Here is a 55,330-nt window from a genome sequence, read left to right as displayed (position 1 = left end):
GACCGCACCGTGCTGGTGATCGCACACCGGCTGCACACCATCACCCACGCCGACCAGATCGTGGTCCTCGACGCCGGACAGATCGCCGAATCCGGCACACATGACGAACTGCTGGCCGCAGGCGGGCGCTACCACCAGCTCTGGCAGACCGGACAGACACTGCATCCCGGCGCCGCCGTCACGGCAGGAGAGGCACGATGATCCGCACCCTGATCGCGCTCATCCCGGCGGACCGCCGCGGGAAGGTCGGCATCTACGCCGCGCTCACGCTGGCCTCGGTGGTGATCCGCGCGGCCGGCACCGTCCTGTTAATCCCCCTGGTGGCAGCCCTGTTCAGCGACGTGCCGCGCGACGCTCTGCCCTGGCTGGGATGGCTGACCGCCGCGACCGTCATCGGATGGATCGTCGACACCGCGACCTCCCGGCTCGGATTCGACCTCGGCTTCGCCCTGCTGGACCACACCCAGCACGACGTGGCCGACCGGCTGCCCGGCATCCGGATGGACTGGCTGGGTGCCGACGGCGGCGCGAACACCGCCAATGCCCGCCAGGCGATCGCTGCCACCGGACCGGAACTGGTCGGCATGGTGGTCAACCTGCTGACGCCGTTGATCGGTGCGATTCTGCTGCCTGCCGCCATTGCCGTTGCGCTGCTGTTCATCTCGGTCCCACTCGGGCTGGCCGCGCTGGCCGGCGTGGTGGTCCTGCTGGGTGCGTTCTGGGCCTCGGGCCGGCTCAGCCGTAAGGCCGACACCGTGGCCGACGAGACGAACCGGGCGTTCACCGAACGCATCATCGAGTTCGCCCGCACCCAGCAGGCGCTGCGCGCGGCCCGGCGGGTCGAGCCGGCCCGCAGCATGGTGGGCGACGCCCTGGCCGCGCAGCACGGTGCCAGCATGCGGCTGCTGCTGATGCAGGTGCCGGGGCAACTGTTGTTCAGCCTGGCCAGCCAACTGGCACTGGTGATCCTGGCCGGAATGGCCACCTTCCTGACGGTTCGCGGCACCCTCGGTGTGCCCGAAGCGATCGCGATGATCGTCGTCGCCGCGCGCTACCTTGAGCCGTTCACCTCCTTGTCGGAGCTTGCCCCGGCAATCGAATCCACCCGGGCCTCGCTCGGCCGGATCCGTGCCGTACTCGATGCTCCCGTGATGGCCACCGGCACCGCCACATTGCCGGCGCACACCGCGCCCCGGATCGAATTCGACTGTGTGACCTTCGGTTACGGAACCACCCCGGTGCTCGAGGACGTCAGCTTCGTCCTGGAGCCCGGCGGCACCACCGCGATCGTCGGCCCGTCGGGATCGGGAAAGAGCACCATCCTGTCGCTCGTCGCCGGGCTGCACCAGCCGACTGCGGGGCGCGTGCTGATCGACGGCGTCGACACCGCCCAGATGGACGCCGAAACCCGTAGGGCGGCAACAAGTGTGGTGTTCCAGCACCCCTACCTGTTCGACGGGACGATCCGGGAGAACATCCTGGTCGGCGATCCGGATGCCAGTGCCGAGCAACTCGCCGACGCGGCGCGGCTGGCTCGGGTGGACGAGCTGACCGGGCGGCTGCCCGACGGTGACGGCGCCAAGGTCGGCGAAGCCGGCACCGCGTTGTCCGGCGGTGAGCGGCAGCGGGTCAGCATCGCCCGGGCACTGGTCAAGCCGGCGCCGGTGTTGCTGGTCGATGAGGCGACCAGCGCCCTGGACACGGAGAACGAGGCGGCGGTGGTCGATGCCCTCACCGCCGATGAGCGTGCGCGGACGCGGGTGATCGTCGCGCACCGGCTGGCCAGCATCCGGCACGCCGACCGGGTGCTGTTCCTCGACGGCGGACGGATCGTCGAGGACGGCAGCATCGAGGAGCTGCTGTCCGCGCGGGGACGGTTCGACGAGTTCTGGAACCAGCAGCGCGAGGCCGCGGACTGGCAGATCACCCACTAGGGCGTCACCAGCCGATCGGCTACTTGTACCCAACCTACTGTAACTATTACAGTTAGGCGTCCCGGAATGATGTCGGGGCGGGTTGCGTATCCGGTGGGAGGTCACCATGTCGACGTCGCGGGCGGGGGCAGGTGCTGCGATGAAGGGCGAAAAGGGCTGCGGTGCTTTGACATACCGGATGCACGTGGTGGCCCGGGATGCGGCGGAGCTGGCTCTCAACGCGGGGGGACTCATCGTCGACCGGATGATGAGTGGCTGGCGGGTCACGGTCGCGCTTTCCGACGGGGGTGACGTCCGCCCGGTGCAGATCCTCGGTGCCGAGTTGGTCGATGCGCTACAGACGCCGGAGCATCACGAGGAGGAGCAGTGTGTGCTGGTCATGGGTGCCGACACCTACTCCGGGGCGGTCTCCGGTGACGGCCGACCAATCCCCGCGATGTGTACCGAGCTCCTGGTCTGGGGTGAATCGCCGGATCCGAGCCACCTGTTCGGGCACAGCCTCAGTGTGGCCGCACGAGCATTCAAGTCACTGGCCGTCACCGCCGCGAGCATCCCTGCCGACGAGGTGTCCGCCGCAGAGGCTTTCACTTCGATGAACGCAAAGGGCGGTGGCGTACCTCTTCGTGCCTGAGGCTATTGCGCCTGCGCACAGGCGGTCAGGAAGTCCTTGCCGTCGCGGGCGGAGACCTCAGTGGGGTCGAGCCAGCCGAATCCTTGGAACCAGTACGTGTCCTCGGGGTGCTGGGTGGATTCGGTGCGGGCAGGGCTCAGGTCGGTGGGCGTGGTCCAAGGGTCGGTGTTGGTCTGCTGAAACACGCGCAGGAGGACCGTGGCGGCGGAACTCCAGTCGAATCCGCCGGGCAGCGGCCTGGTGACGTTGAAGTCGGACAGCGGGCTCCCGATGGTGAGCTGATCGAGTCGCACGCTGTAGGGGTGGGATGAACTGAGGACGAGGTCGGCTTGTTCGGGTTGGAACGTGACGATCACGTGCTCGACGGCGTCGCAGTGTGATCCGGGCCAGATCCGTAGGCTCCCATCGGCAACGCGAACGCCGAAAATCCTTGGGAGATCATGGTTCTTGGCTGGGTCGGGGCTGCAGACCGGGATGAAGGTCCGGCCGGCCTGCTCGGCCACCTGGGCTGGGTTCAGCCACCCGATGCCCTGAAACCAATACGTGTCATTCGGATGCTCGCCGGAGTGCTCCTCGGCCTCGGCAAGTTCGCTGTCCGCTCCCCAGGTGATCGGAGCTCCGCGGGTGAACAGAGACACCGTCTCGGCTGTGCGCCAGTCGAAACCGTCAGGTAACGCCGAGCGGACCTCGAATCCGGAATAGGGTCCGCCGATGGTCAGATGCTCGACCTCGACCCCTGGGACCGGAGCGGCTCCCGGTTGTGCGGCCGGACCCGGAGCGGCCAGCTTCAGCTCGGCCCGATCGGTCTGTTCCTGATCGAAGGTCACATCCACTTCGGTGGTCCCGGGGCAGGGCAGGCCCGTCCAGATGCGCAGGTTGCCGTCGGTGACGCGAATGCCAAAGGCGACGGGTACGGAGGGGGCAATCGGGTTCTTGCCGAGCGGATTACAGCCGCATATCGCGAGAAGCAGCGTCAGTGCGATCAGCATCGAACCAAGAACACGAGTCATCACTGAGACCGCCCGTCGAAGGGTTGGACGTGCACAACGTCAGGAATGTCTTGCCGTTCTCGGCCAACCCGGCGGATCATTCGTGATAACCGCCGTCCGACGCACCGGCGTTGGTCTCGAACGGGTTGCGGCTGCCGGTGACCTGCTCCTCCAGCATCTTCTGGCCGTACTGCTCCACAAAATTCTTGAAGCCGAGTTGAGCCCACTGTTGGGAGTGGCGCTCCTCGTGGTGCAGCAGCCGATCAAGGTCCAGGGCTCCGGGGCGGGCCGGCCCGCCGTTGTCGTTTTCGTAGTAGGCGTGGCCGTTGCGAATGATGTCGCGTAGTTGTTGAGCGGGATCGGATGGATTGTCGATGTTCATCAGGAAGACGTCGCCGTAGGTCGAACCGCCCTGTTGGCTCATCGGATCTTCGATCAAATTGCCGCCCAGTCCCATCAGCATCCCGTTCGGTGTGGTCGTGAGGCGGCCGGTGAAGTGCTCGGCGGCCGCATAGCTCCATACGTTCGCATTCTGCCGCTCGATGATGCGCTGCACCTCGGCCGCGGTATACGGAGTTTCGGAGAAGTCGTTGCCGGCGCTGCCTTCTGCGTCCTCGTATCCGGTGTCGGCATTGAGGATGTAGGTCATCAGCGCAGCCTTGCGGGCATCCTCGCTGCCGGTGCCCTTCGGCAGCAGGAAATAGGACTTGCCGTTGTTGTCGGTGACGCGCTCCGCGCCCTTGAGTACATCGAAACTCTGGGGTGTGATGTGCTGGTTGCGGGCGATGTCGACAATCACCTCGGGCGGAACGTCATTGCGTGCAGCGTTGGCCAACCACTCCCGGTAGAGCCCACCTGACCGGCCGTCGAGCAATCCGGCTGCGTGAAGGGCGTCCTCGTATTCGTTGACCGGGTCGTACCCGGGTTCGCCCGGATCGTCACCGACTTTCTTCTCTTCCTCTTCGGGTGGGTCGAACTCGATGCGTTCAGCGGCCGCGCTGTCGCCGTGTTCGTAGAGGAAGGCCCCGGAATCCAACTTTCCGGCGAAGGTCGATGCGGCGGTCCCGAGAACCTGCGCACGCCGCATGAAGGCGTCACCGACTTCGCGGCAGGCGGAGCCGGTGTCCAGCCCACCGACGGGACCGGCCGCGGCCGACAGCATCGGCCCGCCACCGTCGTTGTAGAAACCGCTCGCCAGGTTTTCCAGGCCGGTCGAGGTCGCCCGCATCGTCGCGACCGTCACGGTCAACGGTGGAGTCACGACAGGTCCCAGCCGATCTTGCGCAGCTTGTAGGCGGTGTCGCGATCCGCGGCTTCGAACTGGGCGAGCTTCAGTTTGATATCGCATCGATGGGGATCCGTCTGGATTCCACGACGAGTGCGTTCACCCGCGAGAGCGAGGCGTACCAGGACAGCATCCGGCCGGGCTTCACTGTGCCGTCGTCGGAGACATCCCACCACTCTTCGGCGGAATTCACGGCCTTGTCGAGGCTGGATCGGATGTCGGCGAGCTTTCTACCGCCGCTCGAGAGGGGAGTTTTCAACGCGCGCAATTTGTCCCGGTATGCGGCCTGGTCCTCGAACATTTCGCGACCCTGTTTCTGCGCGGCGTCGGCGGCGGTTCCCGTCCAGTCGTTTGCGAGGGTCACGAACTGGGACTGCGCCGTGCTGATCTGGGCATCCACCCGGGTCGCCGCTGCTTCCGCTTCACGGGAAGCATTGAGCAACGACTCAGGATCGGACGCTCGAACCTGCGACACCGTGTACGGCACCTCGTGCCCCCTCATTCCCGTGAGTGATCACATTGTCACCCACTGGACAAGGGGTCCGCGGCACCAATCGGTCAGGGAGTCCCTGCCGGCCCGATCCACACCGTCATTTTGGTGTCTGCCCACGCATGAATGTGGCGATAGGGTCAGGAAGTTCGGCATCGAATGGGGGAAGCATGCCAACGGTGACGAGGCATGAGTTGGGCATGCCACTGTCTGAGATCGGTCGGCTTGCGACGGATTCCGAGCAAGCGGTTCGCTCACTCTACGATCTGATCACTTCCTCGCCGGCGAACGTGCTGCCCATGATTGCGGCCGCCGCGGATGCCGGCGCTCGGTTTCAGTTCGGACTCGACCCGTCCGGCGCAACCTTCGAGACCCGGCGGGCCGCCCGCCGCGCGGCCCAGGTGATACACGCGGCGTTCCAGCTGGCTGCGCTGCCGCCCGGGGAATCCTTTGTGATCGAACTGGATTCGGAGGGGTTGGAAACGTGCGGAACCGGCCCGGTGCCGAGTGGGGTCAACGTCGCGACATGGTTGACCGCGTACTGGTGGGCGCGGGCAACCCGGAACAAGACGATGCTCGATACGCTGGCGGGATTCGACGCCGGCACGCTGACCCCCGGCACCAGATTCGACCGGGCGATGCTCGGCCTGGTGGAAATACTGCTGGCGCGCGATCGCGGTGACGAGTCATGGGCCAGGAAGATCAGCGAGACAGTGCCATTTGTCGACCAGCCCACGATCTCGGCGCGCGAAGAGGCACGCTTTCTGCAGCTGGATCTGTTCGGGGTGCTGGCGTCGATCGGAGATCAGGACGCGTTCACCGATCAGCTGGAGATCGCGCTGAACAGCCATCGCACCTACTGGACCGGTAGCGAGGAACGACGTGAACACCCAGCGGGATTCACGTCACTTCCGCTTCTCGGGTTGGCCGCCATGGCTGCCGACGAAGGCATGCGTATCGAGGTCGAATCCGACTACCTGCCCAGGGAGCTGATCACCAACCCACTGTGGATGTTCGATCTTCCCTAGGCAGGCCGACAGATCAGGCCTTGGTGAGCTGCTTCTGCTCGTACAGGCGCGCCCACTCCGCGCGCGGCCGGATCGAGGTGTCGACATCGGTGGCCTTGGCGCGCAGGGCGCCGACGTTGGCCTGATCACGCGCGGTGTGCTTGAACGGATCCCAGCTGAAGAACCGGGCCGAGTTCTCCCAGGTGATCTTGTTGATGTCGGAATCGCTTGCGCCCGCGGCGTTCAGCTCGGCCAGCACCTGCTCGGGGGCATCGGGCCAGAAGCAGTCGCTGTGCGGGTAGTCGCACTCCCAGGCGATGATGTCGATGCCGATCTCGTGCCGCAGCTTCAGCGACGTCTTGTCGGTCACGTAGCAGGCCAGCGAGTGCTCGCGGAACACATCGCTTGGCAGCTTGTCGCCGAAGTCACGGCGCAGCCACTTCTGGTTGGTGTAGTGGCGGTCGCTGCGGTCCAGATAGAAAGGAATCCAACCGATTCCGCCCTCGGAGAAGGCGAACTTGAGATCGGGGTAGTTACGCATGGCCGGTCCCCACAGCAGATCCTGGGCGCACATCGCCGAGACCTGGGTGGCCAGGATGATCAGATTGTCGATCGGGGCGTCCTTGGCCATCGAGATCGCGCCGAAGCCGGTGCCGATGTGCAGGCACATCACCACGTTCTCCTCGGACAGCGTCCGGAACACCGGGCCCCAGTAGTCCTCGTCGAAGTAGCTCGGAAGTCCTTCCAGGTGCGGCAGTTCCGGCATGGTGACCGCGCGGCAACCCTTGGCGGCGACCCGGCGGATCTCGCGACACATGGCCTCGGGGTTCCAGGTCGGCATGATGGCGATGGGGACGAACCGGCCGGGGTACGAACCGGCCCACTCGTCAATGTGCCAGTCGTTGTAGGCCGACACCATGACCAGCGTCGCCTCTTCGCGGTGCATGTTGAGGTGGCGGGCGGAGAACCCGGTGAAGGTCGGGAAACACATCGAGGCCAGGATGCCGTTGCGGTCCATGTCCCGGACCCGCTCGTGCACGTCGTACACGCCGGGGCGCATCTCGGCGAACCCGGCCGGATCACGTCCCCACTCCTCGGCGGGCCAGGACACCACGGCGTTCAGACCGGACACGCCCTGGGGCCGGCCCTGGTACATCCACTGGTCGACGCCCTTGTCGTCGGTGACGACGATGGGGGCCTCTTCCTTGTACTTGGCCGGAACGTGTCGCAGGAACATGTCGGGCGGCTCGACGACATGGTCGTCGATGCTGATCAGGATCAGGTCGTCGGTCTGCATAGTTCAACTAGTACCCTCGGACACCGTGACCGTCTCTGCATCTTCGGACAGAGGTTTGACCCAATCGGCCAACATGTCCAGGCCGGTCATCGAGCTGCGCCGCGGCGGGCACGCGCCGGCCGGCAGCTACCTCTACGAAGGCGATGGGCTGATCACCGGCTGGCACTCGCATGAGGTGCACCAGATCGAGTACGCGCTGCACGGTGTGGTCGAGGTGGAGACCGACGCCGCACACTATCTGCTGCCGCCGCAGCAGGCCGCCTGGATTCCGGCCGGCCTGCAACACCAGGCGGTGATGAACCCCGACGTCAAGACCGTCGCGGTGATGTTCGATGCGCAGATGATCGCCGATCCGGGTGACCGGGCCAGGATCATCGCGGTCTCACCGCTGATCCGCGAGATGATGATCTACGGCCTGCGCTGGCCGATCGACCGTGCCCACGGAGACGACACCTCGGACACGTTCTTCCGAACCCTGGCCAACCTCGTCGCCGATGCGCTCGATCACGAAGCGCCGCTGAGCCTTCCGACCACCGATCACCCGATCGTCGCCGCCGCGCTGGCCCACACCAAGGAACACCTGGCCTCGGTCACGGCCGAAGACGTCAGCCGGGCGGTTGCGGTGTCCGAGCGGACCCTGCGCCGGCTGTTCGCCGAGACGATCGGAATCTCTTGGCGGACATACCTTCTGCATGCCCGGATGCTGCGGGCCATGGCACTGCTGGCCGGGCCGGATCAGTCGGTGCAGGCCACAGCGACAGCGGTGGGATTCGAGAACCTCAGCTCGTTCACGCGCTGCTTCACCCAGTTTTGTGGCCAGACGCCCTCGGCGTACCGGAATCGTGCGCGTGAGGAGCATCAGGCGTAGCCAGTCCGGCCCGCTCGACACTGAGCAGGCTTTCGGTGTGGTGTTCGGCCCGGTAGGCCTTGCCGCCGCCGTTGATCCCGAAAAGCCTTTTACTCCAGAGCAACCAGATCACCGCGGCCAGGTTGACCGCCAGCGCGCCGAGGCGCAGGACGGTGACCTTCTCGGTCAACTCGTAGATCTCCAGCGGCAGAAAGATTCCGGTGGCGATCACCGCGAAGTACTCGCCCCAGCGCTTCGTCAGCCACAGCCCGGCCGCCTCGATGAACTCGATCAGGGCGTAGGCGGCCACCCCGATGGCGATCCACAGCAAGGTGGACGACGACAGGGTGAAGGCCTCGCCGATATGCCGGACGATCTTGGAATCATCAATGTTCCAGCCGATTTGGTCGGCCAGTGGGCCGGGAGGCTGTGGTTGACGACTTCGTTGCGGCTGCCGGGCCGGCACTGGCCAGCTGTGTTGGCGCGGCGCCGGTACGCGCAGCTGATGATCACAGGCACAAGGTGATGGAGGATCTGGTCCAGGCTAGGTGAAACAGCGCTGTCAACGCTTGGGTAGTCAGGTTGGTGCGCAGGTGTGCCAACACCAGCTCTACTCGCACTGGCAAAGGCAGGCTCGGGGCGGGTCCGCCGCTGGCGGCAGCAGATTCGCCAGCGGTGTGTGTCGGTGGTCTGTGATTGCATGGGTTTCATGACAGCTGCGCCCACCGACATCGTGACCGCGACCAGCGGTGATGTGGTGTGCGCGGCGCGGCGGCGGGGCAAGTCGAAAAAGCCGAACTTCTCCTATGAGGGGCCGGTGTCGGTGATCCGCCTTGAACTCGACGTTTCCGACGACCGGATGCGTCGTCGGGTGGAGCGGCAGTGGGAGGCGGTGTTTCGGCTACGTCGCGCGTTGCAACGCGACGCCCAAGCGCGGTGCGGGGCGTACTGGGCGGCTCATCATGAACGCACGGCGGATCCGAAGGCGCTGCGCGCGCGCTTGGGATTGTCCCGCAAAGGTATCGAAGCCGCAGCCAAGGCCCATATCGAGGCCAGCGGGTGGATGCGTGATCACCTGACCAAAGCCATCGGCCTACATATCGCCGATGAGGTGTGGCAGACGATTGACCGGCATCTGTTCGCCGACTCGTCGGGGCGCCGGCAGGGCACGCCGCGTATCGGGTCGTGGTGGGATTTCACCCGCATTCCCGGCCGGGCCCGGTCGCACACGAAGGCGACGCCGACGTGGGAAACCTATCGCCTGGTCGGCAGCCTGGACGGACATCTTGGCGCCTACCGGCACCCGCTGTTGCCGACCGAGATCACCACTGGCAGTGCGGCGGCCGCCCGGCCGGTGGGAACCTCGATTCTGGCCCAACCCGCACGCCTTTGCGCACCGACGCGACCGGGCGGCGGCAGTTGGTGGGATCACGACGGTGTGTTGGCGGTGGTGTTCACCGGCCTGCCGAGCGGAGATCTCGTCTGGGCTGTCCGGCTGGCGCAGGGCGCGGGGCAGTGGGCGCACCTGGCTCATTTTCTGGCTGACTCTAGGGCGTGGCACAAGATTGATGTGGTGCGGGTGCGTGACCGCAAAGCCCCCGGCGGGTGGCGGTACTACGCTCATCTTTTGGTGCATCAGGCCGGCTATCAGTCTCCAGCCACCCGTGCTCGCCGCGAACAGATTCCGGCCGGTCGCCGCGCCGGGGTGGACGCGAACGTGTCCAACGTATCGGTCGCCTCGTTTCCTGATGATCAGCCCGCAAAGCTGATCATCGATCAGATTGAGTGCACCGCAGCCCAGCACCGGTCCGCCGCTCGTGTTGCCAAGCGGGCCCGAGCGCGGCAAAAGGCGCTGGATCGGTCGCGGCGCAACACCAACGCGTCACAGTACGGCCCGTCGGTGCGCCAACAGAAAAGAGCGCTGCGGCGCGCTGCGGCCGCGCTTGCGCCCCGGCGGATCACCAACCCGGGTGGAGCGCGGCATGCTCGCTGCGACAGGGCACCGTTGCGCGCCTACCGCCGCGACAACCTCTCGCGCCGGTATCAGCGCACCCGCTGTGATCACGCCACCGAATCACGCGCCGCCAGCCAGGCCAAGCGGTTCCGCGCGGCCGATGTGGCCGCGCGGATCGTATCGACCCACGGCAACAACATCACTGTCGAGGACACCAACATCAGCACCTGGGCGCGGTTGTGGGGCAAAAGGATCGCGTTGTTCAGCCCCGGCATGCTCGTGGCGTCCCTCGCCGCAGAATGCGCGGCCACCAAAGGACAGTTCTTTCGTGCCGGCACGCGCAGCACCGCAATGAGCCAGCACTGCCTGTGCGGACAACGCGTCGCGAAAACGCTGGCGCAGCGCACCCACCACTGCCCACACTGCGGGCTGCACGGCGATCGTGACACTGTATCCGCTGCGTTGGCGTCCTGCGTCGAGTTCGCCAACCCCAACGATCCGCGCACCGCGCGGGTCGATTACCGACTTGCCCACGTCCTGCGCGATGGGCTGGCCTCCCCGCAAGAGTGGGAGGGTTCAGTCAACCGGCACCAGCCACCAACACCACCTGACGGTGTGGGATCGGCCAGGACCGGCAGCCGCCACCCGGTGGCCTCTGCTGAACAAGCGACACTCGGCCCACCCCCGAACAGGCCACGCCAGCAGCGTGGACGTCGCGGGACCAGCCGAAAACAACCAGCACCCAAGCTGATTGGCGCCGCATGACCCCTTACGGGTCATCTCTTAGACCCGGCAGCTGAGCTCCATGCTGTCGCTGTCGCGAGCCAGGAAGTTGACGCTGACATACCCGTTCGACGGCTCACGGACCCGGTCCAGATACGGCTGGGTGTCGGCCATCGAGGTGTTGTCCGCGACCACCAGCGCGCCGGCGGTGAGCCGCGGCTCCAGGAGCTCGAGGACGGGAAGGTAGAGCTCCTTCCAGCCGTCGAGAAGGACGAAACCGATCTCGCCGGTCACCGATTTCAGCGTCTGCAACGCGTCGCCTTCGAGCACGGTGATGACGTCGTCCAGCCCGGTCTCGGCGAACGTCTGCTTGGCCGCCGCGATCTTGGTGGCACTGAGCTCGGTGGTGTACACCCGGCCAGTTCCGTTGTCGCGCACCGCCGATGCCAAGTGCAGGGCCGAGAGCCCGAAGGACATCCCGAACTCGACCACGACCGCCGGCTTGGTGGCCCGAACCAGCGAGTACAGCAATCGGCCGGCTTCGCGCGTCACCGGCATGTAGATGTCGCTGAGTGCGTCCGCACGCTCCTGCGCGCTTGCCTTGGACAGATCGGCGAACCGGCGCGATCCGTCCTCTCGCAATTTCGCGAACTGCTCGGCGGATGCGGTGTACATCTGGTCCAGGGTCCGTGCGACCCTGTCATCGTTAAGGGTAGTCATGCTAATAAAACTACGCGGAGAGGCTGAGAATGCGTCGGCTACAAACCCTGTGTGCGGTGATTGCGCTCGTCGTCGCAACCCTGCTGGCCCCGACGGCTTCCGCGGGCGGTTACCGCTCCATCACCCTGACCTTCGTACGTCACGCCCAGTCGGCGGGTAATGCCTCGGGACTCATCGACAGCTCCACGCCCGGTCCGTCGCTCACGGATCTGGGCCGCACCCAAGCCGCGGCCAGCGCGCAGCGGCTGGCCCCGCACCATTACGACGGCATATTCGCCTCAACCATGATCCGGACTCAGCAGACCGCGCAGCCCATGGCCGACACCCTCCACGAGCCGATCACGGTGCTGCCCGGGCTCCACGAGGTCGAAGCCGGCATCTACGAGGGCCAGCCCGAGGCAAGCGCGGTCCAGACGTACTTCGCGGCCCCAGAGCGGTGGCTGCGCGGGGACCGCAATGCCCGGATACCTGGTTCGATCGACGGCAACGAATTCGACGGCCGGTTCGACGAGGCAGTCCAGCAGATTTACGACAGCGGGGACGACAATCCCGTCGCGTACTCGCACGGTGCCGCGATCATGTTGTGGGTCCAGATGAACGTCATCAATCCCAATCCCCAACTGCTGATGCAACACCCGCTCGACAACACAGGGTACGTCGTCATCGAGGGCAACCCGACCGATGGCTGGACCCTGACCGATTGGGACGGTGCCGGAAGCTGAGGGCCGATGTGATCCGCCGGCCATAGACTGCCCATATGCGGCGCCGGTCACGTCTGGCTCGAACCACGCCCGGGCGCGGATACTGTGTGCCAAGGCAAGCGCAGATGGGAGCGGGGCTATGAGGTTTCTGCCATGAGATTTCGATTGTTGCCATACGTGACCGTCGAGGTCGACGACCGAGTTCGGGTGCGGGCCCGCAGGGCCGGTGAGCGGCTCCGGGTGAACCTCAGGGCTTACCTGCGCAGTGCCGCCGACGAGGTCGAGACCGCCAGTGGCCGGGTCCGCGACCTCTGCGACACCGCGGTGAACCGCGTCGACCTGGCGGTCGCCAGCGTCAACGACAAGATCGCCCCCGCCCCGCCGACCGATCCCGCAGGCTCCCCCGACGAGCCGCCGAAGCGGCATCTGCAGGTGGTCTGACCCCGAGCAGCGGGGGAGGCGTCAGCGCTCTACGGTTGGGGGCACTGGCCTTCTCCCCTCCCGGGGTGGCCGACACACTGGCCCGAAAGGGGTTGACGAGGCTTGCTCGGCAACAGTCTTGCGGTGCTGTTTGCCCTCTGCGCGGCGATTTTCGCGGCTGTCGGCATCGTGGTGCGGCAGCGCGCCACGATGGACGTCCCGCCCGAGAAGGGGGTCAGCGCCGTCATGCTGCGCACGCTGTTGCGCCGCAGGCTGTGGTGGGCGGGAACGGCGTCCGCCGTGGCCGGATACGTATTCCAGGCGCTGGCGCTGGGTTTCGGCTCACTGCTGCTGGTTCAGCCGGTGCTGGTGTCGGCGTTGTTGTTCGCGCTGCCGCTCAGCGCCCGGCTGGCCCACCGCCGGGTCAGCCGGGCCGAATGGCTGTGGGCCCTGCTGCTGACCGGGGCACTCACGGTGTTCGTGGCACTGGCCAGGGCCAGCACCGGAACCTATGGGGTGTCCGTGGCGACCACGGTCATCGTCGCGGTGGTGTGCACGGCAGCGGTCGGTCTGTGCGTCCTGGCCGCCACACGTAGCACCAACTGGCGGCGCGCGGTGTTGCTGGCACTCGCGGTGGGCGTGATGTTCGGCGTGGTCGCGGTGCTGACCAAGATCGTGATGCACACGATCGCCGTGGACGGCATGCTCGCCGTGCTCACCACCCCGGCCCTGTACCTGGTGGTGGCTCTCGGGGTGATCGCCACGCTGTTGCAGCAGTCGGCATTTCACGCCGGGTCGTTGCAGACCTCGGTGCCGACCATGTTGGTGCTGGAGCCCGTGGTGGCCGTGGTGCTCGGCTCGGTTGTCCTGGGCGAGCACCTGGCGATCACCGGGTGGCAGCCGTTGGCACTGTCTGTGGCGGTCGGCGCGATGGCCGCCGCCACCATCGCTCTGGGCCGTGACGAGGGTGCCTACGAGGAGAAGCTCGAGGCTGAACTGGAAAGCAAGCCCGTCAGGGGTTGATGGTGTTCTCGCCGATCTGGCGGCCCCACACATATTCGGTCACGAGCGGCTGGCCCAGTTCGAAATGGTTGTAGGGCGCGATCGAGGCGCCGGTGTCCAGCACCAGGTACGGGGCGGGCCACAGGTCCCTGGTGATCGGCTGCCAGCAGCCTGGCCGCCCCTCGGGGCCGCCCTTGGCGTTCACCCGCGGCAGATTGTCCGGATACACCCACGGGTTGGGTGCACCGACCAGGAAGTCCTGCAGCTCGAACCCGTAGCCGTTGCGGGTCTGCTGGGCGAACTTCGGTGCGGCCTCGGCGTAGTTGTGGATCATGCAATACAGGGCGGGGCTGTTGCGGTCCAGCATCTTGCTGACCGGCAGCAGATCCTGGTTGCCGCGGACCAGGTATGGCCCGCCGCGTTCGAAGATGTCGCCGCCGGTGTTGCCGAAACCGACGGCTGCCACCAGGGCCTGGTCGAGGTTGCCGCGCTGCTCGTTGAGGGTGCGGGCGGTGGTGACGGCGTTGCTCAGGCTGTCGAACAGGTCGGGGGCCGCGTCGGCGTAGACCTCGCCGAGGTCGGCCAGACCGGAGATGTCGCGGCGGATCTGGGGCATCCGCGGGTTCAGATCCGACAGGATGTCGTTGCCGTTGACGATCGACTGACCGAACTTGTCCCCCAGGCCGTCGAGGGCTTGCGCGGTGGCGGTCAGGGTTTCGTTGAGCTTGATCGGGTCGATCTGCTCGGAGATCGCGGTGATGGTCTCGAACAGGGTGTTGAACTCCGTCGTCACGCCCTTGGCGTGAATCGGGACGGACGGGTCGACCCGCGCCGCCGAGGGATCGTCCGGAGCGACGAACGAGATGTACTTGTTGCCGAACACCGTGGTGGCCTTGAGTTCGGCGGTCACGTTCTCCGGGATCAGCTTCAGGTACTGCGGCTTGACGTCCAGGCTCAGCTTGGCCTGCTGCTCACCGTCGACCTGCGCCACATCCACCGCGGTGAGCCGTCCGATGGGCACCCCGTTGAAGGTGACTTTCGAACCCGGGTCCATCGACAGACCGGACCGGTTGGCCAGCACGGTGAGCTGTGTCTTCTCCTCGAACACGCCGCGGAACTGCATCCACGTCAACGCCAGGACTGCCACCACGACGATGACCATCGCCGCGTTGGCAGTCTTGTACGGCGGGTCGTACCGCCAATGCTTGAACCGCTGTTCCAAGCGGTCCCGCAGTGTCGCGGTGGATGAGGCCACGCGCAAACCTCCGAATTATTGACGCAGCCAGCAACTAAAGGTCTGCAAACTGTCCCAAACAATTAGAGATAAGTGCAACTACCGGAGACCCGGTGCGGCGAATATCAAATCCGCCGTACCAGGAGACCCCCGTCACAGCGTAGGTGCTGATCAGGTATTTCGGCCGCCATTCACGCCGACGATCTGGCCGGTGATGTAACCGGCCTCTTCCGAAACAAGAAACGAACACGTGGCGGCAATGTCTTCGGGCTTACCCATTCGACGTACCGGGGTGGCGTTGATCGTGTCGCGAATGTCGCCGAGTTCGCCCCGAGATTCGGCGGCACGCAGCATCGGGGTGTCGATAAAACCCGGGGGCACGGCGTTGACGGTGATCCCGGCCGGACCGAACTCCAGCGCCAGCGACTTGGTCAGGCCGTTGACACCGGACTTGGCAGCCACGTAGTCGCACATGTACGGCACGCCGGAGTGAGTGCTCGACGAGGAGATGTTGACGATGCGGCCCCAGCCGGCCTCGATCATGTCCGGCAGTGCGGCCTGCACGACGTGGAAGACACCGTGGAGGTTGACGTCGATGACCTTCTGCCACCGTTCGAAGGTGAGTTCGGTGAACGGCGTGAAATCGCTGAGACCGGCCGAGTTCACCAGGATCGTGACGGCGCCCAACTGCTCGCGGACCGCCTTGAAGACGGCGTCGACCTGGGATCGGTCGGTGACGTCGGCTGCGTAGGAATACTCGTCGCCGGTCGCGGTCAGGTCGAGGGTGGCGACCCGATAACCGTCTGCGGCAAGGCGATCGGCGATCGCCTTGCCGATTCCAGATGCACCTCCGGTAACCAGCGCGGTCTTCTGCTGTGCGGGGGTCATGAGTCTTCCTTTCGATAAATTTGTTGCATGGCAAGCGATTTCGTCAGCGTCTGATCCGCAGGCCGAGGGTGCGGCGGGCGGCCTCGGCGAGGTGGTGGTGGAGCTCGTCGTCGGTGAGGCCGGCCGAGGCGATACCCGCCCCTCCGGCGATGCCCGAGAACACCATTGCGGCCTTGACCGTGCCTGCCGGTCCGGGGTCGACGTCGGCCAGCAGGGCCATCTGGCGGTCGATGACGGTGTCCCACTCGGGTCGTGTACGCAGCGCCTCGTTCACACTCGGGTCGCACCCCAGTACCGAGACCAGGGCGCGGTTGCGCACGGCCAGATCGACGTAGCCACGCACCATGTGGTCGGCCCGGCTGTGCACGCCGCGCAGGTTCTCGGCTTCCTCGACGACCCGCTGCATCTGCTGCAGCACCGGGTCCAGGACGGCGGTCAGCAGCTGTTCACGGGTGCGGAAATGGTAGTAGATGGCGGCCTTGGTGAAGCCCAGTTCGTCGGCGATCATCTGCAGTGATGTCCCGGCGAAGCCGTGGCGGGTGAACAGCTGCACCGCCGCCTCGACGAGGCGTTCCCGGGTGGTGTCCATCGGTGCTTCCCCTTATGTGCGCTGCGGCTGAGTGTCCTTTACGATCGTAAAGGGGATTACTAGCCGATCGTAAAGTTGGGGTACCGCATGCTGACGCCGCTGCCAGCCGAAGAGTGGGACGACCAGGCCCGCGAGGCGCTGGCCTCCACGGTGCCGCCCGAGCGCCGTCGCCCGGACATGGTGGGAAATGCGTTGTCGACCCTGGTGCGTCACCCGGTGCTGGCCGGCGCCTTCCTGCCGTTCAACACCTACCTGCAAAAAGAATCCACGCTGCCCGAGCGGCTCCGTGAACTCGTGATCCTGCGCACCGCGTTCCACCACGACTGTGCGTACGAGTGGGGACACCACAGCGCGATGGCCCTGCAGGTCGGGCTTACCGAAGCAGACATCGAGGCGACCCGAAGTGGCACAGCGGCAAACGAATTCGACCAGGCCGTGCTCGATGCGGTGGACGAGTTACACACCGGCTCGCGAGTCTGCCCCCACACCTGGGAGCGCCTGGGCCAGCAGCTGGACGACCGGCAGCGCATGGACCTGATGTTCACCTTCGGTGGCTACAGCACGCTGGCATTTGCCTTGAACACCTTCGGCGTCCAACTCGAAGACGGCGCGGGCACCGACGAGTTCTACGCCTCGATGGAGAGTTAAACCGCCTTGCGCACGCGGGCAGCGGCTGCGTCCGGCATCGGCTCGTATCGGGCGAACGCACGGGTGAACGCCCCGGCACCATGCGAGAGCGACCGCAGGTCGATCGCGTAGCGGGTGAGCTCGACCTCCGGTATCTCAGCCTTGATCAGCGTCCGGTCCTCATCGGCCTTGTCGGTGCCCAGGACGCGGCCACGCCGGCCGGCCAGATCGCCCATCACCGCGCCCACCAGATCGTCGGGCACCACCACGGTCACGTCGTCGATGGGCTCGAGCAGGCTGACGCCGGCCGCCGCAGCGGCTTCCCGCAGCGCGAGTCCGCCGGCCATCTGGAAGGCGAAGTCCGACGAGTCGACGCTGTGGGCCTTCCCGTCGACCAGTGTCACCCGGATGTCGACGACGGGGTAGCCGCCGTCCCCGTGATCACTGCCCATGCCTTTCTCCATCTGGGCCCGCACACCCTTTTCGACGCTCGGAATGAACTGGCGCGGCACGGCCCCGCCGACAACCTTGTCCACGAACTCGAATCCGCTGCCCTCCGGCAGCGGCTCGACCTCGATGTCGCAGACCGCATACTGGCCGTGGCCACCGGACTGCTTGACGTGCCTGCCATGTCCTTTTGCCTTGCCGCCGAGCGTTTCTCGCAGCGGTACCCGCAGCTCGACGGTGTCCACCGACACGCCGTAGCGCCGGGACAGCGCGTCGAGCACCACCCCGGCGTGCGCCTCACCCATGCACCACAGCACGATCTGGTGGGTCTCCGGATTCTGCTCGATGCGCAAGGTGGGATCCTCGGCGGCCAGCCGCTGCAACCCGACCGAGAGCTTGTCCTCGTCGGTCTTCGCACGGGGCTGCACCGCGATCGGCAGCAGCGGGTCGGGCATCTCCCACGGGCGCAGCACCAGCGGGTCGGCCTTGTCGCTCAGGGTGTCACCGGTCTCGGCCCGGCTGAGCCGGCCGATCGCGCAGATGTCCCCGGCCACCACCGAGGGCGCCGGGCGCTGCTGCTTGCCCAGCGGGAAGGACAGGGTGCCGATGCGCTCGTCTTCATCATGGTCGGCGTGGCCGTGGGAGCCCTCCGGGGCCACCGAGTCGGTGAAGGCAGAAAAATGGCCCGACACATGCACGGTGGCGTCGGGCCTGATGGTGCCGGAGAACACCCGGACCAGGCTGACCCTGCCGACATAAGGGTCCGACGTCGTCTTCACCACCTCGGCCAGCAGCGGCCCGTCCGCATCGCAGGCCATCGGCTTGCGGGCCGCGCCACTGGCGGCGAACACCTCGGGCAGCCGATGCTCGGGCGGTGACGGGAAGCCGCGGGTGGCGATCTCGAGTAACTCCAGCGTGCCCACCCCGGACCCGCTGCACACCGGGATCACCGGGAAGAACGAACCACGGGCCACGGCCTTCTCCAGATCGGCGATCAACACCGATTCGTCGATCTCCTCGCCGCCGAGGTAACGCTCCATGAGCGTCTCGTCCTCGGATTCCTCGATGATCCCCTCGATCAGGGAACCGCGTAGCTCGGCGATCTGATCGTCATAGGAGCCGTCCGGTGACCGGGTGGTCCGGGTGCCGTCGCCGTAGTCGTAGTGGGTTCGGGTGAGTAGCCCGATCACGCCCTCGCCGGCCGGGAAGTACAACGGGGCCACCTTGTCGCCGAAGGCCTGCTGGGCACCGGCCAATGTGTTGGCGTAGTCGGCCCTGGCGTGGTCGAGCTTGGTGATGACGACCGCGCGCGGCATGCCCACCGCCGCGCACTCCTGCCAGAGCGCCTTCGTGGGCTCATCGATGTCCTCGTTGGCGGCGATGACGAACAGTGCGCAATCGGCGGCGCGTAACCCCGCGCGCAGTTCGCCGACGAAATCGGCGTACCCGGGGGTGTCGATCAGATTGACCTTGATCCCGTTGTGCTGCAACGGCGCCAGCGCCAGCCCGACCGAACGCTGCTGATTGATCTCGGCGTCGTCGAAATCGCAGACCGTCGACCCGTCGACCACCGAACCTGCGCGGGTCAGCACTCCCGCGGCGACCAGCAGCGCCTCCACCAGGGTGGTCTTGCCGGCACCCGACGGGCCGACGAGCACCACGTTGCGAATGGCGGCGGGACTGTCCGCGGTGGGAACAGCCCCGTTGCCTGTCGAGTGAGTCTTGTCCGCCATGGCATGCCTCCTGGTGTCCCCGGGGCGCCCCGATGCGGCCCGCCGGACCTGGCCTCCACCATTCCCCGATGTGATCTGGAGCACAAGGGTCGAGGTGGTCTGCGGGGCCCGGCCGGCGAGGCTGGGAGCTGCTCACGCCTGCCAGGACGACCAGCGCGTGACGCCGATGGAGATCACCGGCCCGTCCAACGCAATGCGCTCGTACTGGCGATATTTCGCCCGCAGCAGTGCGTATCCGGTGGCCATCTCCTCACCGCTGTAATGCGTTGCCGCCTGCCCGTCGGCCCGGACCCACCACAGGTGGGCCCATTCGTCGGTGTAGTGGTCGACGAGAAGGCTCACCCGGGAATCGCCTTCGATGTTGGCCAGCCGGCGCAGTTTGTGTGTGGTCTTGCGCTTGGCGTCCACGGCGCTGTAGATGGTGGCGGGAGTGTCGGGATCGGCAGGAATGTGCACCGCGAATACCACCGGCACCAGATGCGGTGCGCCGTCGGCGCCCAGCGTGGCGAGTACGGCGCAGGGCGCATTTGCGAACTGGGCGATGGCCTCAAGCCCGGACATGGCCCCAGGGTAGGCGCATTCGGGTGCCGCCTGGTACGTCAGCCGACATCAGGCGATGTCAACGCCGTCACGATAGGGTGCCGGTGCGCGCTCGGAGACCATCGGAGGACTTGGCACATGATCGCATCCCGGATCGCGACGGTATCCGCCCTCGCCGCCTCGACGCTCGTCGCGCTGGGTCTGGCGGCGTGCGCCCCGCCGCAGAAGGACACCGCGGGCGGCAAGACCGATACCGGGGTCAAGGTCGCCGAGGCCAGATCGGCCCAGGATTTCGGCGGGATGGACAAGCTCGTCGAAGCGGCCAAGGCCGAAGGTGCACTCAATGTGATTGCGTTGCCCCCGGATTGGGCAAACTACGGCGCCATCATCAAGGCCTTCTCGGACAAGTACGACATCTTGGTGAACTCGGCACAGCCCGACGGGTCCAGCCAGGAAGAGATCAACGCGGCCAACCAGCAGAAGGGCAAGAGCACCGCACCCGACGTGTTCGACCTGGGACAGTCGGTGGCGCTGGCGAATACGTCGATGTTCGCGCCCTACAAGGTGGCCACCTTCGACGACATCCCGGAGAAGCTCAAGGACCCCGACGGCACCTGGGTCAACGACTACGGCGGTTTCATGTCCATCGGGTTCGACTCGACCAAGGTTCCACCGATCACCTCCGTCGAAGACCTGCTCAAACCCGAGTACCACGGCAAGGTCGCGCTCAACGGTGACCCGACCCAGGCCGGTGCCGCCTTCGCCGGTGTGTTGATGGCGGCCGTGGCCCAGGGCGGATCGGCTGACGACATCGCGCCCGGCGTCGCGTTCTTCGCCAAGCTCAACGAGGCCGGCAACTTCTTGCCGCTGGACCCGACCCCGGCCACCATCGAATCGGGACAGACCCCGGTGGTGATCGACTGGAACTACCTCAACGGCACCGAGAGTCAGAAAGTCCCCGGCTGGCAGGTGATCGTTCCGCATGAGGCCCTGGTGGCCGGTTACTACTACCAGGCCATCAACAAGGATGCCCCGCATCCGGCGGCCGCCCGGCTGTGGCAGGAATTCCTGTTCAGCGACGAAGGGCAGAACCTGTACGCCAAGGGTGGGGTCCGCCCGGTGCGCGCCGACAAGATGATCCTGGCCGGCACCGCCGACCGCGCGGCATTCGGTCAGCTGCCGCCCATCGACGGTCCGGTGACGGTCGCGACCCAGGCCCAAACCGACACGGCCAACAAGTATCTGGCCGACAACTGGGCCAAGGCGATCGGCTGAGGTCCGCTATGCCGGCTAGCACAAGGCGTGTCCGGGATGCCCTGCCATTGCTGCCGTTCGTGGCGGTGGTGACGGTGTTCCTGATCGTGCCGACCGTCACGGTGATCGTCATGGCGTTCTTCGCCGACGGATCCTTCTCCCTTGACCGCATCGCCGCGCTGTTCTCCGGCACCGCGTTGACCGCACTGGCGAAAAGTATCGCGTTGTCGGCGAGTACCGCACTGATCGGGGCGGTTCTGGGCGCCGTACTGGCCTGGTTGATCGTCAGCAGCCCGCCGGCGTCGATGTTGCGGCGCGCGGTGCTGGCGCTGTGCAGCGTACTTGCCCAATTCGGCGGGGTGGCACTGGCTTTCGCATTCCTGGCCACCATCGGGCTCAACGGCGTATTGACGTTGTGGGTCAGGGAAAACCTCGGCTGGGACCTGGCCGGTTCCGGCTGGCTCTATGGTCTGGCCGGGCTGATCGTGGTCTACAGCTATTTTCAGATCCCGCTGATGGTGATCGTGTTCCTGCCGGCGCTGGAGGGGCTGCGCGAACAGTGGCTCGAGGCCGCGGTGAGCCTCGGCGCGTCACGGTGGCAGTGTCTGCGGGAAGTGGCCGTCCCGTTGTTGAGCCCGGCTTTCCTCGGCTCGGCACTGCTGTTGTTCGCCAACGCTTTCGCCGCATATGCCACCGCGGCCGCTCTGGTCAGCCAGGGCAGCCCGATCGTGCCGCTGTTGATCCGGGCCGCCCTCACCAGCGAGGTGGTGCTGGGCCAGTCCGGGTTCGCCTACGCGCTGGCGTTGGAGATGATCGTGGTGGTGGCCGCGGTCATGATCGCCTACAACGCGCTGGTCCGACGGACGGCGAGGTGGCTCAAGTGAATCGGGCGGTCCGCACCGCACTGTGGGTGCTGTTCGGCCTGTTCTTCTTGTTTCCCCTCTACGCGATGGCGGATTTCTCCACCCGCAACCTCATCGCCGGCGGGCGCACCGCTGCCGCATGGCGCAACCTCGTGGCCGACGAGGAGCTCTATCACGCGATCCTGATCTCCTTGCTGCTCGCGGTGTTCACCGTCGTCGTCATGCTCATCCTGTTGGTGCCGACGATGATCTGGGTACGCCTGCGGGCCCGGTGGGCCGGGCGGTTCGTCGAGTTTCTCTGCCTGCTGCCACTGACCATTCCGGCCCTGGTGGTCGTGGTGGGCCTGCGCAACGTCTACCTGTGGGTGACCTACCTTCTCGGCGAGTCCGCGCTCACCCTGACCTTCGTGTACGTGGTGCTGGTGTTGCCTTTCGCCTACCGGGCCATCGATTCCGCACTGGCCGCCATCGACCTGCAGACGTTGGCGGAGGCGGCCCGCTCGCTGGGCGCCGGTTGGGTATCGACGATCGGCCGGGTTATCGTGCCCAACATCTGGTCGGGAATCCTGTCGGCGGCGTTCATCTCGATCGCGGTGGTGCTCGGTGAATACACCGTGGCCTCGCTGAGCGGGTTCGAGACCCTGCCGGTTCAGATCGTGGCGATCGGCAAGGTCGACGGGCCGACATCGGTGGCCGCCTCGCTGGCCACGCTGCTGCTCGGATTCGTGTTGTTGTTGATTTTGGCGGCCGTCACCCGTGGCCGTCGCAGAAGGTCAGGAGTCCAGCAGTGAGCGTCGGCGCCGGTGTGCGGGTTGAACTTCGCGACCTCACCCGCACTTATGGCAACGTCAACGCGCTCGACGGCCTGAGCCTGTCCATCGAGCCGGGGGAGTTGGTGGCCCTGCTCGGCCCATCGGGTTGCGGCAAGACCACCGCACTGCGGATCCTGGCCGGGCTTGAGGAGGCCACCGCCGGGACCGTGCTGGTCGGCGGGCGGGACATCAGCGCGGTGCCGGCCAACAAACGAGACATGGGCATGGTGTTCCAGGCCTACAGCCTGTTCCCGCACCTGACCGTGCTGGACAACGTCGCCTTCGGTCTGAAGATGCGCGGAAAATCCAAGCGGGACAGGCTGTTCCAAGCGGCGGACATGCTCGATCTGGTGGGCCTGGCGGCGCACCGCGGCAAGTACGCCAGCGAGCTGTCAGGCGGTGAGCAGCAGCGGGTGGCGCTCGCCCGGGCACTGGCAATCGAGCCGAGGGTGCTGTTGCTCGACGAGCCGCTGTCGGCACTCGACGCCAAGGTGCGCTCCCAGTTGCGCGACGAGATCCGCCGGGTGCAGCTGGAGGTCGGAATCACGGCACTGTTCGTCACCCACGACCAGGAGGAGGCGCTGGCCGTTGCGGATCGGGTCGGGGTCATGAGCCATGGCAAACTCGAGCAGCTCGCTACGCCTGCCGAGCTCTATGCCCGGCCGTCGACTCCATTCGTGGCCGAGTTCGTGGGTCTGCACAACAAGGTGCGCGCCCGGGTATCCCGTGGCCGGGCCAGATTGCTGGGCGCCGAGTTGCCTACGCTGCCCGGCTCGATCACCTCGGGGACCGGTATCGCGATGCTGCGCCCGGAAACGATCCGGGTACGTGCCGATCCGGACGGGCCGGCGGTGGTGGAGTCGGTGGCCTTCCTGGGACCGACGTCCCACGTGTACCTGAGCCTGCCGGATGGCTCCCTGATCCACGCGCAGCTGCCCAGCTCGCGGGCGCGTGCGTTCGGTCCCGGCGTGGTGGTGAGCCTGGCGCTGGAGCGGGCGCCGGTGCTGGTGGTCTAGCTAGACGTCTTTGACCGGTTCGATGCCGAGGTCGCGGTAGGTGACCAGCGCGGCGAACGGCACCCCGCGCTTGGCGAACCGTCCGGTCGCGATGTCGCCGCGGTCCACCATCGGGATGACGCCGGTGACCACGGCCCCGACGGAGGTGACGCGCTCATAGGCGATCTCGGTCGAGCCGCCCGTGCTGATCACGTCGTCGACGAGCAGCACGCGGGTGCCGGGTTCGAGCCGGGTGCCCTCGATCCACTGCTCGCGGCCGCGGGACTTCTGTTCCTTGCGCACCGAGAACCAGGCCTTGCCGGTCACCATGGCCACGCCGTGCGCCAACGGGTCAGCGCCCATGGTCAGGCCGCCGACGGCGTCGAACTCGATGCCGCTCGCCGCGGCCAGATCGGCGACCGCCCGGCTGACGATCGCCATCCGTTCGCCGGTGTCGATGGCGAACTTGCCGTCGATGTAGTCGTGGCTCAACTGCCCGGAGGCCAGCCGGAAAGGTTCCTCGCGGTGTTCGTACCCGCGCGTGCGGATCAGGTCGAAGGCGGCTTGCCAGGTTTCCGGGCGCTCAGGCATACCCGCGATCGTATTGCACGGGATCGGCGCGGTCTCAGGCCTGCCTGGCGCGCTGGGCCAACTCGACTGTGGCCGCCCGCAACTCGCCGTACGAGCTGATCGGCGTGGCATAGCCGACCCGGGTGTAGGCCACTCCACGCTCGGTGGTGACCCGCAGATCCAGGCCGTAGCGGTCGGCGCCGGTGCACACCGCCGAGGTCGTGTCGGGATAGCCGCCGAGGATGCGGGCCATATCGGCCAGCGAACCGGCGTGGTCGGCGTTGAGATGTTCGATCGCCCCCGTGGCGTGCGGTGCCACCGGATCGGGTTCTGCCTCGGCGTAGGCCTCGCCGGTGGCCGAGTCCATTCGGCCGTAGCCGCCGACCCAGCGCACGCGCTGCACCCGCAGCACCCACAGGGAGAAGTCACTGAAGTCGATGTAATAGCGGGCAGCGGCCACCGCGTCCAGGTGGGCCTGCCGTGCGGCGTCCAGCTCGGCACCTGCGGGCCGCTCCGCTATCCCGGCCAGCGTGATGCGGCTGCTCGCCAGCGGGTCGGATCCGGCGTCGGGAGCGACGATCGAGATGCTGGCCCGAGGGTCGCCGGCCAGATTGCGGCCGTGCTCGGCCATGTTCGACACACACAGCACCGGCGCCCCGGCCAGCAGGCCGTAAGTGATGAAGGACGCCCACGGCTCGCCGTCGGTGGTGAGCGTGGCCAGCGTGCCCGCGTTCGTCGACGCGGCGATGGTGCGGGCTTCCTCGGCCGCAGACGGGCGTGCCCCCTCGATTACCTCCGTCAGCGGGGGAGGAACCGAAGGGGCATCACCGGGGTCACCATGATCGCGAGTCACGCAGCGACCCTACCGTCCGGACGTTGGGCGATTCAGCCGCCGAGAGCGGCGATCAGGTCCTTGATCTGAGCGGTTTCGGACTCGGTCGCGGGCTCCTCGGCCTCGACGGCCTCGATGAGGTCTTTGCGCAGGCCGACGCCGTTCGCGGCTTCCTGGGTGGACAGCTTGGCGCGGCCGCGGGCCACGTAGAGGCGCTGACCGAGCGTGGCGGCCGGCCCTTCGGCCGCCGCTGTCATCAGCTCGTCGTAGCGGTGCCGTACGCCGCTCAGCGCGACGATGACCGACGGCGTGACGCGGCTGCGGCCCGCCGCCTCCGACAGCGATGTCTGCAGCTTGCGCAGACCGCTGAGAACGACCGCGACACGGTCGGCGTACTCAGGGTCGCCGGCGGGCGGTAGCGCGTCGATCGCTGCGATGTACATGTGCATCGCCGCATCAGACAGACCAACGATTACTGGTGCTTCACCGTCATTTGGTGCGGACTCACCCACAGGCCATCCCTCGTCGAGTGTTCGTGATCGCCGGCCCATGGCCGACGAGGAGATCAAATGCGGGAAAAACGTAACCCGTCGCCGTCTCTTATTCAACCGTTAGTTTTTCCGCAAACACACCCGGCCGGGCGAATCACGTTGCTGCAGGATCATTTCGGGGTGCCAAGGCCATTGGCGGTTCGTAGCGGGTGTCGGAGGGCCTGCGAGTGGGTACGTTGGAAACCTGTATGGACAACGCTGCGGACAATCAATCACTGGTCGAGCATCCGACCGCGGAGGACTTCGGCCACGCCAGAACCCTGCCGACCGAGCGTGACTGGTTCAAGCGCGCGGTGTTCTACGAGGTTCTGGTGCGTGCGTTCTACGACTCCAATGCCGACGGCGTCGGCGATCTGCGGGGCCTGACCCAACAGCTCGACTACCTGAAATGGCTGGGCGTGGACTGCCTGTGGCTGCCGCCCTTCTACGATTCGCCACTGCGTGACGGTGGCTACGACATCCGGGACTTCTACAAGGTGCTGCCGGAGTTCGGCACCGTGGAAGACTTCGTGACGCTGCTCGACGGGGCGCATCGCAGGGGTATTCGCGTCATCACCGATCTCGTGATGAACCACACCTCCGATTCGCACGCGTGGTTCCAGGAGTCGCGGCACAACCCGGACGGGCCATACGGCGACTTCTACGTCTGGAGTGACAGCAGCGACCGCTACGCCGACGCGCGCATCATCTTCGTCGACACCGAGGAGTCGAACTGGACGTTCGATCCGGTGCGCCGCCAGTTCTATTGGCACCGGTTCTTCTCGCACCAGCCCGATCTGAACTACGACAATCCCGCCGTGCAGGAAGCGATGATCGATGTCCTGCGGTTCTGGCTGGACCTGGGTATCGACGGTTTCCGGTTGGACGCGGTGCCCTATCTGTTCGAGCGTGAGGGCACCAACTGCGAGAACCTGCCCGAGACCCACGCCTTTCTCAAACGCTGCCGCAAGGTGGTCGACGACGAATACCCCGGGCGGGTTCTGCTGGCCGAGGCCAACCAGTGGCCCGCCGATGTCGTGGAGTACTTCGGTGATCCGGCCACCGGCGGCGACGAATGCCACATGGCTTTCCACTTCCCCCTGATGCCACGCATTTTCATGGCGGTGCGCCGGGAGTCGCGGTTCCCGATCTCGGAGATCCTGGCGCAGACGCCGGCCATCCCGGAGATGGCGCACTGGGCGATCTTCCTGCGCAACCACGACGAGCTGACGCTGGAGATGGTCACCGACGACGAGCGTGACTACATGTACGCCGAGTACGCCAAGGACCCGCGGATGAAGGCCAATGTCGGTATCCGCCGTCGGCTGGCTCCGTTGCTGGAAAACGACCGCAACCAAATCGAGCTGTTCACCGCGCTGCTGTTGTCACTGCCCGGATCCCCGATGCTCTATTACGGTGACGAGATCGGTATGGGCGACATCATCTGGCTCGGCGACCGCGACAGCGTGCGCACCCCCATGCAGTGGACCCCGGACCGCAACACCGGATTCTCCACGGCCAACCCGGGCCGGCTGTACCTGCCGCCGAACCAGGACGCGGTGTACGGATACCAGTCGGTGAATGTCGAGGCCCAGCGCGACAGTTCGACCTCGTTGCTGAACTGGACCCGCAACATGTTGGCGGTGCGCGGCCGCCATGAGGCGTTCGCCGTCGGGACGTTCCGTGAGCTCGGCGGTTCCAACCCGTCGGTGCTGGCCTATGTCCGCCAGATCGACGAGGAAGCCGGCGTCGAGGCCGACGCCATACTGTGCGTCAACAACCTCTCCCGCTTCCCGCAGCCCATCGAGCTGAATTTGCAGGAGTGGAACGGTTATACGCCCATCGAAATGTCCGGCTACGTGGAATTCCCCAGCATCGGCCAGTTGCCGTACCTGCTGACCCTTCCGGGGCACGGGTTCTACTGGTTCCAGCTCCGCAAGCCCGAGCAAGACCCTGGAGTGCAGCAATGAGTGTCGAATTCGGTGACTGGCTCGGCCAACAACGGTGGTACGCCGGACGTGGCCGTGAATTGGTCTCCGCAACACCGGGTTTGGTGGCCTCGCTCAGTGACGATCTGGACCTCACGTTGCTGAAGGTGTCCTATGCCGACGGGAGCGCAGAGCGATACCAGGTGCTGGTGAAGTGGGATGCCGAGCCGATCGACGAGTACAGCGCAGTGGCCACCATCGGTAGTGGCGACGGGCGGACCGCCTACGACGCGCTCTATGACCAGGACGCCGCGCGGTACCTGCTGCAGATGATCGACCGATCTGCCGAAGTGGACGGGCTCAGGTGCGGCAAGGAGCCCGGTGCTGTCCTGCCACTGGACGCGGCGCCGCGAGTTTCGGGGGCCGAGCAGAGCAACACCAGTGTGGTGTTCGGGCAGGAAGCCGTACTCAAGGTGTTCCGCCGGATCACCCCCGGTGTCAATCCTGACATCGAACTCAACCGGGTGCTGGTCAGGGCGGGCAATCCGCACGTCGCTGCGCTGCTCGGCTCGATGGAGATCGACTGGGACGGTGAGACTTTCGCGCTCGGCATGGTGACCGAGTTCGCCGCCAACTCTGCTGAGGGCTGGGACATGGCCACCGCCAGCACCCGGGATCTGTTCGCCGAAGGTGACCTCTATGCCGACGAGGTGGGCGGTGACTTCGCCGCCGAGTCCTACCGGCTGGGCGAGGCGGTGGCCTCGGTGCATGCCTGTCTGGCCGAGCAACTCGGCACCGAGTCGGTGCCGTTCCCGGCCGAGCTCATGTCCGCCCGTCTGGCCACCGCCGCCGAGGCCGTACCCGAACTGCGTCAACATGTTTCATTGATCGAGGAGCGCTACCGTAAGCTGGCCGAGGAGCCGGTGAACGTGCAGCGGGTCCATGGCGATCTACATCTGGGCCAGGTGCTGCGAACCCCGGAGCGATGGCTGCTGATCGACTTCGAAGGGGAGCCCGGCCAGCCGCTGGAGCTGCGCCGCAGCCCGGATTCTCCGATGCGCGACGTCGCGGGCATGGTGCGGTCATTCGAGTACGCGGCGTATGCGCGGCTGGTGGACCTGGCAGGAGACGATGACCGGGCCAGGCAACTGGCCGCCAGGGCCAGGGAATGGGCCGACCGCAACAGCACGGCGTTCTGCGACGGCTACGCCGCGGTGGCCGGTGTCGATCCGCGCGAGCATGCCGCCTTGCTGGCCGCCTATGAGCTGGACAAGGCGGTCTACGAGGCGGCCTATGAGGCTCGGTACCGGCCGAGCTGGCTACCTGTCCCGCTGGCTTCGGTGGCGCGCCTGATCGGCTGATACCTTCTTTAGCATGCCTAATCAGCCCACGCGCCGATCGGCGTCCGGTGGGCTGCTGATCGCAGTGCTCGCCGCCGCGGGCATCAGCGTCTCGCTCATGCAGACCCTGATCATTCCGCTCATTCCGCAGCTGCCTGCGCTGCTCGACACCAGCGCGGCCAACGCGTCCTGGGCGATCACCGCGACCCTGCTGACCGGCGCCGTCGCCACGCCGATGCTGGGTCGGCTCGGTGACATGTACGACCCCAAACGGATCCTGGTGCTGTGCGCCGCGCTGCTGTTCACCGGCTCGCTGATCGCCGCGACGACCACCTCGCTGATCCCGCTGGTGATCGGGCGAGGTCTGCAGGGCTTCGGTGCTCCGGTAATCCCACTGGGCATCAGCGTGCTGCGCACCGCCCTGCCCGCCGAGCGGGTGGCCTCGGCGATGGGGCTGATGAGTGCCTCGCTGGGCGTCGGCGGCGCGCTGGGGCTGCCGCTGTCGGCGGTGATCGCCGAACACTTCAACTGGCACGCCCTGTTCTGGTGCTCGGCCTTCCTCGGCCTGGCTTCCGGCATTCTTTTCGTCCTGCTGGTCCCGGACCTGGAACCCGTCTCGTCCGATCACCGCTTCGATCCGATCGGTGCCCTCACACTGGGGATCGGGCTGGTGATGCTGTTGCTGCCGATCTCCAAAGGCGGGATGTGGGGCTGGAGCAGTGTCACCACGCTGGGGCTGTTCGCCGGCGCGGCGGTGACCTTCGGGGTGTTCACCTGGTGGCAGTACCGGGTACCCGCACCGATCGTGGACATGCGGACCACGCTGAAACGTCCGGTGCTCCTGACGAACCTGGCGTCCATCGCGGTGGGCTTCGGCATGTTCGCGTTGTCGCTCGTCGGCCCGCAACTGCTGGAGATGCCCCGGGAAACGGGATTCGGCTTGGGCCAGAGCATGATCGCCACCGGCCTGTGGATGGCGCCCGGCGGGCTGGCGATGATGGCCGCCGCACCGGTGGCCGCCCGCGTGGTGGCCGCGCGCGGACCGAAGGTCGTGCTGGTGATCGGCAGCGTGATCATCGCCGCGGGCTACCTGGCCGGCACCGTGTTGCTCGGTACCCCGGCCGGGGTGATGGTGCTCGGCCTGATCGTCAGTTTCGGCGTCGGGTTCGCCTTCGCGGCCCTCCCGGCCCTGATCAACGCCGCAGTGCCGGTGTCGGAAACCGCGTCCGCCAACAGCATCAACTCACTGGCCCGCTCGCTGGGTACCTCGACGTCGAGTGCGGTGATGACCGCGGTGCTGGCTCAGATGACCATCACCGTGGCCGGGCACGCCTTGCCGTCGTTGGGTGGGTTCCGTGCCGGGTTGTTGATCGCGGCCGCCGCGGCCGCCGGTGCCGCCCTCCTCGCGATGGCGATACCGAGAGGGCCCCGGCCGGATGAACCAGCCGAGGCCCCTTCAGAACTCGTGTCAGAGCGTGGCGATCTCGTAGCTGTCGAGCTGGCCGACCAGCGTCCGTAGCTGGTCAGAAGACGAGCCCAGGGTGTGCTCGATCGCGGTCAGCCGGGCGGCGTAGTGCCCGATGGGGTACTCCGCGGTGACACCGATACCACCGTGCAGTTGGATCGACTCCTGCGCGATGTGCCGGCCCGAACGCCCGATCTGCAGCTTGGCGCGGGCCGCGATCACCGGGTCCAGTTCCCCGTCGGCGATGGACATTGCGGCGTAGTTGCCCATGCTGCGCGCCAGCTCCAGCGACATGTACATGTCGGCGGCCCGCTGGGTCAGGGTTTGGAACTTGCTCAGCGTCACCCCGAACTGCTTGCGCTGCTTGAGGTAGTCGGTGGTCAGGCGCAGCGATTCGTCCATCGCGCCGACCGCCTCGGCACACAGGCCCGCCGAGATCCGAACCAGCGCGTCGGTGATCGCGGCACTGGCGTCGACGGCCTCACCCAGCGGTTCGGCGGGGGCCGCGTCCAGGGTGACCTGGGCGCCGCGCTGGCCGTCGAAGGTGCGGTAGCCCTGGCGGCTCACGTTGGCGGCGTCGACCAGGAAAAGTCCGGTGCCGCCGTCGGGCAGGGCCGCGCTCACGATCAACGTGTCGGCGATGTCGCCGGCCAGCACCGGGTTCTTGGTACCGCTCAGGGTCCATCCGTCGCCGCTGCGCTTCGCGGTGGTGGTCACACCAGCCGATCCACGGGCACTCGGCTCAGCGTGGGCGAAGGCCAGAATCCGTTCGCCGGAGGCGACTTCGTCGAGAAGCGCGCGCTGGGCGTCGGTGCCGGCCTCGGCGATGATCGCGCCCGGGCCGATCGCACCGTGCAGCACCGGCTCGGGGGCCAGCCGGCGCCCGAGCTCGTTCAGCACCACCATGATCTCGATCTGGCCACCGGAATCCTCGTCGAACCCGAGGCCCAGCACGCCCACCTCGGCGAGCTGCCCCCAGATCTGGCGGTCGAATCCGGGCTCGGCCTCCACCACCTTGTTGCGCTTTTCGGTGTCATAGCCTGACAGCAGGTCACGGGTGGTGTCGGCCAGCAGGGTCTGTTCGTCAGTCAGCTGAAAGTCCATGGCTCAACTCACAATCCGAGAATGGTGGACGCGATGATGGTGCGCTGCACCTCGTTGCTACCGCCGTAGATCGAGGTCTTGCGGTAGTTGAGGTAGTGCGGGGCGGCGTGCTGCGCCCAGTCCGGGGAGGCGATGTCGCCGGCCTCGTAGGGCAGGGCGTCAGCGCCGGCGACCTCGACCAGCAGTTCGGTGGCGGTCTGCTGCAACTGGCTGCCGCGCAGCTTCAGCACCGACGAGGCCGGGCTCGGCTTGCCGTCGGCCGAATCGGAGGTCACCCGCATCTGGGTGAGTTCCAATGCCAGCACGTCGTTTTCGGCCTCGGCCAGGCGGGCGGCGAACAGCGGGTCGGCCAGCAGGCCGTTGGCCGCGGCGCGTTCCTTCACCTCGGCCAGCCGCACCTTGGTGCGGGCAACCTGGGCGATACCGGTGCGCTCGTTGCCGAGCAGGAACTTCGCGTAGGTCCAGCCCTGATTCTCTTCGCCGACGAGCTGGTCGGCGGGAACCCGGACGTCCTCGAAGAACACCTCGTTGACCTCGTAGCTGCCGTCGATCAGCTTGATCGGGCGCAGCGTGACGCCGGGGGTGTTCATCTCGAACAACAGGAACGAGATGCCGGCCTGCTTCTTGGGTGCCTGCGGGTCGGTCCGGACCAGGCAGAAGATCCAGTCCGCGTGCTGACCCAGGGTGGTCCAGGTCTTCTGGCCGTTGACCACGTAGCTGTCGCCGTCGCGTATCGCGGTGGTGCGCAGCGACGCCAGGTCGGAGCCGGCCTCGGGCTCGGAGAAGCCCTGGCACCACCAGATGTCGAGCGCGGCGGTCGGCGGCAGGAAGCGCTCCTTGATCTCCTGTGATCCGAACTCGGCGATCACCGGCCCCACCATCCGGGCGTTGAAGGTCAGCGGCTCGGGGACGCTGGCCAGCTGCATCTCGTCGAGCCAGATCTGGTGCTGATTGGGCGTCCAGTCCTTGCCGCCCCACTCGACGGGCCAGTTGGGCACCGCGAGTCCGTGCTCATGCAGGATCTTGTGCGCTGTGACGATGCCTTCTTTGCCGATCGGCAGCCCGAGCCGGTTTCGTTCGCGAAGCTCGGCGGGAATCTTCGTCGTAAAGAAGGTGCGGAGTTCGTCGCGGAAGGCGGCTTCCTCCGGGGTGAGGGCTAGCTGCATGACTGCACACTAACCCAGCGGTTGGTTGGGTACCTACGACGGTCCAGTGCTACCGCACCAGCCGCCCCGGCAACCGCGAGGCCACGGCCACACCGAGGTGACCGGCCGGTGAACGTCGAATGAATCAACTGGGTTGGGATGTGGGGTGCCGCGGCACAGCCCGTAAGAGGCCGCAGCCGTGGCCGCAGGGTAGTTGCCGCCGCTCTTCGGCTCGTACCCCCCAGCCCGCCCGGCCGGTGACATCGAAACAAGCGCTCAATGTCTACTTAGGCGGCCACGGCTGCTACATGTTCAAGTTACCAGACTTCCTGGTTAGGGCAGGGACATCCGATCGATGAGCAACCTCTTGAATTGACGTTCAATCTGATTCCGACTGCAGTATCAGGACGGCGCGCGCATCGACTTTCACCGCGCTGCCGGCGGCGGCCGCGTCGCGTGTGGAGTTTGCCGACGTGCTGATTGCCGGAACCCACCGGGCGGCGAATTGTTCGGGGGGTAAAACAAACTCGATCGGTTCGTAGTGCGCGTTGAAACACAGCAAGAACGAGTCGTCGACCACGCGCTGGCCCCGGACATCGGGATCGGCGATGCCCTCCCCGTTCAAGTACATCGCCACCGACTTGGCATACCCGGTCTCCCAATCCTCGGCCGTCATGTCCGAACCGTCGGGTGCGAACCAGGCGATGTCGGGCGACCCGTCGCTACCCGCCTCGCGGACCGGCCGGCCGTCGAAGAACCTGCGGCGCCGGAACACCGGATGTGCGGCGCGCAGGGCCGACACCGAACGGGTGAACTCGAGGAGATCGGAATCGGCGCTGGCCCAATCGATCCAGGAAATCTCGTTGTCCTGGCAGTACACGTTGTTGTTGCCACTCTGGGTGCGGCCGAGCTCGTCACCGTGTGAGAGCATCGGAACGCCTTGGGAGAGCAACAGAGTGGCCAGGAAATTGCGCTGCTGGCGGGCGCGAAGCCGGTTGATCTCCGGATCGTCTGACGGGCCCTCGGCGCCGCAGTTCCACGACTTGTTGTTGCTCTCACCGTCGCGGTTGTCCTCGCCGTTGGCCTGATTGTGTTTCTCGTTGTAGGACACCAGGTCACGCAGCGTGAAACCGTCATGGGCGGTGACGAAGTTGATGGAGGCGAACGGGCGGCGCCCGGTCTGCTCATACAGATCGGCCGAGCCGGTCAGCCGGTAGGCGAACTCGTCGAGGGTGGCCGGCTCACCGCGCCAGTAGTCGCGAACGGTGTCGCGGAACTTGCCGTTCCACTCCGTCCACTGCGGCGGGAAGTTACCCACCTGGTACCCGCCGGGGCCGACATCCCACGGCTCGGCGATCAGCTTGACCTGGCTGACGATCGGATCCTGCTGCACCAGTTCGAAAAACGCGCTCAGGCGGTCCACATCGTAGAACTCGCGGGCCAGGGTGGCGGCCAGATCGAAACGGAAGCCGTCGACATGCATCTCGGTGACCCAGTACCGCAGCGAGTCCATGATCAGTTGCAGCGAATGGGGATGGCCGACATTGAGACTGTTGCCGGTGCCGGTGTAGTCCATGTAGTACTGCAAGTCGTCGTCGACCAGCCGGTAATAGGCGGCGTTGTCGATGCCGCGCATGGACAATGTCGGGCCCAGGTGGTTGCCCTCGGCCGTGTGGTTGTAGACGACGTCGAGGATCACCTCGATGCCGTTGGCGTGCAGTTCCCGCACCATGGCCTTGAATTCCTGGACGTGGCCGCCCGGGGTACCTGCCGAACTGTAGCGGGGGTCGGGTGCCAGGAACCCGATCGTGTTGTAGCCCCAGTAATTCGACAAGCCCTTCTCGACCAGAGTCGAGTCGTCCACGAAGTGATGCACCGGCATCAGCTCGATGGCGTTGACCCCCAAGGCTTTCAGGTGCTCGACAATCACCGGGTGAGCAACGCCGGCGTAGGTTCCGCGCAGCTGCTCGGGGACATCCGGGTGGGTCTGGGTCAGTCCCTTGACGTGGGCCTCGTAGATGACGGTGTCGGCGTACTCATGGCTGGGCGGATGATCGACGCCCCAGTCGAAGTACGGGTTGATCACCACGGCCTTCGGCATGCTGGCCGCCGAATCGTCGTCGTTGCGGGTTGCCGGCTCGTCGAAGTTGTACGAAAACAGCGGCTGACCCCAGTCGAAGGATCCCTCGATGGCCTTGGCGTAGGGATCCAGCACCAGCTTGTTCGGGTTGCACCGGTGACCGGCTGCGGGATCGTACGGGCCGTGCACGCGATAGCCGTAGCGCTGGCCCGGCTCGACTCCCGGAATGAAACCGTGCCAGACAAATCCGTCGACCTCGGGAAGCGTCACCCGGGTTTCGTGCAGCGTCCCGGACTCGTCCGGGTCGAACAGGCACAGTTCGACCTTCTCGGCGACCTCACTGAACAACGCGAAGTTGGTGCCCGAGCCGTCGTACGTCGCACCCAGTGGGTAGGCCTTGCCCCGCCACGTCTCCACAGTCACACATTCGACCTTACGGCTCCCGGGGAGCCGTGGCCGGTCGAATGTGCGGCGGTACGTTACAGCGGTGACCACTCGCTCTGAGCTACCGCAGTACCAGACCCTGCGGGTCACGTTCGACGGCTCCGTCGCGATCGTCATGCTGAACCGCCCCGAGCGTCGCAATGCCTTCGGCGGCGGCATGCGCGAGGAGCTCGCCGACGCCTTTCTGCGTTGCGACGGCGACGACGCGGTTCGCGTGATCGTGCTGACCGGGGCACCACCCGCCTTCTGCGCCGGCGCGGACCTCGGGGCGGGCGAGCAGACCTTCACCGAGCCCGCTCGGGAATTCAGCGCCGCGGGCCTGGTCGTGCCGGCCTGGACCCTCGGTAAACCGGTGATCGCCGCGGTCAACGGTCACGCCATCGGCATCGGGCTGACACTTGCTTTGCAATGTGACATCCGGCTTTTCGCCGCGGACGCGCGGTACGGCGTAGTGCAGGTCCGGCGCGGCATGGTGGGTGACGCCTACTCGCACTGGGTCCTGCCCCGGCTGGTCGGCCTGGCCAACGCCGCCGAGATCCTGCTGACCGGGGCGACATTCGACGGGCGCCGCGCCGTCGAACTCAGCTTGGGCAGCCGGGTGCTACCGGCCGAGCAGGTGTTGCCCGCCGCACTGGAACTCGCCCACGACATCGCGATCAACACCGCACCGATGTCGGTCGCGGCCAGCAAGCGGCTGCTGTGGGACTCGTATGACCTCGACCGGGCCGGTGTCGGCGCCAGGGAGACCGAGATCCACCTGAGCCTGATGGCGCACGACGACGCACGCGAAGGGGTGCGCGCCTACATCGAGCGGCGAGACCCCCGGTGGACGGGACGGCCCGCCGACCCGACTAGCTGATCTGGACCCCGGCTCTTCGGAGTTGATCGATTGCCGCCGTTGAGCTCTCCGGGGCGACTCCGGCGGTCAGGCCGGTCAGCACGCGGGTGCGCAGCCCGGCCTTGACCGCGTCTGAGGCGGTGGCCGCGACGCAGTAGTCGGTGGCGATACCGACCACGTCCACCGCCTCGACGCCCCGCAGACTCAGCCAGTCCGCGAGCGTCGTACCAGAGTCATCGACACCCTCGAAACCGCTGTAGGCCGCCGAATGGTGTCCCTTCTCGAACACCGCCTCGACCGCGGTCGGATCGAAATCGGGATGAAAAGCCGCCCCCGGGGTTTCGGCCACGCAGTGCCGCGGCCATGACGTCCGGTAATCGGGGGTGTCGGAGAAATGGTCACCCGGGTCGATGTGGAAATCCTTGGTGGCCACCACGTGGTCGTACCCGTGGTCGGTGGCCAGCAATGCGCTGATGTCGCGTGCCACCGCCGCACCACCGGCGACCGCCAGCGAGCCGCCTTCGCAGAAATCGTTCTGCACGTCGACGACGATGAGTGCCCGAGCCTGCTTGGACATCTGCATGAACCCGACGCTACCCGCCGAACAGCAGGTACAGCCCGGTGAACGTATAGCCGACCATCACCAGCATCGTCGCGAGCTGGCCGGTGAGCTGATGTTGTCTCGGCAGCAGGCGCAGTGCCCGATCGTGCGCGGCGATCACTCCGGCAACGTGACCGGTCAGCACGAACCCGACCTTCAGGGTGGCCAGCAGCGTCGGGTGGGCCGACAGAAAGTAGCTCACCTGCACGTCATGGAGCCCGAACAGCAAGATCACCGCCTGCTGGCCGCGCTCCACGAGATAGGACAGGTAGTGCGCGAACACGTAGCCGACGACGATCGGGATCAGGGAATGGGCCATCAGCCCTGGCAGCTCGCGCCGAAGTCGGCGATCGACCCCGCCGGTGGTACGGGTGGCCGCCCAGAATGTGACGGCCACCGTGGCGGCGAACACCAGAAGCCCCCCGGTACGGATCAGACTGGCGCCCAATGGAGATCCTGAATGTGCGTCGACGAAGTTGCGCCACTGGGGCATTGCCGAGAAGCTGTCGAACGCGGTCGAGCCCAGCAGTACCGCCAGCACCGCGACCAGCCCGGGCCGCACCGGCAGCGAGGGCAGATGATCGAACGGGTTGCCCAGCACCATCCGCCCGTCGTGGCGGCGCAGTGGCGACAGCTTGGACACCACCGTGCTGTACACCTCGAACGGGTCGGCGCTCTCCGGCCAGCGCGTCCCGCAGCACACGGCGCCGGTGAGCGTCACCACCAGGTAGATCAGGAGCCAGTTACGAATGGCCGCAACCGATCCCGGATCGGGGCTGGCCAGCTCCAGCCAGACGAAGGCGAACAGGCCGGCGGCCGCCGGCCAATAGCCGATCCGCTCCGGATAGCGCCGGGCGTGCCTTCCCGGCAGGAAGCGGCACACCGCGCGCACCGGTGAGATCAGCCGCCACACCGGGCCGAACAACACCGAGACCGCTACCAGCCCCACCCACAACAGGACGTAGAAGACGCTGGGCAGCGGGTTGACGGCGGCCGGTCGGGTGAACGCGGTGTAGGCCACCCACCCGGTCAAGACCAGCGAGAGCACACCCAGGCCCCAGCGCGTCGCGGCGGAGTCCAGAGTCGTCGTCACCCACGACGGCAGCGGTAAACCCGGCTTGTCCGCATCGAACCGGGGCTGCCGCCAGGCCAGCGCCACCACCGCGAAGGTGAACGTGAGCGTCCACGCCGCACCGATCAGTGCGTAGGTGTAGGGGATCGGGAGATCGGTCGAGCCGCCCAGACCGTGGGCCAGGAGAGCGGTCGACGCGGGAGTCACTGTTGCACTTGCACGCTGGCGATCGTGCGGTTCAGCTGATGCAGCTCGATGTCGACCGTGCCGGGCACGTCGACGGTGAACTGGAACTGCTGGCCGTTGCGTGGCTCGATCTTGAAAGTGTGCTCGAGATTGGAGTGCACGTGCAGCTCATCGGCGGCATCGCTGTTCACCCGCACCACGATCGGCTCGCCGACCTTGCCTTGCAGCCGTTGGTTCGTCGGGTTGACCTCACCGCTCTTGATCGTGACGTCGATCAGCAGCCGAGCCGGTGCCTGCTGCTCGTTGGTCATGTCCGACGGATTGACCGTGGTCGCCGAAGGGGTGGCCGAATCAGCTGAACCTTCGGACTTCTGAGTATCGCCGGAGCCGCCACAACCGGCCGTCACCAGGGCGAGAGCGGACGCCAGGACGATGACACTGCTTTTGAGGTTGATCACGGTGAACCATCTTCGCCTGAGTCGTCGACACCTTCATCTCGAACGTAATCACGCGGCCCGCCGCGGCGGTCCCGCATGGCGACGTACACCACGACACCCACCACGACGACCGCCGGGGCGAAGGCCGGCAACGCCAACAGCAGCGTGTGGTCGGCCTGGAAGCGGATCGGATCGATCATGGGTGTCCAGCGGGTTCACGGCCGGCGGCCAGCTCTCGGGCATTGATCCGGCCCGCACCCCAGGTCAGCCCGGCGATCAGGATCAGTGTGCACACCAGGACCACCAGCGACGCCGCGTTGAAGAGCCACGACGGATGATCGAGATTGCGTTCGCGCTGCAGGATCGTGATCTCCTGCACGAACTCCCGGTTGCTGGAGGTCAACGCCGGGGTCTCGGCGGCGCCGATGCCGGGATCGGCGGGCAGGTAGATCGGCACCCCGGCCATGGTGGTTCCGTCCTGCACGCGCAGCAGGGTCTTCCAGGTGCCCGACACCGGGATGGGCTGCGTCGAGCGGTAGTGGCCTGGGCCGACCTGCTCCAAACGGTTGATCACCAGACCGCGGTGGTCGGCCAGGCCGCCCTGCCACGCCAGGATCGACACCCACTCCGGATCGTCACCGACCAGGTCGACCGGGGTGATCTGGACGTCGGCGGAGGCCACGCGCTGCCCGTCCGGGGCCGGCAGGTCCGTCAAAGTGATGGTGGCGCTGGCGTTTTGCGGGACTTCGGTGCGTAACCCGTTGGCCACCGCACCGCCGATCACCAGGACGGTGACCACCACGACGGAAATCCCCACCGCGGGGCGGGGCAGCGGTTGGCCGGTGAGCACCAGGGCGAGCAGCGCGCCGCACAGGCCCATCGCGACGGCCACCGGGATCGCCATGGCCAGCGCTTCGCCCCACATGCTGGTGGGCCACGGGTAGTGATAGACCGCGCCGATCCACAACGATTCCAGCCACAGCCCGACGGTGCCCACCCCGAGCCCGCCGACCGCACCGAAAAGGATGGGCCGCTTGACGAGTGGGGTCAGTGCGAGGAGTTCGACCACCAGGGCCGGACCGAGGTAGAGCGCGAACCAACTCGTCGGCGCACCCAGAACCGGCCCGACGATCAAGGCCACGACCCCGCGCAAGGCGATGGCGAACCCGGCGGCGATCAACGCCGCACCCGGGCCGAGCACCAGCCGGGCCGCGACGGCCGCCAGTGCGGCCGCGGCCGCGATCATCATCGGCTGCAGCACGAGCCGGAACTGCTCGACGCCGAAGTCGTACTCGATCTGGAACACCGAGAGACCGATGAACAGACCGCCGAACGAGAGGAAATAGAGAAACTTGTTGAACTTGCTGTCCTCGGCCATGCCCTCGGGCCCCATCGCGACACGGCCTTCGTGTTCCAGCAACAGCACGGCGATCAGAGACAGGCCGGCCCCGCCGATCAGCATCAAATGTGTTGGGCCCCAAAGTGTGACGTCCTGGCCGAAGATGCGGTGCCAGATGTCGTCGAGCGGAAATCCGATGAGAGCGTAGAGCCCGCACAACGCCATCAGCACCCCGCCCACGGGGGCGTACCAGGTCCGGGTGATCCGGATGGCGGCGGGCCCAGGCTTGTCGTAGGGCAGCACGATGGCCATCGACCCGGCGATGAACAGCAGGAACAGCCCGATCAGGATGAAGTAGTGCGCGGGGTTGGCCAGGGGGCCCTCGTCACGTCCCTTGCCGATATGCAGGCTGACATCCCAGATGAAACCGAACAGCGCGCAGATGATCGTCGCGGTGAACAGGAACACCTGCAACGCGACCCACGGCGGCCGGTGGAACTTGCGTCCCAGCCACTCGGCGAAGTTGTTCAGCCAGGTGATGCGTCGGTTGCGGTGCAGGTAGCCGATCCACAGCAGTGCGACCGTGACGATCAGGGCGACCACCGACATCCCGATCACCTGATCGAGCGCGGCACCACCGCCTTCGGTCCCGGCGGCTGCGGTGAGCGTGACATCGGACGAGCCCATCATGACCTCCGGTCAGCCGACTGTGGTGTCGGTGACTGATGTTGCCAGAAGTGGGCCGGTCGAAACAGACGTTCGGTCGGCTCGGTCAGCTCCACGCAGTGCTGGGTCGCTGCATGCGTTCCCCGTCGAGGAATACATCGACCCGCTCGTCGAAGAAGCAGATGTGATCGCGGACCGGCACCGCGTCGATCAGCGGCTCGTGATACGACCAAGCCAGATCGGCGGGCCCGCCGGGCGGCGAATAGTAGGTGGCCCGGCCCTTGTACGCGCAATATGTGACGGTGTCGCTGACATCGAGGACGGCAGTCACGTCTTCGCGGGGAAGGTAGTGGCGGGTGGGCAGTCCGGTCTCGAATAGCGCCATGGGACTGCAGGATTCGGCCAACACCCGTCCGTCGAGCTCGATGCGGACCCGTCGACGGCTGCGCCGGACATCGATCCGGTGGAACGGATCGTGCGGATGCGCGACGATCGGCTCGTCCTCCTCGCGCCACTCGAACGTCGCGAAGTCCAGGATCACGTAGTCGGCCAACTCCGGGTCGTCCGGCCGAAATGCTGCGGCCGCACCGGTTTCCTCACCGGCGATGACGTCGAACGCCGTTCCCGGACAGGTGTGCGCGGTGAACGGCACCGACGGGTCCAGGAAACCGAGGATTTCGTCGTCGCCGACATCCCCGCCGGCCGGAACAAGTTGCGCCGTCAACGCCGAACGCGGTACCGCGTACGTCGGCACCACCCGCCGCGGCTCCCAGATCAGCACCGCCGCGCCGGTGTCGGCCACCGGCTCGCCGCCCAGGCACACCCGAATTCGCTTGGCAGTGGGCTGGTATCGCAGGGCGCCCAGCTTGCCGCCCAGGAGCTCGTCCATTCTCACCGCCATCGAGCCATTATCGATGCCGACGGCGCCCGCTGTCTGCTACTTGACGTCGACGTACACCGTGCGGGTGGTGACGGCGCTCAGTGTGTCGGTGCGGCTGAAGTTCGGTCCCGGTCGTATGGCGACCACGGAGGCCTGCTTCAGCGGTGACGAACCGAGACGGTTGACCACCACCGTGTAGCCCTGGGACTCAAGCTGTCTGATGGTCTGCTCGGCATTACTGGGGCCGTTGGGCGCGGCCGCGGCCGGTCCGGCCGACCCGATGATGGCCGCCACCGCCACGCCTGCCGCCGCGGCGGCGATCCGAGACCTTCCGAATGTGTTTCGCACTGGACTGTCCTCTTCCACGCTATTCGTTACGCTGCCAGATATCGGTTCAAACCAGCAGCTCAGGCGCTTTAGTTCCAATGGCAGAAATTGATCGCTTGGTGGCGGCCCTTGGGCTGCGGCAGCGCGACGGGGTCACTTGCGGCCCGACGGTCGCGCTGGTGGCCGGCGCCATGATGGACCACGCCTACCGCGCGGAGTTGTTGCACCCGGACGGCCCGGCGTGGTTCGCCGCCGAGCAGGGCCGAATTCACGCTGCCGTCAACCGGATTTGGCCCCGGCGGCTGGGCACCACGCCCGCCGGAATGGCGCGCGCTCTGACCCACCGCAGTGGGAAACGGTCGGTGACATACCGGTGGCGGCTCTTCCGCGGCACCTGCGACTCGCTGTCGGATGTGCTTCGCGCCGTCACGGAAGGGTGGCCGGTTCCGATGCTGGTCGGTGAGCGCGGCATCCCGCGGCACTGGGTTTTGCTTGCCGGGACCACCGGTGAGGTTCTGGAGTGCTACGAGCCGTCGTCGGGCACGGTGGTGCCGACCGATGTCGCGGCCGTGCGGGGTGCTCGGCTGACCGGGCTGGGTTTCCCCCGGCCCTTCGCCTTTGTCCTACCGTCGAAGCATGGCCCGAAAGTATGCGACCGCTGACCGAGTGGGTATCGACGAACTCCTGGACTTCGTGCGACCGCGACACCACATGGTGCTCACCACGTTCCGCGCCGACGGCTCGCTGCAGACCTCCCCGGTGACGGGCGGGGTGGATGATCGGGGCCGCATCGTGATCGCGAGCTACCCGCAGCGGGCGAAATCCGCCAACTGCCGGCGCACACCCCGTGCCAGCGTGACCGTGCTGTCCGAGGAGTTCAACGGACCGTACGTACAAGTCGATGGCGATGCCGAGGTGATCGGGCTCCCGGAGGCGGTGGAGCCGCTGGTCGACTACTTTCGCGCGGTCGCCGGTGAACACCCGGATTGGGATGAGTACCGGCAGGCGATGGTTGACCAGGGCAAGTGCCTGATCCGGGTCACGCCGGTGCGTTGGGGCCCGGTTGCCACGGGTGGCTTCCCTCCGGCGTAGGTGCAGGCCGACGCGTTGCGTTGGCTAGCAGGTCAAACTATAGTCTGGACACATGTCCAGAGGGTTCGGAGTCGACGCGTGAGCGTGTATTCCCAGCTCAGCACGATTTCGGCCGTCGGGTGATCTGATTATGCGTATCGCGTTGCTGTCCTATCGGAGCAAGACCCATTGTGGCGGCCAGGGCGTCTACGTGCGCTATCTGAGCCGCGGGCTCGCCGAACTCGGCCATGACGTCGAGGTGTTCTCCGGCCAGCCCTATCCCGAGGGGCTCGATCCGCGGGTCAAACTGACCAAGGTCCCCAGCCTCGATCTCTACCGCGAACCGGACCCCTTCCGTGTGCCCAGGCCCAGCGAGATCCGCTCCGGCATCGACGCGCTGGAGCTGGCCACCATGTGGAGCGCCGGGTTCCCCGAGCCGCGGACGTTCACCATGCGCGTCGCCCGCATCCTGGCCGACCGCCGCGACGAGTTCGATGTCGTGCACGACAACCAGAGCCTGGGCTCGGCGCTGCTGAAGATCGCCGAGAGCGGCCTGCCGGTCGTGGCCACCGTGCACCACCCGATCACCCGCGACCGGGTGGTCGAAATCGCCGCCGCCAAGTGGTGGCGCAAGCCACTGGTGCGGCGTTGGTACGGGTTCGCCGAGATGCAGAAGAAGGTGGCCCGCAGGATCCCCGAGCTGCTCACCGTGTCGTCCTCGTCTGCCGCCGACATCGCCGAGGACTTCGGGGTGACACCGGATCAGCTGCACATCGTGCCGCTGGGTGTGGACACCGAACTGTTCAAGCCCAGCGACCACCGGGTGAGCGGCCGCATCATCGCGATCGCCAGTGCCGATGTCCCGCTCAAGGGCGTCAGTCATCTGCTCCATGCGGTGGCCCGGCTGCGGGTGGCCCGCGATCTCGACGTGCAGTTGGTGTCCAAGCTCGAACCGAACGGTCCGACCGAGAAACTCATTGCCGAACTCGGTATTTCCGACATCGTGCACAGCTCCAGTGGGTTGAGCGACGAGGAACTCGCCGCGCTGCTCGCTTCCGCCGAGGTGGCCTGCATCCCGTCGCTGTACGAGGGCTTTTCACTGCCCGCGGTGGAAGCCATGGCCAGTGGCACCCCGATCGTGGCGAGCCGCACGGGTGCCCTGCCCGAGGTGGTCGGGGACGACGGATCCTGCGCCCGGCTGGTGCGCCCGGCCGACGTCGACGAGCTGACCGCGGTGCTGGGTGAACTGCTCGACTCGCCGTTGGAGCGCCGCAAGCTCGGCGCCGCCGGGCGACAGCGAGCACTCGATGTCTTCAGTTGGGAATCCGTTGCCGCACAGACGGTATCGGTGTACGAGATGGCCCAGGCACGGGTTTGGACGCGCACGCGAGGAGCACAAGAAGGAAAGGTGGCGCCATGCTGACCGTCGATTTCGACCGTCTCGGTGTCGGACCGGGCACGACGGTGATCGACGTCGGCTGCGGCGCGGGCCGGCACACGTTCGAGGCCTATCGGCGCGGGGCCTCGGTGGTCGGCTTCGACCAGAGTGTGTCCGACCTCAACGATGTCGACACGATGTTGCAGGCCATGCGGGAAGAGGGCGAGGTCCCGCTGTCGGCCAAGGGGGAGGCCGTCAAGGGAGACGCTCTCGACCTCCCGTACCCCGACGCGAGCTTCGACTGCGTCATCGCCTCGGAGATCCTGGAGCACGTTCCGCAGGACGACCGTGCCATCGCCGAACTGGTGCGTGTCCTCAAACCCGGTGGCTCGCTGGCCATCACCGTGCCGCGATGGTTGCCCGAGAAGCTCTGCTGGCTGCTCTCGGACGAGTACCACGCCAACGAGGGCGGGCACATCCGCATCTACAAGGCCGACGAACTGCGCGACAAGGTGTTGGCCCACGGGCTCACGCTGACCCATACGCATCACGAGCACGCGTTGCACTCTCCGTACTGGTGGCTCAAATGCCTTGTCGGCACGGAGAAGAACGACCACTTCGCGGTCAAGGCCTACCACCAGCTGCTGGTGTGGGACATGATGGGCCGGCCCTGGGCCACCCGCACCGCCGAGTCGCTGCTGAACCCGGTGATCGGCAAGAGCGTTGCACTGTATTTCCACAAGCCGGAAGACAACGGGTAGGCCCGCGCTGTGTTTGTGCCTGAGATCCCCGGTGTGCCCGGAGTTCTGACTCCAGAAGACTGCGTGCAGACGGCGCGCTCGATCGCGGCGACCCAGGAAACCTCGGGGGCGCTGCCGTGGTTCGACGGCGGACATACCGATCCGTGGGACCATGTGGAGAACGCCATGGCGCTGACCGTGGCCGGGCTGATCGAACCGGCCCGGGCGGCATTCGACTGGTGCCGCAACGTGCAGCGGCCCGACGGTTCCTGGCCCATTCAGCTGCGCAACGGCGTGATCGAGGATGCCAACAGCGACAGCAACTTCTGCGCCTACGTGGCGACCGGGGTTTGGCACCATGTGCTCATCACCGGGGACCGTGCCTTCGCGGAGTCGATGTGGCCCGTGGTGACCCGTGCGCTCGACTTCGTGCTGGGTTTGCAGGCCCCCGGTGGCGAGATCTACTGGGCGGCAAGCCCGTCGGGCCCGGTCGAGGAAGCCCTGCTGACCGGCTGCGCCAGTGTGTATCACAGCATTCGCTGCGGCCTGGCGCTGGCCGATTTCCTCGACGATCCGCAACCGGAATGGGAGGTGGCCGTCGGCCGGCTCGGCCACGCCATCGCCGCCCATCCAGAGGCGTTCTCCGCCAAGGACACCCATGCCATGGAGTGGTACTACCCGGTGCTCGGTGGCGCCCTGCAGGGCGAGGCGGCCCACGCCCGCATCGCGCAACGCTGGGACGACTTCGTGGTGCCCGGGCTGGGCATCCGGTGCGTCGACCACCGGCCGTGGGTCACCGGCGCGGAGACCTGTGAGCTGGTGATGGCACTGGATGCGATCGGCGACACTCCTCGGGCCCACGAGCAGTTCGTGGCGATGCAGCATCTACGCGAGGGTGACGGATCCTATTGGACCGGACTGGTTTTCGCCGACGGCAAGCGCTGGCCCGAGGAGCGCACCACCTGGACCGGTGCGGCGATGGTCCTGGCCGCCGACGCCTTGTCGCGGACCACCGCGGCCAGCGGCATCTTCCGAGGCGTGGGGCTGCCGCGCGGCCTCGAGGGGGAGTATGACTGCGAGTGTGTCGGCGGAAAAGCCGGGGACCGCTAGTCCAACTGTCCCGGTTCGCCCGAGGTCCGCTCCAGTACCCGCATCGAACCCATCACGACCACCTCTGCGAAGGCACCGGTCGCGAGTGCGCGCTGGTAGATGTGGAACGGGGCCTGACCGCCGTCGTCGGGATCCGGGAACACGTCGTGGATGATCAGCGCACCGCCGACGTCGACCCACCGGGCCCAGCCGTCGAAGTCACGCTGCGCGGCCTCCTCGGTGTGACCGCCGTCGATGAACAGCAGCCGCAACGGCGTTCGCCATCCCCGCGCGACCACGGGTGAGCGGCCGACCACGGCCACCACATGCTCGTCGAGGCCCGCGGCGTCCAGCGTGTGGCGCATCGTGGGTAGCGTGTCGAACAATCCGGTCACCGGGTCGACCATGGTGGTGTCGTGGTATTCCCAGCCGGCCTGGTGCTCTTCCGAGCCGTGGTGATGGTCGACGGTGTAGAGAACCGAGCCGGTCTGCTGTGCGGCCGCGCCGAGCATCACGGTCGACTTGCCGCAGTAGGTGCCGATCTCGACACCGATCCCGCCGCCGAGATAGCGCAGTCCGGCGTCGTAGAGGGCGCGGCCTTCGTCGGCCGGCATGAAGCCGGTGACCTGCTCGGCAAGGTCGAACAAGCGTTGGGCGTGGGGCGGCAGGGTGGTGTCGGCGGTGCTCATGAATGCCCAACCTACCGTTGCTGGCCAGTGGTGGTTGTAGTAGCGTCCGGACACGTGTCCGATGCGGCCTTGGAGTCCACGCGCCGCCGTCTGAGTGCCCGGCAGGCCGACACCGTGGAGCGCCTGGGTCAGGCTGCATTGCAGCTGATCACCAGGGACGGATTCCCCGGGTTGACCGTGCGCCGGGTGGCTGCCGAGGCCGGTGTCGGGGCAGCCACGGCCTATACCTACTTCTCCTCCAAAGAACACCTCGTGGCCGAGGTGTTCTGGCGTCGTCTCTCGGCTGCGCCGCCGGCTGCGCACACCTCAGCGGACCCGGCCACCCGGGTGGTCGAGGTGTTGCAGCACATCGCGTCACTGTTGGCCGGCGAACCCGAGTTCGCCGGGGCGGTGACCAACGCCCTGCTCGGCAAGGATCCCGACGTGGACGTGCTGCGGCAACGGATCGGTGCCGACATCCGCGGCCGGCTGGTGGCCGCGCTCGGACCCGATGTGGACCTGGACGTCATCGAAGCCCTGGAACTGCTCTACACCGGGACCCTGGTGTGGGCGGGCATGGGCTACGACCCGTATGCGGCCGTCACGCAACGGCTGGAGAAGTCAGCGCGCTTGCTGCTCAGCTGAATTCGCGGTCATGATCGCCGTTGACGCGGCCACTGCAGGCCCGTAGATCTCGTGGATGTCGCGGCCGTCCTCGACGATCAGCGCCGTGAGCTCGCGCAGCCCGCCGAGCAGGATGATGGCCATCGGCTCGGTGAGCCGAGGTAACCCGGCCCGCTCAAAGCCGGCACTGCCACTGAGTTCGATGAGCAGATCGGTCAGCTCGCGCAGCGCCGCGCGCTGCAGCGGGCGGGCCCTGCTTCCCAGCGCCGGCAACTCACGGATCCAGCTCAAGGTGATCGCCGGGGCCGACGCGATGTGGTCGACGTAGGCGCCCACCGCCTGGGCGATCTGGTCTTGCCAGTGCGCGTCGGGATCGACGGCGCCCTGGATGCCGTCGACGAGGGCGGCGTTGTTGGCCCGCAACAGCTCGAGGAAGCCGTCCTCCTTGGTGCCGAACTGGTCGTAGAACGTGCGCTTGGAGGTGCGGGCATGGCGGACGATGTCGGCCACCGTGCTCTCGCGATAGCCCTTCTCGGCGATCGCCGTGGCGAGCCCATCGAGTAACCGCAGCCGGTAGGTCATCGTGGCTGACCCCCTTGCGTTGCCTGGTACCTGGGAGTACCGTACCTCATAACCCATTGGTACCGCGCGGTACCAGAACTGGCTGGAGGTCGTATGACCGAGCTCGTCGCTACAAAGAAGTCCGCCGAGACCGTCACGCCGGGGCGGATACCGCCACCCGCGCGGGTTCCGAAGCCCTTGCAGGCCATCGGCTTTGCCGTGGCCAGGCGCTGGGTGGTCAAACAGGTCGCCCGCCGCCAGGGCGACGTCTTCCGCCTCAAACTCCCGATCTTCGGCCCCACTGTGATGATCGCCGACGCTCAACTGGCCAAGCAGCTCTTCGCCGCCAACACCGACGACGTCGGCAACATCCAGCCCAACCTGAGCCGAATCCTCGGATCCGGATCGGTGTTCGCCCTCGACGGCACCGATCACCGCCGCCGTCGCAAGCTGCTCACCCCGCCGTTCCACGGCAAGAGCATCAGGAACTACGAGCAGATCTTCGAAGAGGAGACCCTGCGGGAAACCGCGAGCTGGCCCGAGGGCCGGGAGTTCGAGACGCTCGAGCCGATGATGCGGATCACCCTGAACGCGATCCTGCGCGCCGTGTTCGGCGCCGACGGTGAGCAACTCGATGAATTGCGCCGCATCATCCCGCCATGGGTCACGTTGGGTTCACGGCTGGTGGTGGTGCCGACCCCGGCCCGGACCTACGGCAGGTTCAGCCCGTGGGGCCGGTTGGCCAGATACCGCGAGCAATACGACGCCGTCATCGGCCGGTTGATCGACAAGGTCGAGGCCGACCCCGACTTCGACCAGCGCGACGACATCCTGGCGCTGCTGTTACGCAGCACCTACGAGGACGGATCTGCCATGTCCCGCAAAGACATCGGCGATGAGTTGCTGACCCTGCTGGCCGCCGGGCATGAGACCACGGCTTCGACCCTGGGCTGGGCTTTCGAGCGGATCAGCCGTCATCCGCAGGTGCTGGCCGACCTGGTGGCCGAGGCCGCCACCGACGGCAACGAGTACCGTCAGGCCACCATCCTGGAGGTGCAGCGCAACCGCACCGTCATCGACTTCGCCGGCCGGCACATCTACGCGCCGTCGATCCGGTTGGGGGAGTGGGAGATCCCGCGGGGTTACTCGGTCATCGTGGCGATATCGCAGATCCAGGAATCGTTGAATGAGTTCCCGAATCCAGATCGGTTCGACCCGCAGCGCTTCGTCGGCAACCGACCCGGCCTGGGCTGGCTGCCGTACGGCGGCGGCACGCGGCGCTGCGTCGGAGCGGTCTTCGCCAACGTGGAAATGGACGTGGTGTTGCGAACGATATTGCGCCACTTCGTCATCGAGACCACCACCGCACCGGGCGAAAAGGTGCACTCCCGCGGGGTGGCCTATACCCCGGCGGCGGGCGGGCGCATCGTCGTGCATCGCCGCGCCACGCCGCTGGGGGCCTGATCGGCTATCCGGTGGTCTGCCGCTTGGGCAGCTTCCAGCCCGCGCGCGGGAAGTGGCAGGTGTACCCGTTCGGGTAGTGCACCAGGTAGTCCTGATGCTCGGGCTCGGCCTCCCAGAAATCGCTCGCCGCGGTCACCTCGGTGACCACCTTGCCCGGCCACAGTCCCGAGGCGTCCACATCGGCGATGGTGTCCAGGGCGATGCGCTTCTGCTCGTCATCGAGGTAGAAGATCGCCGAGCGGTAGCTGGTGCCGACGTCGTTGCCCTGCCGGTCCTTGGTGGACGGATCGTGGATCTGGAAGAAGAATTCCAGCAGCGCGCGGTAATCGGTCTGCGCCGGGTCGTATTCGATCTCGACGGCTTCCGCATGCCCGGGATGGTTCCGATACGTGGGGTGGTCGTTGCGACCGCCGGTGTAGCCGACGCGGGTGGAGACCACGCCGGGCTGCTTGCGGATGAGGTCCTGCATGCCCCAGAAACAGCCCCCTGCCAGGATCGCCGTGGCCGTCCCGTTCGCCTGGTTGCTCATGCCGTTCTCTCCTTCTGCTCGTCAAACCACATTGTGCTCCGGCGCTACCGTGGAGCGCATGCGTGTAGTGCCAACCACCGCGCTTGCCGGTTTACTCCTGTTCGCCGGATGCCCCACCGCGGCGGCCGAGCCGGGCCCGGTCGCGGTGCCTGAGGTGCCACCGGATCCCGCCCGAACGCTGTTCACCGACAACCCCGCGATCGTCGACCCGCATCTGACCCGGATCGAATCCTTCAGCCGTCACGAGAACGGCCTGCTGGTCAACTTCACCGCGGGTACCCCGGATTGCTTCGGGGTGCACCTGGTCACGCACGAGACCGCGGATGCGGTCACGATCGACCTTCGCGGCGGAACGCCGCCGGAGTCGGTCGGCCGGATGTGCATCGCCCTTGCGTTGCCGGGCAGTGCCGCAGTGGCACTGCAGGCCCCGCTGGGTTCCCGACAGGTGCTGGTACCGCAGTGACGGGCCTCGACAAAGACCGGTAGAACGTGTTCTAGTTTTGGGGTGACGAGCAGCCCTTTCAGCCGCGAGGAACTCGCCGCTGCCTTCGAGACGTTCGAGCAGACCGTCGATCGGGCCGCGCAGACCAAGAACTGGGATGTGTGGGCCGACCACTACACCGTCGACGTCGACTACATCGAGCACGCCGTGGGCACGATGAAAGGCCGCGAGCAGGTACGGCCGTGGATCTGGAAGACCATGACCACATTCCCCGGCAGCTACATGACGTCGTTCCCGTCGCTGTGGTCGGTGATCGACGAGCCGACCGGCCGCATCATCTGCGAACTGGACAATCCGATGCGCGACCCGGGTGACGGCACCATCATCACCGCCACCAACATCTCGATCCTGACCTACGCCGGCGACGGCCTCTGGTGCCGTCAGGAAGACGTCTACAACCCCCTGCGATTCGCCTCCGCGGCCCGCAAGTGGTGCCGCAAGGCGGCCGAACTCGGCACCCTGACCGACGAGGCCGAAGCGTGGCTCAAGAAGTTCGGGGGCGGCCAGTGAGCGCCAAGCTGGTCATCGGGGCCAACGGATTTCTCGGCTCCCATGTGCTGCGGCAGTTGGTCACCGCAGACGACGGGTCCGAGATCCGGGCCATGGTGCGGGCCGGCGCCAACACCGTGGGAATCGACGACCTCGACGTCACGCGGGTTCTCGGCGACGTCTTCGACACCGCGGCTCTCCGCGAGGCGATGACCGGCTGCGACGTCGTCTACCACTGTGTCGTCGACCCCCGCGGATGGCTGCGCGACCCGGCACCGTTGTTTCGCACCAACGTCGAGGGCACCCGCAACGTGCTCGAGGTCGCCGCCGAGATCGACGGCCTGCGCAAATTCGTCTACACCAGCAGCTACGTCACCGTCGGGCGCAAGCGCGGCAAACGGTCTTCGGAGGACGACGTGATCGACCTGCGGGGGGTGACGCCGTACGTGCGCTCCCGGGTGCAAGCCGAAGAACTGGTGCTGCAGTACGCACGTGAACGCGGGCTGCCCGCCGTCGCGATGTGCGTGTCCACCACGTACGGCAGCGGCGACTGGGGCCGGACCCCGCACGGAGCGATCATCGCCGGAGCGGCTTTCGGCAAGCTGCCGTTTGTGATGAGCGGGATCGACCTGGAAGCAGTCGGTATCGACGACGCAGCCCAAGCCATGCTGCTGGCCGCCGAACGCGGCACCCCGGGTGAGCGCTACCTGATCTCGGAGAAGATGATCAGCAACGCCGAGGTGGCCCGGCTGGCGGCCGAGGCCGCCGGTGTCGCGCCCCCGCAGCGGTCTCTGCCGCTGCCGGTGTCCTACGCGCTCGCCGCCGCAGGCACCCTCAAGGGCAAGCTCCGTGGCACCGATGAGCGGTTGTCGCTCGAATCCCTGCGGCTCATGCGGGCCGAAGCCGAGCTCGATCACTCCAAGGCCGTGCGTGAACTGGGTTGGCAGCCAAGGCCGGTCGAGGAATCGATCGCCGAGGCAGCGAAGTTCTGGGTGGGCCTACGCGCGGCCAAACGCGCCCGCAACGGCAACTGAACACCACGCCGTAGGACGTTAAGCCACTGGGCGCCAAGCGTATTGCGGCCTAACCTGGCGATATGACCGACAAGCTGAAAGTCGACCTCTCCGGGGCGCCGCAGACCATGCTGGCCACGTTCTACGCCAAGGCGCTCGACGCCGGGCTGCCCCACCCGATCCTCGGTGACAAGCTGGCCAAGGAAATCGCCGACCGCATCGACTACGACTGGAGCCGCACCTCGATCACCGAGGCGAAGTCACCGGCGGTGACCACCCGCAGCGCGCACTTCGACCACTGGACCCGCCAGTTCCTGGCCGTGCATCCCGAGGCTGTGGTGCTGCATCTGGGGTGCGGACTGGACGGGCGGTTCTTCCGACTGGAGCCCGGCCCCGGAGTCGAGTGGTACGACATCGACTACCCCGACGTCGCACATTTGCGCGAGCAGCTCTACCCGTCCGCGGAGCACTATCACGTGATCGCCGCCTCGGTGACCGACCCGGCCTGGCTGCGCGACATTCCCGCCGAGCGTCCGACCCTGATGATCGGTGAGGGGCTGACGATGTATCTCACCGAACACGACGGGGTGGCGTTGCTGCGTCGCATCGTCGACGGATTTCCTTCCGGCGAACTGCAATTCGACGCGTTCAACACCCTCGGTATCAGATCGCAGTGGATCAACACGGTGGTTCGCCGATCCGGGGCCAAACTGCATTGGGCCATCGACAAACCCGAGGACATCCTGCGCGCGGTGCCGGGTACCCGGCTGTTGTCTCGGATGTCGCCATTCGACGACCCGGTGTTCGCCACACTGGCCTGGCGCTACCGGTTGATGCTGGCCATCATGAAACCGGTACCGGTGCTGCGGTACATGGCGCAATATCACCGCTACGCGTTCTGAGCTGATGCCCACCAACGGTAAAGCGGGACAGTCCGTTTCCGGACTGCCCCGCTTTGCCTGTCGATATCAACGGCCGCTGTGGCGCACGGTGTTGTCCACCTTCGGGACCATCGGCTTGGGGTGGATCTGGTCCAGCCAATCCAAGTGGTCCACACCAGCGGAGATGGTGACGGCATTGGGAGCTGCGACGGGAGCGGGCTCAGCGGCCAGGGCCGGTGCGGCCAGGCCCAGGACGGCTGCGCCCAGTCCGCTGGCGGCTATGACGGCGAATCCGAACTTCTTCATTTTCTGCTTCTTCCTTTCTCGTCCATGTCGGTTATGCCTGTGTAAACCGCGAGGTCAGCCAGCCAATTTCCGTTGGCAGTAATTGATCGACTCATGGCAGAAAGAAGGATGTACGCGCCTTCACATTCCTCCCGACGTCCGAGAAGTCCTGGCACAATCCAGCGGTGCCCAACACGGTGAACGGTCAGGTTTCCCACTGGTTCGACCAGCTGCCCACGCCTCGACCGCCCCTGCCCGACGATGGGGATGCGGACGTGTGCATCGTCGGCGCCGGATATACCGGGTTGTGGACCGCCTACTACCTCGCGCAGGCCGACCCGTCGCTGCGGATCACGGTGCTGGAGGCCCGGTTCGCGGGCTTCGGGGCGTCAGGTCGCAACGGCGGCTGGCTGTCGGGCCTGGCACCGGGTGATCGGCACCGGATGGCACGGCAGCACGGACGTGAACGGGTGCTCGCCTGGCAGCAGGCACTCAACGAGGCCGTCGACGACGTGATCGAAGTAGCCCGTCGAGAGGGAATCGACGCCGGGGCGGTCAAGGGCGGAACCTTGGAGATCGCCCGCAACGCTGCCCAAGCGGCCCGCCTTGCCGACGCGATCGCCGAGGAACGCGCCTGGGGCAATGACGTTGCGGAACTGACGAAAGAGCAAGCCGCCGAACATATTCGCTTTGACGGTGTGGTGTCGGCCTACCGCACCCCGCACTGCGCCCGGATCCAGCCGGCCCGGCTGGCCCGCGGGTTGGCCGAAGCCGTCGAACGCCGCGGCGTCACGATCTACGAGAACACGCCGGTCACCGAGATCGCGTCGGGCCGCGCCGTCACTGCCCTGGGCACGGTGCGGGCGCCGATCATCCTGCGCGCCACGGAGGGCTTCACCCCGGCGCTGCCGAGTCTGCGCCGTACCTGGCTGCCGATGAACAGCTCGATGATCGCCACCGACCCGATCCCGGCGGCGTTGTGGGACGAAATCGGTTGGCAGGGCTGCGAAACCGTGGGAGACAGTGCGCACGGTTTCTTCTACGCGCAGCGCACAGTCGACGATCGCATCGCCATCGGCGGGCGCAGCGTCCCCTACCGCTTCGCCTCACGCACCGACGTGGACGGGCAGGTACCGGCCCGCACCATCCGGCTGCTCACCGACGTGCTGCATTCGATCCTGCCGCAGGTGCGCGAGGTGCCGATCGCCCATGGGTGGTGCGGGGTGCTGGCAGTGCCCCGGGACTGGCAGGCGAGTGTCGGTCTGGACCGGGCCAGTGGACTGGGCTGGGCCGGCGGCTATGTCGGCCACGGAGTCACCGCCACCAACCTGGCCGGCCGGACCTTGGCGGACCTGGTCTTGCGTCGCGACACCTCCATCACAGAGCTGCCGTGGGTCGGGCATCGATCGCGCAATTGGGAACCCGAGCCGCTGCGGTGGCTCGGCGTGCGTGGGCTCTATGTCGCCTACAAGCTCGCCGACCGACACGAGGCCGGCGGGCGGTCGCGGACCTCGCCGATCGCGCGGGTCGCCGACGTCATCACTCGCAAGCCGCATTAGCGCTGGTCAGGGGAGTGCGGCCAACTCGTCGTACCCGGGTGGCATACTCGCACACATGTTCGAACGTTCCGCTGCCGACCTGATCGATGCGGTCAGCGCTGCGGCGCGGGCCGAGTCGGTGGCGATCGCGGGCCGGTTGGCCGCGATCGGGGCGCTGGACACGCTACGCGAACAGGAGTTGGCCGAGTCGATTTTCTGGACCACCGATCCGTTTGAAGCGGTGGGGGCCGAGATTTCGGCGGCGATGCGGATCAGCCGCGGTCGGGCCGGCACCCAGATCCATCATGCCCGGGTGCTGCGGGACAAACTGCCTCAGGTGGCGGCGCGGTTCGCGGTCGGGGATATCGACTATCGGGTGGTGCGGATGCTGATCACCCGCACCGCCACCACCGACCCGGCGGTGTGGGAATCCTTGGATGCCGAACTGGCCGCCCGCGCGCACCGCTGGATGCGGTTCTCCGAACGACAGTTGCGGGACCGGATCGATCAATGGGTCGCCAAACTCGATCCGAATGGGGTGCGGGTCCCGCCGGATCTGACCGAGGAGCGGTTCGTGCAGGTCGAGCCCGGCAGCTTGGGCAACGCCACGATCTGGGCCAATGTCGATGCTGTTGACGGGGCGGCATTGGATCAGCGTTTGGATGCGTTGGCGGACACGGTGTGTGAGCACGATCCGCGCACCCATGAGCAGCGGCGTGCCGATGCGATCGG

Annotated in this window: 58 protein-coding genes and 1 pseudogene (1 of these 59 cut by a window edge); 31 read left to right on the top strand and 28 right to left on the bottom strand. The window is 66.8% G+C overall.

The genetic code is table 11. The features are described from left to right. The 3 genes from E0T84_RS17060 to E0T84_RS17050 form a co-directional block, all read left to right on the top strand. Window positions 1-201, top strand: the 3' portion of a protein-coding gene (locus tag E0T84_RS17060) for an ABC transporter ATP-binding protein/permease (protein WP_138745023.1). The gene continues 2,400 nt to the left of window position 1, outside the view; the window shows 201 of its 2,601 coding nt (coding positions 2,401-2,601); its start codon lies beyond the left edge, outside the window; the stop codon is at window positions 199-201. Further along, window positions 198-1,934, top strand: a complete 1,737-nt coding sequence (locus tag E0T84_RS17055) for an ABC transporter ATP-binding protein (protein ID WP_138745022.1) — start codon at window positions 198-200, stop codon at window positions 1,932-1,934. Before E0T84_RS17060 ends, E0T84_RS17055 begins: the two co-directional genes overlap by 4 nt. A 139-nt stretch (window positions 1,935-2,073) precedes the next feature. Continuing rightward, window positions 2,074-2,565, top strand: a complete 492-nt coding sequence (locus E0T84_RS17050) for a hypothetical protein (RefSeq protein ID WP_138745021.1) — start codon at window positions 2,074-2,076, stop codon at window positions 2,563-2,565. Window positions 2,566-2,567: 2 nt separating this feature from the next. On the opposite strand, the gene E0T84_RS17045 is transcribed toward E0T84_RS17050, so the two are convergent. From E0T84_RS17045 to E0T84_RS17035, 3 genes are all read right to left on the bottom strand, one after another. Next, a complete protein-coding gene (locus E0T84_RS17045; protein ID WP_138745020.1) occupies window positions 2,568-3,575 on the bottom strand; it encodes a hypothetical protein in 1,008 nt (335 codons plus the stop codon). Between the two features lie 76 nt (window positions 3,576-3,651). Further along, entirely contained in the window at window positions 3,652-4,815 is a 1,164-nt protein-coding gene (locus E0T84_RS17040; protein WP_138745019.1) for an ESX-1 secretion-associated protein, read from the bottom strand. A 70-nt stretch (window positions 4,816-4,885) separates the two neighbouring features. Next, window positions 4,886-5,341: a WXG100 family type VII secretion target gene (locus tag E0T84_RS17035; RefSeq protein WP_249383669.1), complete on the bottom strand. Its 456-nt coding sequence runs from the start codon at window positions 5,339-5,341 to the stop codon at window positions 4,886-4,888. A gap of 188 nt (window positions 5,342-5,529) precedes the next feature. Here E0T84_RS17035 and E0T84_RS17030 point away from each other — a divergent pair, with 188 nt between their 5' ends. Beyond that, window positions 5,530-6,357, top strand: coding sequence for an immunity 49 family protein (locus E0T84_RS17030; RefSeq protein ID WP_171055062.1), 828 nt, complete (start codon window positions 5,530-5,532; stop codon window positions 6,355-6,357). A 13-nt stretch (window positions 6,358-6,370) separates the two neighbouring features. On the opposite strand, the gene E0T84_RS17025 is transcribed toward E0T84_RS17030, so the two are convergent. Beyond that, entirely contained in the window at window positions 6,371-7,633 is a 1,263-nt protein-coding gene (locus tag E0T84_RS17025) for an amidohydrolase family protein (RefSeq protein ID WP_138745017.1), read from the bottom strand. A 25-nt stretch (window positions 7,634-7,658) separates the two neighbouring features. Here E0T84_RS17025 and E0T84_RS17020 point away from each other — a divergent pair, with 25 nt between their 5' ends. After that, window positions 7,659-8,501 carry a helix-turn-helix transcriptional regulator gene (locus tag E0T84_RS17020; protein ID WP_171055061.1) on the top strand — a complete coding sequence of 281 codons (843 nt, stop codon included), beginning with the start codon at window positions 7,659-7,661 and terminating at the stop codon, window positions 8,499-8,501. On the opposite strand, the pseudogene E0T84_RS17015 reads toward E0T84_RS17020, so the two are convergent. Beyond that, window positions 8,434-8,898 (bottom strand): annotated as a pseudogene (locus E0T84_RS17015) (DUF2127 domain-containing protein); the annotation flags it as partial. The gene E0T84_RS17020 and the pseudogene E0T84_RS17015 overlap by 68 nt on opposite strands. A 291-nt stretch (window positions 8,899-9,189) precedes the next feature. Here E0T84_RS17015 and E0T84_RS17010 point away from each other — a divergent pair. Next, entirely contained in the window at window positions 9,190-11,199 is a 2,010-nt protein-coding gene (locus tag E0T84_RS17010; RefSeq protein WP_138745016.1) for a transposase, read from the top strand. An 18-nt stretch (window positions 11,200-11,217) separates the two neighbouring features. Here E0T84_RS17010 and E0T84_RS17005 read toward each other — a convergent pair whose 3' ends face one another. Then, the gene (locus E0T84_RS17005) at window positions 11,218-11,877 is read right to left on the bottom strand and encodes an O-methyltransferase (RefSeq protein WP_138745015.1); all 660 of its coding nucleotides are present in this window, start codon (window positions 11,875-11,877) and stop codon (window positions 11,218-11,220) included. 29 nt (window positions 11,878-11,906) lie between these two features. On the opposite strand from E0T84_RS17005, the gene E0T84_RS17000 reads away from it, so the two are divergent. The 3 genes from E0T84_RS17000 to E0T84_RS16990 all read left to right on the top strand — a co-directional run bounded on the left by E0T84_RS17000 (window position 11,907) and on the right by E0T84_RS16990 (window position 14,021). Beyond that, window positions 11,907-12,599, top strand: a complete 693-nt coding sequence (locus E0T84_RS17000; RefSeq protein ID WP_138745014.1) for a histidine phosphatase family protein — start codon at window positions 11,907-11,909, stop codon at window positions 12,597-12,599. 132 nt (window positions 12,600-12,731) lie between these two features. Beyond that, the gene (locus E0T84_RS16995) at window positions 12,732-13,019 is read left to right on the top strand and encodes a hypothetical protein (RefSeq protein ID WP_070945821.1); all 288 of its coding nucleotides are present in this window, start codon (window positions 12,732-12,734) and stop codon (window positions 13,017-13,019) included. 102 nt (window positions 13,020-13,121) lie between these two features. Beyond that, window positions 13,122-14,021 carry a DMT family transporter gene (locus E0T84_RS16990; protein ID WP_070186604.1) on the top strand — a complete coding sequence of 300 codons (900 nt, stop codon included), beginning with the start codon at window positions 13,122-13,124 and terminating at the stop codon, window positions 14,019-14,021. Here E0T84_RS16990 and E0T84_RS16985 read toward each other — a convergent pair. The 3 genes from E0T84_RS16985 to E0T84_RS16975 form a co-directional block, all read right to left on the bottom strand. Beyond that, a complete protein-coding gene (locus E0T84_RS16985; protein ID WP_083284197.1) occupies window positions 14,011-15,162 on the bottom strand; it encodes an MCE family protein in 1,152 nt (383 codons plus the stop codon). The genes E0T84_RS16990 and E0T84_RS16985 overlap by 11 nt on opposite strands. A gap of 243 nt (window positions 15,163-15,405) precedes the next feature. Further along, window positions 15,406-16,122: an SDR family NAD(P)-dependent oxidoreductase gene (locus E0T84_RS16980; protein WP_070186605.1), complete on the bottom strand. Its 717-nt coding sequence runs from the start codon at window positions 16,120-16,122 to the stop codon at window positions 15,406-15,408. A gap of 43 nt (window positions 16,123-16,165) precedes the next feature. Next, window positions 16,166-16,711 (bottom strand): TetR/AcrR family transcriptional regulator, encoded by a 546-nt coding sequence (locus E0T84_RS16975; protein ID WP_138745013.1) that lies wholly within the window; start codon window positions 16,709-16,711, stop codon window positions 16,166-16,168. An 87-nt stretch (window positions 16,712-16,798) separates the two neighbouring features. Here E0T84_RS16975 and E0T84_RS16970 point away from each other — a divergent pair, with 87 nt between their 5' ends. After that, window positions 16,799-17,359 (top strand): carboxymuconolactone decarboxylase family protein, encoded by a 561-nt coding sequence (locus E0T84_RS16970; protein WP_070186607.1) that lies wholly within the window; start codon window positions 16,799-16,801, stop codon window positions 17,357-17,359. Here E0T84_RS16970 and E0T84_RS16965 read toward each other — a convergent pair. Together E0T84_RS16965 and E0T84_RS16960 are read right to left on the bottom strand one after the other, a co-directional pair. Further along, window positions 17,356-19,518, bottom strand: coding sequence for an elongation factor G-like protein EF-G2 (locus E0T84_RS16965; protein WP_070186608.1), 2,163 nt, complete (start codon window positions 19,516-19,518; stop codon window positions 17,356-17,358). The genes E0T84_RS16970 and E0T84_RS16965 overlap by 4 nt on opposite strands. A 132-nt stretch (window positions 19,519-19,650) precedes the next feature. Beyond that, window positions 19,651-20,079: a TIGR03668 family PPOX class F420-dependent oxidoreductase gene (locus tag E0T84_RS16960; RefSeq protein ID WP_070186609.1), complete on the bottom strand. Its 429-nt coding sequence runs from the start codon at window positions 20,077-20,079 to the stop codon at window positions 19,651-19,653. Between the two features lie 117 nt (window positions 20,080-20,196). Here E0T84_RS16960 and E0T84_RS16955 point away from each other — a divergent pair, with 117 nt between their 5' ends. The 4 genes from E0T84_RS16955 to E0T84_RS16940 are packed head-to-tail and all read left to right on the top strand — an operon-like array spanning window position 20,197 to window position 24,003. Next, window positions 20,197-21,333, top strand: a complete 1,137-nt coding sequence (locus E0T84_RS16955; protein ID WP_070186610.1) for an ABC transporter substrate-binding protein — start codon at window positions 20,197-20,199, stop codon at window positions 21,331-21,333. 8 nt (window positions 21,334-21,341) lie between these two features. Continuing rightward, the gene (locus tag E0T84_RS16950; RefSeq protein ID WP_070186611.1) at window positions 21,342-22,196 is read left to right on the top strand and encodes an ABC transporter permease subunit; all 855 of its coding nucleotides are present in this window, start codon (window positions 21,342-21,344) and stop codon (window positions 22,194-22,196) included. After that, a complete protein-coding gene (locus tag E0T84_RS16945) occupies window positions 22,193-22,966 on the top strand; it encodes an ABC transporter permease (RefSeq protein ID WP_070186612.1) in 774 nt (257 codons plus the stop codon). Before E0T84_RS16950 ends, E0T84_RS16945 begins: the two co-directional genes overlap by 4 nt. Next, complete coding sequence (locus tag E0T84_RS16940; protein ID WP_070186613.1) at window positions 22,963-24,003, top strand: ABC transporter ATP-binding protein; 1,041 nt, start codon at window positions 22,963-22,965, stop codon at window positions 24,001-24,003. Before E0T84_RS16945 ends, E0T84_RS16940 begins: the two co-directional genes overlap by 4 nt. On the opposite strand, the gene E0T84_RS16935 is transcribed toward E0T84_RS16940, so the two are convergent. From E0T84_RS16935 to E0T84_RS16925, 3 genes are read right to left on the bottom strand one after another with little or no spacing between them, the layout of a single operon-like run. Next, window positions 24,004-24,573, bottom strand: coding sequence for an orotate phosphoribosyltransferase (locus tag E0T84_RS16935; protein ID WP_003885421.1), 570 nt, complete (start codon window positions 24,571-24,573; stop codon window positions 24,004-24,006). It lies immediately after the preceding gene. Window positions 24,574-24,607: 34 nt separating this feature from the next. Further along, window positions 24,608-25,405 carry a HugZ family protein gene (locus E0T84_RS16930; RefSeq protein ID WP_070186614.1) on the bottom strand — a complete coding sequence of 266 codons (798 nt, stop codon included), beginning with the start codon at window positions 25,403-25,405 and terminating at the stop codon, window positions 24,608-24,610. A gap of 32 nt (window positions 25,406-25,437) precedes the next feature. Next, a complete protein-coding gene (locus E0T84_RS16925; protein WP_070186641.1) occupies window positions 25,438-25,827 on the bottom strand; it encodes a hypothetical protein in 390 nt (129 codons plus the stop codon). A gap of 296 nt (window positions 25,828-26,123) precedes the next feature. Between E0T84_RS16925 and treS the strand changes: the two genes are divergently transcribed. From treS to E0T84_RS16910, 3 genes are read left to right on the top strand one after another with little or no spacing between them, the layout of a single operon-like run. Then, the gene (gene treS / locus E0T84_RS16920) at window positions 26,124-27,884 is read left to right on the top strand and encodes a maltose alpha-D-glucosyltransferase (protein ID WP_070945831.1); all 1,761 of its coding nucleotides are present in this window, start codon (window positions 26,124-26,126) and stop codon (window positions 27,882-27,884) included. Next, the gene (locus E0T84_RS16915) at window positions 27,881-29,203 is read left to right on the top strand and encodes a phosphotransferase (protein WP_075910395.1); all 1,323 of its coding nucleotides are present in this window, start codon (window positions 27,881-27,883) and stop codon (window positions 29,201-29,203) included. Before treS ends, E0T84_RS16915 begins: the two co-directional genes overlap by 4 nt. 13 nt (window positions 29,204-29,216) lie before the next feature. Beyond that, window positions 29,217-30,701: an MFS transporter gene (locus tag E0T84_RS16910; RefSeq protein ID WP_138745012.1), complete on the top strand. Its 1,485-nt coding sequence runs from the start codon at window positions 29,217-29,219 to the stop codon at window positions 30,699-30,701. Here the strand turns inward: E0T84_RS16910 and E0T84_RS16905 are convergent. The 3 genes from E0T84_RS16905 to glgX all read right to left on the bottom strand — a co-directional run bounded on the left by E0T84_RS16905 (window position 30,651) and on the right by glgX (window position 35,393). Beyond that, window positions 30,651-31,751 (bottom strand): acyl-CoA dehydrogenase family protein, encoded by a 1,101-nt coding sequence (locus E0T84_RS16905; RefSeq protein WP_070186618.1) that lies wholly within the window; start codon window positions 31,749-31,751, stop codon window positions 30,651-30,653. The genes E0T84_RS16910 and E0T84_RS16905 overlap by 51 nt on opposite strands. Before the next feature lie 8 nt (window positions 31,752-31,759). Then, entirely contained in the window at window positions 31,760-32,917 is a 1,158-nt protein-coding gene (locus E0T84_RS16900; RefSeq protein WP_070945834.1) for an acyl-CoA dehydrogenase family protein, read from the bottom strand. Window positions 32,918-33,275: 358 nt separating this feature from the next. Then, window positions 33,276-35,393, bottom strand: coding sequence for a glycogen debranching protein GlgX (gene glgX, locus E0T84_RS16895; RefSeq protein WP_138745050.1), 2,118 nt, complete (start codon window positions 35,391-35,393; stop codon window positions 33,276-33,278). 70 nt (window positions 35,394-35,463) lie between these two features. Here glgX and E0T84_RS16890 point away from each other — a divergent pair, with 70 nt between their 5' ends. Beyond that, window positions 35,464-36,279 carry an enoyl-CoA hydratase/isomerase family protein gene (locus E0T84_RS16890; RefSeq protein ID WP_138745011.1) on the top strand — a complete coding sequence of 272 codons (816 nt, stop codon included), beginning with the start codon at window positions 35,464-35,466 and terminating at the stop codon, window positions 36,277-36,279. Here the strand turns inward: E0T84_RS16890 and E0T84_RS16885 are convergent. The 7 genes from E0T84_RS16885 to E0T84_RS16855 form a co-directional block, all read right to left on the bottom strand. Next, the gene (locus tag E0T84_RS16885; protein WP_278247944.1) at window positions 36,272-36,841 is read right to left on the bottom strand and encodes an isochorismatase family protein; all 570 of its coding nucleotides are present in this window, start codon (window positions 36,839-36,841) and stop codon (window positions 36,272-36,274) included. The two genes, E0T84_RS16890 and E0T84_RS16885, sit on opposite strands and share 8 nt — an antisense overlap. 10 nt (window positions 36,842-36,851) lie before the next feature. Continuing rightward, window positions 36,852-38,138, bottom strand: coding sequence for a hypothetical protein (locus tag E0T84_RS16880; protein WP_138745010.1), 1,287 nt, complete (start codon window positions 38,136-38,138; stop codon window positions 36,852-36,854). Next, window positions 38,135-38,575, bottom strand: a complete 441-nt coding sequence (locus E0T84_RS16875) for a hypothetical protein (RefSeq protein WP_138745009.1) — start codon at window positions 38,573-38,575, stop codon at window positions 38,135-38,137. Before E0T84_RS16875 ends, E0T84_RS16880 begins: the two co-directional genes overlap by 4 nt. Then, on the bottom strand, window positions 38,572-38,754 hold the full coding sequence (locus tag E0T84_RS16870) for a hypothetical protein (protein WP_138745008.1): 183 nt from the start codon (window positions 38,752-38,754) through the stop codon (window positions 38,572-38,574). The genes E0T84_RS16875 and E0T84_RS16870 overlap by 4 nt, the downstream gene beginning before the upstream one ends. Beyond that, window positions 38,751-40,580, bottom strand: a complete 1,830-nt coding sequence (locus tag E0T84_RS16865) for a hypothetical protein (protein ID WP_070186644.1) — start codon at window positions 40,578-40,580, stop codon at window positions 38,751-38,753. The genes E0T84_RS16870 and E0T84_RS16865 overlap by 4 nt, the downstream gene beginning before the upstream one ends. Before the next feature lie 85 nt (window positions 40,581-40,665). Continuing rightward, window positions 40,666-41,460, bottom strand: coding sequence for a DUF427 domain-containing protein (locus tag E0T84_RS16860; RefSeq protein ID WP_070186624.1), 795 nt, complete (start codon window positions 41,458-41,460; stop codon window positions 40,666-40,668). A 36-nt stretch (window positions 41,461-41,496) separates the two neighbouring features. Beyond that, window positions 41,497-41,787, bottom strand: a complete 291-nt coding sequence (locus E0T84_RS16855) for a hypothetical protein (protein WP_070186645.1) — start codon at window positions 41,785-41,787, stop codon at window positions 41,497-41,499. Window positions 41,788-41,864: 77 nt separating this feature from the next. Between E0T84_RS16855 and E0T84_RS16850 the strand changes: the two genes are divergently transcribed. The 5 genes from E0T84_RS16850 (at window position 41,865) to E0T84_RS16830 (ending at window position 46,065) form a co-directional block, all read left to right on the top strand. Next, window positions 41,865-42,428: a hypothetical protein gene (locus E0T84_RS16850; protein WP_138745007.1), complete on the top strand. Its 564-nt coding sequence runs from the start codon at window positions 41,865-41,867 to the stop codon at window positions 42,426-42,428. Beyond that, a complete protein-coding gene (locus E0T84_RS16845) occupies window positions 42,403-42,858 on the top strand; it encodes a PPOX class F420-dependent oxidoreductase (protein ID WP_138745006.1) in 456 nt (151 codons plus the stop codon). The genes E0T84_RS16850 and E0T84_RS16845 overlap by 26 nt, the downstream gene beginning before the upstream one ends. Window positions 42,859-42,988: 130 nt before the next feature. After that, window positions 42,989-44,260 (top strand): glycosyltransferase family 4 protein, encoded by a 1,272-nt coding sequence (locus tag E0T84_RS16840; RefSeq protein WP_070186627.1) that lies wholly within the window; start codon window positions 42,989-42,991, stop codon window positions 44,258-44,260. Next, a complete protein-coding gene (locus E0T84_RS16835) occupies window positions 44,254-44,976 on the top strand; it encodes a class I SAM-dependent methyltransferase (RefSeq protein WP_070186628.1) in 723 nt (240 codons plus the stop codon). The genes E0T84_RS16840 and E0T84_RS16835 overlap by 7 nt, the downstream gene beginning before the upstream one ends. Before the next feature lie 15 nt (window positions 44,977-44,991). Beyond that, window positions 44,992-46,065 carry a prenyltransferase gene (locus E0T84_RS16830; protein ID WP_371726017.1) on the top strand — a complete coding sequence of 358 codons (1,074 nt, stop codon included), beginning with the start codon at window positions 44,992-44,994 and terminating at the stop codon, window positions 46,063-46,065. Here E0T84_RS16830 and E0T84_RS16825 read toward each other — a convergent pair. Then, window positions 46,062-46,733 (bottom strand): class I SAM-dependent methyltransferase, encoded by a 672-nt coding sequence (locus E0T84_RS16825; protein ID WP_070186629.1) that lies wholly within the window; start codon window positions 46,731-46,733, stop codon window positions 46,062-46,064. The two genes, E0T84_RS16830 and E0T84_RS16825, sit on opposite strands and share 4 nt — an antisense overlap. Before the next feature lie 54 nt (window positions 46,734-46,787). On the opposite strand from E0T84_RS16825, the gene E0T84_RS16820 reads away from it, so the two are divergent. Next, window positions 46,788-47,357, top strand: coding sequence for a TetR/AcrR family transcriptional regulator (locus E0T84_RS16820; protein ID WP_070186630.1), 570 nt, complete (start codon window positions 46,788-46,790; stop codon window positions 47,355-47,357). Here E0T84_RS16820 and E0T84_RS16815 read toward each other — a convergent pair. Continuing rightward, window positions 47,334-47,918 carry a TetR/AcrR family transcriptional regulator gene (locus E0T84_RS16815; protein WP_070186631.1) on the bottom strand — a complete coding sequence of 195 codons (585 nt, stop codon included), beginning with the start codon at window positions 47,916-47,918 and terminating at the stop codon, window positions 47,334-47,336. The genes E0T84_RS16820 and E0T84_RS16815 overlap by 24 nt on opposite strands. Window positions 47,919-48,011: 93 nt before the next feature. On the opposite strand from E0T84_RS16815, the gene E0T84_RS16810 reads away from it, so the two are divergent. After that, window positions 48,012-49,361 (top strand): cytochrome P450, encoded by a 1,350-nt coding sequence (locus tag E0T84_RS16810; protein WP_138745005.1) that lies wholly within the window; start codon window positions 48,012-48,014, stop codon window positions 49,359-49,361. Window positions 49,362-49,365: 4 nt separating this feature from the next. Here the strand turns inward: E0T84_RS16810 and msrA are convergent, their stop codons facing one another. After that, window positions 49,366-49,890 (bottom strand): peptide-methionine (S)-S-oxide reductase MsrA, encoded by a 525-nt coding sequence (msrA, locus tag E0T84_RS16805; RefSeq protein WP_070186633.1) that lies wholly within the window; start codon window positions 49,888-49,890, stop codon window positions 49,366-49,368. 58 nt (window positions 49,891-49,948) lie between these two features. Here msrA and E0T84_RS16800 point away from each other — a divergent pair, with 58 nt between their 5' ends. The 4 genes from E0T84_RS16800 to E0T84_RS16785 all read left to right on the top strand — a co-directional run bounded on the left by E0T84_RS16800 (window position 49,949) and on the right by E0T84_RS16785 (window position 52,796). Then, window positions 49,949-50,353 (top strand): hypothetical protein, encoded by a 405-nt coding sequence (locus tag E0T84_RS16800; protein WP_249383668.1) that lies wholly within the window; start codon window positions 49,949-49,951, stop codon window positions 50,351-50,353. Window positions 50,354-50,395: 42 nt separating this feature from the next. Continuing rightward, window positions 50,396-50,902 (top strand): nuclear transport factor 2 family protein, encoded by a 507-nt coding sequence (locus E0T84_RS16795; RefSeq protein ID WP_070186635.1) that lies wholly within the window; start codon window positions 50,396-50,398, stop codon window positions 50,900-50,902. Further along, a complete protein-coding gene (locus tag E0T84_RS16790; protein ID WP_138745004.1) occupies window positions 50,899-51,915 on the top strand; it encodes an NAD-dependent epimerase/dehydratase family protein in 1,017 nt (338 codons plus the stop codon). The genes E0T84_RS16795 and E0T84_RS16790 overlap by 4 nt, the downstream gene beginning before the upstream one ends. 62 nt (window positions 51,916-51,977) lie before the next feature. Further along, complete coding sequence (locus tag E0T84_RS16785; protein WP_075910385.1) at window positions 51,978-52,796, top strand: class I SAM-dependent methyltransferase; 819 nt, start codon at window positions 51,978-51,980, stop codon at window positions 52,794-52,796. Between the two features lie 66 nt (window positions 52,797-52,862). On the opposite strand, the gene E0T84_RS16780 is transcribed toward E0T84_RS16785, so the two are convergent. Further along, window positions 52,863-53,081, bottom strand: a complete 219-nt coding sequence (locus tag E0T84_RS16780) for a hypothetical protein (RefSeq protein ID WP_075910384.1) — start codon at window positions 53,079-53,081, stop codon at window positions 52,863-52,865. A 164-nt stretch (window positions 53,082-53,245) separates the two neighbouring features. Here E0T84_RS16780 and E0T84_RS16775 point away from each other — a divergent pair, with 164 nt between their 5' ends. Then, complete coding sequence (locus E0T84_RS16775; RefSeq protein WP_138745003.1) at window positions 53,246-54,619, top strand: FAD-binding oxidoreductase; 1,374 nt, start codon at window positions 53,246-53,248, stop codon at window positions 54,617-54,619. 55 nt (window positions 54,620-54,674) lie between these two features. Continuing rightward, window positions 54,675-55,330: DUF222 domain-containing protein (locus tag E0T84_RS16770; protein WP_138745002.1), on the top strand; the 656-nt coding region annotated here is incomplete at its 3' end.

The organism is Mycobacterium sp. DBP42, assembly GCF_005924235.1.
In the GTDB taxonomy this organism is placed as follows: Bacteria; Actinomycetota; Actinomycetes; order Mycobacteriales; family Mycobacteriaceae; genus Mycobacterium; species Mycobacterium syngnathidarum.
The sequence above is the reverse complement of the archived record's forward strand: the minus strand, read 5'-3'. Positions and strand labels throughout refer to the sequence as shown.

What these genes read in the sequence shown, in the direction of transcription:
- E0T84_RS17055 (WP_138745022.1), top strand. Translation starts at nt 198, where the DNA reads ATGATCCGCACCCTGATCGCGCTCATCCCGGCGGACCGCCGCGGGAAG.
- E0T84_RS17050 (WP_138745021.1), top strand. Translation starts at nt 2,074, where the DNA reads ATGAAGGGCGAAAAGGGCTGCGGTGCTTTGACATACCGGATGCACGTG.
- E0T84_RS17045 (WP_138745020.1), bottom strand. Translation starts at nt 3,575, where the DNA reads ATGACTCGTGTTCTTGGTTCGATGCTGATCGCACTGACGCTGCTTCTC.
- E0T84_RS17035 (WP_249383669.1), bottom strand. Translation starts at nt 5,341, where the DNA reads ATGAGGGGGCACGAGGTGCCGTACACGGTGTCGCAGGTTCGAGCGTCC.
- E0T84_RS17030 (WP_171055062.1), top strand. Translation starts at nt 5,530, where the DNA reads ATGCCACTGTCTGAGATCGGTCGGCTTGCGACGGATTCCGAGCAAGCG.
- E0T84_RS17025 (WP_138745017.1), bottom strand. Translation starts at nt 7,633, where the DNA reads ATGCAGACCGACGACCTGATCCTGATCAGCATCGACGACCATGTCGTC.
- E0T84_RS17010 (WP_138745016.1), top strand. Translation starts at nt 9,190, where the DNA reads ATGACAGCTGCGCCCACCGACATCGTGACCGCGACCAGCGGTGATGTG.
- E0T84_RS17005 (WP_138745015.1), bottom strand. Translation starts at nt 11,877, where the DNA reads ATGACTACCCTTAACGATGACAGGGTCGCACGGACCCTGGACCAGATG.
- E0T84_RS17000 (WP_138745014.1), top strand. Translation starts at nt 11,907, where the DNA reads ATGCGTCGGCTACAAACCCTGTGTGCGGTGATTGCGCTCGTCGTCGCA.
- E0T84_RS16995 (WP_070945821.1), top strand. Translation starts at nt 12,732, where the DNA reads ATGAGATTTCGATTGTTGCCATACGTGACCGTCGAGGTCGACGACCGA.
- E0T84_RS16985 (WP_083284197.1), bottom strand. Translation starts at nt 15,162, where the DNA reads ATGGTCATCGTCGTGGTGGCAGTCCTGGCGTTGACGTGGATGCAGTTC.
- E0T84_RS16980 (WP_070186605.1), bottom strand. Translation starts at nt 16,122, where the DNA reads ATGACCCCCGCACAGCAGAAGACCGCGCTGGTTACCGGAGGTGCATCT.
- E0T84_RS16975 (WP_138745013.1), bottom strand. Translation starts at nt 16,711, where the DNA reads ATGGACACCACCCGGGAACGCCTCGTCGAGGCGGCGGTGCAGCTGTTC.
- E0T84_RS16970 (WP_070186607.1), top strand. Translation starts at nt 16,799, where the DNA reads ATGCTGACGCCGCTGCCAGCCGAAGAGTGGGACGACCAGGCCCGCGAG.
- E0T84_RS16965 (WP_070186608.1), bottom strand. Translation starts at nt 19,518, where the DNA reads ATGGCGGACAAGACTCACTCGACAGGCAACGGGGCTGTTCCCACCGCG.
- E0T84_RS16960 (WP_070186609.1), bottom strand. Translation starts at nt 20,079, where the DNA reads ATGTCCGGGCTTGAGGCCATCGCCCAGTTCGCAAATGCGCCCTGCGCC.
- E0T84_RS16955 (WP_070186610.1), top strand. Translation starts at nt 20,197, where the DNA reads ATGATCGCATCCCGGATCGCGACGGTATCCGCCCTCGCCGCCTCGACG.
- E0T84_RS16950 (WP_070186611.1), top strand. Translation starts at nt 21,342, where the DNA reads ATGCCGGCTAGCACAAGGCGTGTCCGGGATGCCCTGCCATTGCTGCCG.
- E0T84_RS16935 (WP_003885421.1), bottom strand. Translation starts at nt 24,573, where the DNA reads ATGCCTGAGCGCCCGGAAACCTGGCAAGCCGCCTTCGACCTGATCCGC.
- E0T84_RS16925 (WP_070186641.1), bottom strand. Translation starts at nt 25,827, where the DNA reads ATGTACATCGCAGCGATCGACGCGCTACCGCCCGCCGGCGACCCTGAG.
- treS (WP_070945831.1), top strand. Translation starts at nt 26,124, where the DNA reads ATGGACAACGCTGCGGACAATCAATCACTGGTCGAGCATCCGACCGCG.
- E0T84_RS16915 (WP_075910395.1), top strand. Translation starts at nt 27,881, where the DNA reads ATGAGTGTCGAATTCGGTGACTGGCTCGGCCAACAACGGTGGTACGCC.
- E0T84_RS16910 (WP_138745012.1), top strand. Translation starts at nt 29,217, where the DNA reads ATGCCTAATCAGCCCACGCGCCGATCGGCGTCCGGTGGGCTGCTGATC.
- E0T84_RS16905 (WP_070186618.1), bottom strand. Translation starts at nt 31,751, where the DNA reads ATGGACTTTCAGCTGACTGACGAACAGACCCTGCTGGCCGACACCACC.
- E0T84_RS16900 (WP_070945834.1), bottom strand. Translation starts at nt 32,917, where the DNA reads ATGCAGCTAGCCCTCACCCCGGAGGAAGCCGCCTTCCGCGACGAACTC.
- E0T84_RS16885 (WP_278247944.1), bottom strand. Translation starts at nt 36,841, where the DNA reads ATGCAGATGTCCAAGCAGGCTCGGGCACTCATCGTCGTCGACGTGCAG.
- E0T84_RS16870 (WP_138745008.1), bottom strand. Translation starts at nt 38,754, where the DNA reads ATGATCGATCCGATCCGCTTCCAGGCCGACCACACGCTGCTGTTGGCG.
- E0T84_RS16865 (WP_070186644.1), bottom strand. Translation starts at nt 40,580, where the DNA reads ATGGGCTCGTCCGATGTCACGCTCACCGCAGCCGCCGGGACCGAAGGC.
- E0T84_RS16860 (WP_070186624.1), bottom strand. Translation starts at nt 41,460, where the DNA reads ATGGCGGTGAGAATGGACGAGCTCCTGGGCGGCAAGCTGGGCGCCCTG.
- E0T84_RS16850 (WP_138745007.1), top strand. Translation starts at nt 41,865, where the DNA reads ATGGCAGAAATTGATCGCTTGGTGGCGGCCCTTGGGCTGCGGCAGCGC.
- E0T84_RS16845 (WP_138745006.1), top strand. Translation starts at nt 42,403, where the DNA reads ATGGCCCGAAAGTATGCGACCGCTGACCGAGTGGGTATCGACGAACTC.
- E0T84_RS16840 (WP_070186627.1), top strand. Translation starts at nt 42,989, where the DNA reads ATGCGTATCGCGTTGCTGTCCTATCGGAGCAAGACCCATTGTGGCGGC.
- E0T84_RS16835 (WP_070186628.1), top strand. Translation starts at nt 44,254, where the DNA reads ATGCTGACCGTCGATTTCGACCGTCTCGGTGTCGGACCGGGCACGACG.
- E0T84_RS16825 (WP_070186629.1), bottom strand. Translation starts at nt 46,733, where the DNA reads ATGAGCACCGCCGACACCACCCTGCCGCCCCACGCCCAACGCTTGTTC.
- E0T84_RS16815 (WP_070186631.1), bottom strand. Translation starts at nt 47,918, where the DNA reads ATGACCTACCGGCTGCGGTTACTCGATGGGCTCGCCACGGCGATCGCC.
- E0T84_RS16810 (WP_138745005.1), top strand. Translation starts at nt 48,012, where the DNA reads ATGACCGAGCTCGTCGCTACAAAGAAGTCCGCCGAGACCGTCACGCCG.
- msrA (WP_070186633.1), bottom strand. Translation starts at nt 49,890, where the DNA reads ATGAGCAACCAGGCGAACGGGACGGCCACGGCGATCCTGGCAGGGGGC.
- E0T84_RS16800 (WP_249383668.1), top strand. Translation starts at nt 49,949, where the DNA reads ATGCGTGTAGTGCCAACCACCGCGCTTGCCGGTTTACTCCTGTTCGCC.
- E0T84_RS16785 (WP_075910385.1), top strand. Translation starts at nt 51,978, where the DNA reads ATGACCGACAAGCTGAAAGTCGACCTCTCCGGGGCGCCGCAGACCATG.
- E0T84_RS16780 (WP_075910384.1), bottom strand. Translation starts at nt 53,081, where the DNA reads ATGAAGAAGTTCGGATTCGCCGTCATAGCCGCCAGCGGACTGGGCGCA.